This is a genomic window from Massilia yuzhufengensis (genome assembly GCF_900112225.1).
Classification (GTDB): domain Bacteria; phylum Pseudomonadota; class Gammaproteobacteria; order Burkholderiales; family Burkholderiaceae_D; genus Telluria; species Telluria yuzhufengensis.
Window position 1 is genome coordinate 1 of record NZ_FOLD01000030.1, and the last position, 56,586, is coordinate 56,586.

53 protein-coding genes, 1 other RNA gene and 1 pseudogene (1 of these 55 only partly in view) are annotated in these 56,586 nt (G+C 65.7%); 37 read left to right on the forward strand and 18 right to left on the reverse strand.

The annotated features are described in order from the left end of the window. The first annotated feature begins 409 nt into the window (after nt 1-409). Nucleotides 410-568, forward strand: a complete 159-nt coding sequence (locus tag BM031_RS25640) for a hypothetical protein (protein WP_177207832.1) — start codon at nt 410-412, stop codon at nt 566-568. A 10-nt stretch (nt 569-578) separates the two neighbouring features. On the opposite strand, the gene BM031_RS20080 is transcribed toward BM031_RS25640, so the two are convergent. From BM031_RS20080 to BM031_RS20095, 4 genes are all read right to left on the reverse strand, one after another. Continuing rightward, nucleotides 579-1,469 carry a bile acid:sodium symporter family protein gene (locus BM031_RS20080; RefSeq protein ID WP_091876336.1) on the reverse strand — a complete coding sequence of 297 codons (891 nt, stop codon included), beginning with the start codon at nt 1,467-1,469 and terminating at the stop codon, nt 579-581. Nucleotides 1,470-1,550: 81 nt separating this feature from the next. Continuing rightward, nucleotides 1,551-2,705, reverse strand: a complete 1,155-nt coding sequence (locus BM031_RS20085) for a GGDEF domain-containing protein (protein WP_177207833.1) — start codon at nt 2,703-2,705, stop codon at nt 1,551-1,553. A 209-nt stretch (nt 2,706-2,914) separates the two neighbouring features. Beyond that, the gene (ggt, locus tag BM031_RS20090) at nt 2,915-4,660 is read right to left on the reverse strand and encodes a gamma-glutamyltransferase (RefSeq protein WP_091876338.1); all 1,746 of its coding nucleotides are present in this window, start codon (nt 4,658-4,660) and stop codon (nt 2,915-2,917) included. Between the two features lie 22 nt (nt 4,661-4,682). After that, nucleotides 4,683-5,087 carry a hypothetical protein gene (locus tag BM031_RS20095; RefSeq protein WP_229409067.1) on the reverse strand — a complete coding sequence of 135 codons (405 nt, stop codon included), beginning with the start codon at nt 5,085-5,087 and terminating at the stop codon, nt 4,683-4,685. A 197-nt stretch (nt 5,088-5,284) separates the two neighbouring features. Between BM031_RS20095 and pstS the strand changes: the two genes are divergently transcribed. From pstS to BM031_RS20120, 5 genes are all read left to right on the forward strand, one after another. Continuing rightward, on the forward strand, nt 5,285-6,313 hold the full coding sequence (gene pstS / locus BM031_RS20100) for a phosphate ABC transporter substrate-binding protein PstS (protein WP_091876340.1): 1,029 nt from the start codon (nt 5,285-5,287) through the stop codon (nt 6,311-6,313). A gap of 66 nt (nt 6,314-6,379) precedes the next feature. Continuing rightward, nucleotides 6,380-7,018: a winged helix-turn-helix transcriptional regulator gene (locus BM031_RS20105; protein WP_091876341.1), complete on the forward strand. Its 639-nt coding sequence runs from the start codon at nt 6,380-6,382 to the stop codon at nt 7,016-7,018. 21 nt (nt 7,019-7,039) lie between these two features. Beyond that, nucleotides 7,040-9,751, forward strand: coding sequence for a bifunctional diguanylate cyclase/phosphodiesterase (locus tag BM031_RS20110; protein ID WP_091876342.1), 2,712 nt, complete (start codon nt 7,040-7,042; stop codon nt 9,749-9,751). 68 nt (nt 9,752-9,819) lie between these two features. Then, nucleotides 9,820-10,386, forward strand: coding sequence for a manganese efflux pump MntP (locus BM031_RS20115; RefSeq protein WP_091876343.1), 567 nt, complete (start codon nt 9,820-9,822; stop codon nt 10,384-10,386). A 14-nt stretch (nt 10,387-10,400) separates the two neighbouring features. Beyond that, nucleotides 10,401-10,811, forward strand: a complete 411-nt coding sequence (locus BM031_RS20120; RefSeq protein WP_091876344.1) for a PPC domain-containing DNA-binding protein — start codon at nt 10,401-10,403, stop codon at nt 10,809-10,811. Here the strand turns inward: BM031_RS20120 and BM031_RS20125 are convergent. The 3 genes from BM031_RS20125 to yghU form a co-directional block, all read right to left on the reverse strand. After that, nucleotides 10,808-11,203: a GFA family protein gene (locus BM031_RS20125; RefSeq protein WP_091876345.1), complete on the reverse strand. Its 396-nt coding sequence runs from the start codon at nt 11,201-11,203 to the stop codon at nt 10,808-10,810. The genes BM031_RS20120 and BM031_RS20125 overlap by 4 nt on opposite strands. 6 nt (nt 11,204-11,209) lie before the next feature. Continuing rightward, nucleotides 11,210-11,689 carry a VOC family protein gene (locus BM031_RS20130; protein WP_091876346.1) on the reverse strand — a complete coding sequence of 160 codons (480 nt, stop codon included), beginning with the start codon at nt 11,687-11,689 and terminating at the stop codon, nt 11,210-11,212. Between the two features lie 92 nt (nt 11,690-11,781). Beyond that, nucleotides 11,782-12,612: a glutathione-dependent disulfide-bond oxidoreductase gene (gene yghU, locus BM031_RS20135; protein ID WP_091876347.1), complete on the reverse strand. Its 831-nt coding sequence runs from the start codon at nt 12,610-12,612 to the stop codon at nt 11,782-11,784. A 222-nt stretch (nt 12,613-12,834) separates the two neighbouring features. Between yghU and BM031_RS20140 the strand changes: the two genes are divergently transcribed. Then, complete coding sequence (locus tag BM031_RS20140; protein ID WP_143084656.1) at nt 12,835-13,503, forward strand: hypothetical protein; 669 nt, start codon at nt 12,835-12,837, stop codon at nt 13,501-13,503. Nucleotides 13,504-13,639: 136 nt separating this feature from the next. Here BM031_RS20140 and rpoH read toward each other — a convergent pair whose 3' ends face one another. The 4 genes from rpoH to ftsY all read right to left on the reverse strand — a co-directional run bounded on the left by rpoH (nt 13,640) and on the right by ftsY (nt 17,659). Next, nucleotides 13,640-14,530, reverse strand: a complete 891-nt coding sequence (gene rpoH / locus BM031_RS20145) for an RNA polymerase sigma factor RpoH (protein ID WP_091876349.1) — start codon at nt 14,528-14,530, stop codon at nt 13,640-13,642. A 418-nt stretch (nt 14,531-14,948) separates the two neighbouring features. After that, nucleotides 14,949-15,872 (reverse strand): permease-like cell division protein FtsX, encoded by a 924-nt coding sequence (ftsX, locus tag BM031_RS20150; RefSeq protein ID WP_091876350.1) that lies wholly within the window; start codon nt 15,870-15,872, stop codon nt 14,949-14,951. Next, the gene (locus BM031_RS20155) at nt 15,869-16,528 is read right to left on the reverse strand and encodes a cell division ATP-binding protein FtsE (protein ID WP_091876351.1); all 660 of its coding nucleotides are present in this window, start codon (nt 16,526-16,528) and stop codon (nt 15,869-15,871) included. The genes ftsX and BM031_RS20155 overlap by 4 nt, the downstream gene beginning before the upstream one ends. Before the next feature lie 6 nt (nt 16,529-16,534). Beyond that, nucleotides 16,535-17,659 (reverse strand): signal recognition particle-docking protein FtsY, encoded by a 1,125-nt coding sequence (gene ftsY / locus BM031_RS20160; protein WP_091876352.1) that lies wholly within the window; start codon nt 17,657-17,659, stop codon nt 16,535-16,537. Nucleotides 17,660-17,911: 252 nt separating this feature from the next. On the opposite strand from ftsY, the gene BM031_RS20165 reads away from it, so the two are divergent. Further along, nucleotides 17,912-18,112: a hypothetical protein gene (locus tag BM031_RS20165; protein WP_091876353.1), complete on the forward strand. Its 201-nt coding sequence runs from the start codon at nt 17,912-17,914 to the stop codon at nt 18,110-18,112. 22 nt (nt 18,113-18,134) lie between these two features. Here the strand turns inward: BM031_RS20165 and BM031_RS20170 are convergent, their stop codons facing one another. Then, nucleotides 18,135-19,838, reverse strand: coding sequence for a thiamine pyrophosphate-binding protein (locus tag BM031_RS20170; protein ID WP_091876354.1), 1,704 nt, complete (start codon nt 19,836-19,838; stop codon nt 18,135-18,137). A gap of 310 nt (nt 19,839-20,148) precedes the next feature. On the opposite strand from BM031_RS20170, the gene rnpB reads away from it, so the two are divergent. From rnpB to BM031_RS20190, 4 genes are all read left to right on the forward strand, one after another. After that, nucleotides 20,149-20,488, forward strand: an RNA gene (rnpB, locus tag BM031_RS20175) — RNase P RNA component class A. A gap of 48 nt (nt 20,489-20,536) precedes the next feature. Next, complete coding sequence (glpK, locus tag BM031_RS20180) at nt 20,537-22,024, forward strand: glycerol kinase GlpK (RefSeq protein ID WP_091876355.1); 1,488 nt, start codon at nt 20,537-20,539, stop codon at nt 22,022-22,024. A gap of 120 nt (nt 22,025-22,144) precedes the next feature. Then, nucleotides 22,145-22,672, forward strand: coding sequence for a DUF6622 family protein (locus tag BM031_RS20185; RefSeq protein ID WP_091876356.1), 528 nt, complete (start codon nt 22,145-22,147; stop codon nt 22,670-22,672). After that, entirely contained in the window at nt 22,669-22,911 is a 243-nt protein-coding gene (locus BM031_RS20190; protein ID WP_091876357.1) for a hypothetical protein, read from the forward strand. Before BM031_RS20185 ends, BM031_RS20190 begins: the two co-directional genes overlap by 4 nt. 36 nt (nt 22,912-22,947) lie before the next feature. Here BM031_RS20190 and BM031_RS20195 read toward each other — a convergent pair whose 3' ends face one another. Further along, nucleotides 22,948-23,772 carry a DODA-type extradiol aromatic ring-opening family dioxygenase gene (locus BM031_RS20195; protein WP_091876397.1) on the reverse strand — a complete coding sequence of 275 codons (825 nt, stop codon included), beginning with the start codon at nt 23,770-23,772 and terminating at the stop codon, nt 22,948-22,950. A 147-nt stretch (nt 23,773-23,919) separates the two neighbouring features. On the opposite strand from BM031_RS20195, the gene BM031_RS20200 reads away from it, so the two are divergent. The 4 genes from BM031_RS20200 to BM031_RS20215 all read left to right on the forward strand — a co-directional run bounded on the left by BM031_RS20200 (nt 23,920) and on the right by BM031_RS20215 (nt 27,255). Further along, complete coding sequence (locus BM031_RS20200; RefSeq protein ID WP_177207835.1) at nt 23,920-24,849, forward strand: LysR family transcriptional regulator; 930 nt, start codon at nt 23,920-23,922, stop codon at nt 24,847-24,849. A gap of 31 nt (nt 24,850-24,880) precedes the next feature. Next, nucleotides 24,881-25,300, forward strand: coding sequence for a hypothetical protein (locus BM031_RS20205; protein ID WP_143084657.1), 420 nt, complete (start codon nt 24,881-24,883; stop codon nt 25,298-25,300). Nucleotides 25,301-25,324: 24 nt separating this feature from the next. Then, nucleotides 25,325-26,152: a hypothetical protein gene (locus BM031_RS20210; RefSeq protein ID WP_091876360.1), complete on the forward strand. Its 828-nt coding sequence runs from the start codon at nt 25,325-25,327 to the stop codon at nt 26,150-26,152. A gap of 482 nt (nt 26,153-26,634) precedes the next feature. After that, nucleotides 26,635-27,255: a hypothetical protein gene (locus BM031_RS20215; protein WP_177207836.1), complete on the forward strand. Its 621-nt coding sequence runs from the start codon at nt 26,635-26,637 to the stop codon at nt 27,253-27,255. A gap of 370 nt (nt 27,256-27,625) precedes the next feature. Here the strand turns inward: BM031_RS20215 and BM031_RS20220 are convergent, their stop codons facing one another. Beyond that, nucleotides 27,626-28,585 carry an AAA family ATPase gene (locus tag BM031_RS20220; protein ID WP_091876362.1) on the reverse strand — a complete coding sequence of 320 codons (960 nt, stop codon included), beginning with the start codon at nt 28,583-28,585 and terminating at the stop codon, nt 27,626-27,628. Nucleotides 28,586-29,036: 451 nt separating this feature from the next. Here BM031_RS20220 and mraZ point away from each other — a divergent pair, with 451 nt between their 5' ends. From mraZ to lpxC, 19 genes are all read left to right on the forward strand, one after another. Then, a complete protein-coding gene (gene mraZ, locus BM031_RS20225) occupies nt 29,037-29,465 on the forward strand; it encodes a division/cell wall cluster transcriptional repressor MraZ (protein ID WP_091876363.1) in 429 nt (142 codons plus the stop codon). Nucleotides 29,466-29,472: 7 nt separating this feature from the next. Further along, nucleotides 29,473-30,447: a 16S rRNA (cytosine(1402)-N(4))-methyltransferase RsmH gene (rsmH, locus tag BM031_RS20230; protein ID WP_091876364.1), complete on the forward strand. Its 975-nt coding sequence runs from the start codon at nt 29,473-29,475 to the stop codon at nt 30,445-30,447. Further along, nucleotides 30,444-30,716 (forward strand): cell division protein FtsL, encoded by a 273-nt coding sequence (gene ftsL, locus BM031_RS20235; RefSeq protein ID WP_091876365.1) that lies wholly within the window; start codon nt 30,444-30,446, stop codon nt 30,714-30,716. The genes rsmH and ftsL overlap by 4 nt, the downstream gene beginning before the upstream one ends. Continuing rightward, nucleotides 30,713-32,488 carry a peptidoglycan D,D-transpeptidase FtsI family protein gene (locus BM031_RS20240; RefSeq protein ID WP_091876366.1) on the forward strand — a complete coding sequence of 592 codons (1,776 nt, stop codon included), beginning with the start codon at nt 30,713-30,715 and terminating at the stop codon, nt 32,486-32,488. The genes ftsL and BM031_RS20240 overlap by 4 nt, the downstream gene beginning before the upstream one ends. After that, nucleotides 32,488-34,020: a UDP-N-acetylmuramoyl-L-alanyl-D-glutamate--2,6-diaminopimelate ligase gene (locus BM031_RS20245; RefSeq protein ID WP_091876367.1), complete on the forward strand. Its 1,533-nt coding sequence runs from the start codon at nt 32,488-32,490 to the stop codon at nt 34,018-34,020. Before BM031_RS20240 ends, BM031_RS20245 begins: the two co-directional genes overlap by 1 nt. After that, on the forward strand, nt 34,020-35,504 hold the full coding sequence (locus BM031_RS20250; RefSeq protein ID WP_091876368.1) for a UDP-N-acetylmuramoyl-tripeptide--D-alanyl-D-alanine ligase: 1,485 nt from the start codon (nt 34,020-34,022) through the stop codon (nt 35,502-35,504). Before BM031_RS20245 ends, BM031_RS20250 begins: the two co-directional genes overlap by 1 nt. 1 nt (nt 35,505) lies before the next feature. Further along, a complete protein-coding gene (gene mraY / locus BM031_RS20255; protein ID WP_091876369.1) occupies nt 35,506-36,675 on the forward strand; it encodes a phospho-N-acetylmuramoyl-pentapeptide-transferase in 1,170 nt (389 codons plus the stop codon). A gap of 3 nt (nt 36,676-36,678) precedes the next feature. After that, on the forward strand, nt 36,679-38,175 hold the full coding sequence (murD, locus tag BM031_RS20260) for a UDP-N-acetylmuramoyl-L-alanine--D-glutamate ligase (RefSeq protein WP_091876370.1): 1,497 nt from the start codon (nt 36,679-36,681) through the stop codon (nt 38,173-38,175). Continuing rightward, entirely contained in the window at nt 38,175-39,392 is a 1,218-nt protein-coding gene (gene ftsW / locus BM031_RS20265; protein ID WP_091876371.1) for a putative lipid II flippase FtsW, read from the forward strand. Before murD ends, ftsW begins: the two co-directional genes overlap by 1 nt. Continuing rightward, nucleotides 39,389-40,474 (forward strand): undecaprenyldiphospho-muramoylpentapeptide beta-N-acetylglucosaminyltransferase, encoded by a 1,086-nt coding sequence (gene murG / locus BM031_RS20270; protein WP_229409068.1) that lies wholly within the window; start codon nt 39,389-39,391, stop codon nt 40,472-40,474. The genes ftsW and murG overlap by 4 nt, the downstream gene beginning before the upstream one ends. Then, nucleotides 40,471-41,859 carry a UDP-N-acetylmuramate--L-alanine ligase gene (murC, locus tag BM031_RS20275; protein ID WP_091876372.1) on the forward strand — a complete coding sequence of 463 codons (1,389 nt, stop codon included), beginning with the start codon at nt 40,471-40,473 and terminating at the stop codon, nt 41,857-41,859. The genes murG and murC overlap by 4 nt, the downstream gene beginning before the upstream one ends. Continuing rightward, entirely contained in the window at nt 41,856-42,836 is a 981-nt protein-coding gene (locus BM031_RS20280) for a D-alanine--D-alanine ligase (protein WP_091876373.1), read from the forward strand. The genes murC and BM031_RS20280 overlap by 4 nt, the downstream gene beginning before the upstream one ends. A gap of 6 nt (nt 42,837-42,842) precedes the next feature. Next, nucleotides 42,843-43,667 carry a cell division protein FtsQ/DivIB gene (locus BM031_RS20285; RefSeq protein ID WP_091876374.1) on the forward strand — a complete coding sequence of 275 codons (825 nt, stop codon included), beginning with the start codon at nt 42,843-42,845 and terminating at the stop codon, nt 43,665-43,667. Between the two features lie 13 nt (nt 43,668-43,680). Continuing rightward, entirely contained in the window at nt 43,681-44,913 is a 1,233-nt protein-coding gene (gene ftsA / locus BM031_RS20290) for a cell division protein FtsA (protein WP_091876375.1), read from the forward strand. A gap of 171 nt (nt 44,914-45,084) precedes the next feature. Continuing rightward, nucleotides 45,085-46,281 (forward strand): cell division protein FtsZ, encoded by a 1,197-nt coding sequence (gene ftsZ, locus BM031_RS20295; RefSeq protein ID WP_091876376.1) that lies wholly within the window; start codon nt 45,085-45,087, stop codon nt 46,279-46,281. 305 nt (nt 46,282-46,586) lie between these two features. Further along, nucleotides 46,587-47,090 (forward strand): peroxiredoxin, encoded by a 504-nt coding sequence (locus BM031_RS20300; protein ID WP_091876377.1) that lies wholly within the window; start codon nt 46,587-46,589, stop codon nt 47,088-47,090. 48 nt (nt 47,091-47,138) lie between these two features. After that, nucleotides 47,139-47,588, forward strand: a complete 450-nt coding sequence (locus tag BM031_RS20305; protein WP_091876378.1) for a GNAT family N-acetyltransferase — start codon at nt 47,139-47,141, stop codon at nt 47,586-47,588. Between the two features lie 35 nt (nt 47,589-47,623). Continuing rightward, nucleotides 47,624-48,466 carry a DMT family transporter gene (locus tag BM031_RS20310; RefSeq protein ID WP_091876399.1) on the forward strand — a complete coding sequence of 281 codons (843 nt, stop codon included), beginning with the start codon at nt 47,624-47,626 and terminating at the stop codon, nt 48,464-48,466. Between the two features lie 50 nt (nt 48,467-48,516). Then, nucleotides 48,517-49,452, forward strand: a complete 936-nt coding sequence (gene lpxC / locus BM031_RS20315) for a UDP-3-O-acyl-N-acetylglucosamine deacetylase (protein WP_091876379.1) — start codon at nt 48,517-48,519, stop codon at nt 49,450-49,452. Nucleotides 49,453-49,634: 182 nt separating this feature from the next. Here lpxC and BM031_RS20320 read toward each other — a convergent pair whose 3' ends face one another. After that, nucleotides 49,635-50,099: a DciA family protein gene (locus BM031_RS20320; protein WP_229409069.1), complete on the reverse strand. Its 465-nt coding sequence runs from the start codon at nt 50,097-50,099 to the stop codon at nt 49,635-49,637. 283 nt (nt 50,100-50,382) lie between these two features. Here BM031_RS20320 and secA point away from each other — a divergent pair, with 283 nt between their 5' ends. Continuing rightward, nucleotides 50,383-53,169 (forward strand): preprotein translocase subunit SecA, encoded by a 2,787-nt coding sequence (secA, locus tag BM031_RS20325; protein WP_091876381.1) that lies wholly within the window; start codon nt 50,383-50,385, stop codon nt 53,167-53,169. 198 nt (nt 53,170-53,367) lie between these two features. On the opposite strand, the gene alr is transcribed toward secA, so the two are convergent. Both alr and BM031_RS20335 read right to left on the reverse strand, forming a co-directional pair. After that, nucleotides 53,368-54,471, reverse strand: a complete 1,104-nt coding sequence (gene alr / locus BM031_RS20330; protein WP_091876382.1) for an alanine racemase — start codon at nt 54,469-54,471, stop codon at nt 53,368-53,370. A 7-nt stretch (nt 54,472-54,478) separates the two neighbouring features. Continuing rightward, a complete protein-coding gene (locus BM031_RS20335) occupies nt 54,479-55,768 on the reverse strand; it encodes a D-amino acid dehydrogenase (RefSeq protein ID WP_091876383.1) in 1,290 nt (429 codons plus the stop codon). Nucleotides 55,769-55,875: 107 nt separating this feature from the next. On the opposite strand from BM031_RS20335, the gene BM031_RS20340 reads away from it, so the two are divergent. Beyond that, on the forward strand, nt 55,876-56,361 hold the full coding sequence (locus BM031_RS20340) for an Lrp/AsnC ligand binding domain-containing protein (protein ID WP_091876384.1): 486 nt from the start codon (nt 55,876-55,878) through the stop codon (nt 56,359-56,361). On the opposite strand, the pseudogene BM031_RS20345 reads toward BM031_RS20340, so the two are convergent. Further along, nucleotides 56,307-56,586: pseudogene (locus BM031_RS20345) on the reverse strand (MerR family transcriptional regulator); its annotated part runs 836 nt beyond the window's last position; the annotation flags it as partial. The gene BM031_RS20340 and the pseudogene BM031_RS20345 sit on opposite strands and share 55 nt — an antisense overlap.

Below are 56,586 nucleotides of genomic sequence, written 5' to 3' on the forward strand. Positions count from 1 at the left end.
GGCCGGCGCGTCACGTCTGCCGAGCGATTGCTGCGCCTGGCAATCAAACCCATCCATAGCGAAAGGTGACAGCGCCAAACTTTGGGGCTTCGACCCCGACGCTAATGTGACACAAGCGACCAACTTCGTACCCTAGATTGTCGCCTTTGAGCACGCACGGTAAATAGGCCAGGTCCCATCTGGGACCATAGGCATTTTTTGGTCGCTCAACAACAAATTGCGTGCCGCCGCTGCTTTGCTTCTGCACACTATTCCCCCTGCGTTGCCAGGGGTAGGGGCATTATTGCTGTCGCGTCCAATCTTTCACGGTAAGTTGGAAGGGATTGCAATGCTGAAAAGGGGCACATCAGGCAGGAAATCGTACGGCAGTTAGGATGCACGCATCCGCTGTGCTCTGGTGTCGGCCGACATGGACCTGCTGCTCGGCTTCTCGGCACGCAGCGCCGGCCTGCCGGTACTGCCGGTGGCGGCGGTCCTGAGCATGGTCTCGGCCGCGCTCCTGGTGCAGCGCGGCATGCGCATCATGGCCGCCGCGCCGTTTGCCTTCCCGGCCGGCCGGATGGATTAAGCGTTCAGACTCAGGCCGAGGTCGGCGCCACGGCGCCGGCCGGCTGTTTCTTGCCGAGCACCAGCAGGCCGAAGGCGGTGGCGAACACGTACATGCTGACCGAGTAGATCGCCGCCGGCAGCATCAGCTGGAAGTCGCCCAGCACCGTCACCGCCACGTAGATCGCCAGCGTGGAATTGTGGATGCCGATCTCGTAGCCGATGGCCACCGCGTTCGGCTTGTCCAGGCCCAGCAGGCGCGGCACGTAGTAGCCCAGGCCCAGGCTGGCGACGTTGAACAGGATGACGGCCAGGCCGATCGAGGCGAACGAGGCCACCAGCGCCTCGCGTTCCTTGGCCAGCGCCACCACCGCCAGCGCCGCCAGCACCAGCATGGAAAAGCGTTTCATGGGCTTGTCCATGCGCGCGGCGAACCCGGGCGCGCGGCTTTTCACGAGCATGCCGATCACCACCGGGATGAGCACGATGCCGATCACTTCCACCACTTTGCCGGTCTGCATCGGCACCACCTGGCCGCTGTTGGCGAAGGTGTCGATGGCGAAGTTGGCGATCAGGGGCAGGCTGACGATCGACAGCACGGTGTTGATGGCGGTGAGCGAGATGTTCATGGCGACGTTGCCGCCGAACAGGTGGCTGAACAGGTTGGCCGACACGCCGCCCGGGGACGCCGCCAGCAGCATCAGGCCGACCGCATAGATGGGCGCCACGCCCAGGGCCACGATGAGGCCGTAGCAGATCGCCGGCAGCACCATGGCCTGCAGCACCAGCGCCAGCACCACGGCCTTGGGGTGGCCGAGCAGGCGGCGGAAGTCGCCGAGGGTGAGGGACAGGCCCAGCCCGAACATGATCAGCGCGAGCGCGCCGATCAGCAGGGTGGGCAACAGGGTGATGAAGTTGCTCATGCGTGGTCTCCGTTATTGTTGGCTTTTTAGCGCGCATGCGGGGCGCGCCACGACAGTGTAGTCCAGTTGATGGGCTGGAAACTATCGAACAAACACGGGCAGATCATCCAGCGGGGCCGAACCGCCGGCGCACGGCGTGGTCGGCGCGCCGCGCGCGAACGACAGGATGCCGCGCCCGCCGCGCTTGGACACATACAGCGCCTCGTCCGCCGCCTGCATCAGGCACTCGAGTTCGGTGCCGTCCTGCGGGAACGAGGCGGCGCCGACGCTGGCCCCGACCGCGTGCCGGGCCAGCTGCGGATGCAGGGACGGCGGCAGCACATCGATCAGGCGCTGGCCGATGCTGGCGATCTCGTCATGCGAGAACGCGCCTTCCATCAGCACCACGAATTCGTCGCCGCCCAGGCGCGCCAGGAATTCGCCGCTGCGCAGCAGTGCCTGGAAACGGTTGGCCACTTCCTTCAGCACCTCGTCGCCGACGCCATGGCCATGGGTATCGTTGACGCCCTTGAAGCGGTCGAGGTCGATGGCGAGCAGGGTGAAGGACTTGCCGCTGCGCAGGCTCTCGGCGGCCAGGCGGCGCGCCCAGCGCTCGAAGAAGCGCCGGTTCGGCAGGCCGGTGAGGACATCGTGCGAGGCTTCCAGCGCCAGGTGCTTGGCCAGCTCGTTGTTGCGGCGCGCGGCCGCGGACAGCGAGCGCCAGGCGCTCGCGGCCATGGCGATCACGGTGGACAGGATCAGGACCAGGGTCACGGCCGCCCGCAGCAGGCGGTCGTTGAAGGCTTCCAGGGTGCGCTCGCGCACCAGGCGCAGGCGGGTCACTTCGCCGAAGATCAGCTGGCGCGCCTCGAGCATCCTGGCGCGCCCGAATCCTTCGCGCACGATGTTGGCGGCGCGGACGCCGTCGCCGCGCCGGGTCAGGGCGATGGTACGTTCGAGTTCCTCGAGTTTGCTTTCCGTGACCTGGCTCAGGCGGCGCACATTGCCCAGGAACTGAGGGTCGCGGTAGCCGGACTGCTCGGCCAGCCGCAGGCTTTCCCGGACCCTGGTGCGCCCCGCCAGGTAGGGCGCCAGGTAGTCCGGGTCAGCGGTGAGCAGGTAGCCGCGCTGGCCGGTCTCGGCGTCGAGCAGGTTCAGCAGCACATTGCGGACCTGGATACGCGCGGTGTCATTGGTGCGCAGTTCGCCCATCGCCTGGCGCAGGGCGACGACATCGCGGACGAAAAAGATGCTCATTGCCGCGATGAGGGCAAGCGCTAACACCAGTGTGATCCCGCTCCGGCGCAGGGGCGGGGCGGGCACGACGTAGGACGTGGGCATAAGGTAGTTTGGCAGGACCGATTACCATATGTTATCCCACCGTAAGATCATTCCTATAAGAACTTGTATTTCACTTAAGAAAGATTTGGAACAATTGTGCCGATTGTCCAACATCCGGGGCGTGCTCAATGGCCGCGCCGCTGCACCAGGGCCGTGCCCACCCCGTGGCGCTTGCCCTCGCTCACAGCGGTCACAGTGCCGTCCGGATTGAACACCAGCGCATTTGCCGCGCCGATTTCCTCAGGCGCCGCTTCCCAGCGCTGGCCGAAGCCTTGCAATGCACGCGCCTGCGCGCTGCCGGGGAAGCCCGGCTCGATCGAAGTCGCGTCGCCATTGCGCTCGGACAGGCGCGGCGCGTTCAGCGCCTGGTCCATCGGCATGCCGAGGTCGATGTAGTTGAAGATGGTCTGCAGCACGGTGGTGATGATGGTCGCGCCGCCCGGGCTGCCGATGGTGAAGGCCGGCTTGCCGTCCTTGAGCGCGATGGTCGGCGCCATGCTCGAGCGCGGGCGCTTGCCGGCTTCCGGCACGTTGGGGTGGGGACCGCTGAAGTCGAAGTCGGTCATCTCGTTATTGAGCAGGAAGCCATAGCCCGGCACCACGATGCCGCTGCCGCCCCAGGATTCGATGGTGAAGGTGTAGGCCACCACATTGCCGTCCTTGTCCGACACCGTCAGGTGGGTGGTGTGGGCGTTTTCCAGTTGCAACCCCTTCGATTGCGGGCGGAGGGGCACGCTCTGGTCGTCCTGGTAGCTGTAGGGGTCGCCGGCGTGGGCGCTGCGCGCGGCCTGCCGCTTGATGAGCTTGCGGCGCTCGGCCGCATAGGCTTTCGAGACGATGCCGGCCACCGGCGCATCGAGGTATTCGGGGTCGGCCAGGTAGGCATTGCGGTCGGCAAAGGCCAGGCGGCTCGCTTCCAGGTAGAGGTGCTCGGCCTCGGCGCGCGGCATGGCTTTGAGGTCATAGCCTTCAAGGATATTCAGTGCTTCGGCGACGGTCGCGCCGCCACTGCTGGGCAGCGGCATGCCGTAGATCTCGTAGCCGCGGTAGGTAGAGCGCAGCGGCTGGCGGATGCGCGCTTCGTAGTTGGCCAGGTCGGCCATCGTCATGCGGCCGGCGCGGGCAGTCTTGCCGGGGTTGAGCGGCGGCGTGTTGACGGCGGCGACGATGGCGCGCGCGATCGGCCCTTCATAAAACGCCTTGACGCCGCCCTGGGCGATCTCGGCATACGCCCTGGCCATGCCGGGGTTGCGGATGACGGCGCCCGGCTGCACGGCCTTGCCACTACGCAGGTAGAGCGCGCTGGTGGGTGCGTATAGCTGAAATTTTCTTTCATTTTCGGCCGTCAAATGACTGAATATTTCAGTCACCGGATAGCCCTTGTTGGCGACCTCGATCGCCGGCGCCAGCACCTGCTTGAAATCCATCGTGCCGTAGCGCTGCAGCGCTTCATGCCAGCCGCGCACGGTGCCGGGCACGCCCACCGCGGCGCCGCTGGCCACGGCCGTGTCGAAGTCGAGCGGCTTGCCGTTTTCCAGGAAGGCGTGGGGCGTGAAGCTGGCCGGGGCCGTTTCGCGGTGGTCGATGGTGATGACGCGCTTGTCCCTGGCCAGGTAGATCACCATGAAGCCGCCACCGCCGATGCCGCAGCTGAACGGGTCGGTCACGCCCAGCGTAGCGGCCGCGGCCACCGCCGCGTCGATCGCGTTGCCGCCCTGGTCCAGGATGGCGAGGGCCGACTGGGATGCCTGCGCGCTGATGGTGGCCACCGCGCCGCCGGTGCCGGTGGCGACCGGCGTCCCGGCCGCCGCCGGGAGGGGCTGCAACACGATGGACAAGGCCAGCCCGCAAGCGAGCGCAGTCGCCTTCATGGCGTCGGTCCTGGTCGCGCGCTTACTGCGCGTACATGTTGAAAGTCACCGGATAGGCGACCGGCGCCGCGCCCGCCATGCCGCGCGGCGGCGGTGGCGTCAGGTGGTCGAGTTCGATGCGCGAGCCGCGCAGCGCCGGCGACATGTAGCCCGGCTGGCCCCGCACGAGGTAGAAGGCCTGGGCCACGCCGCCGACCCGCATCGTGAAGCGGTGCGCGAGGCGGCCGGCCCAGATGCAGCGCGCATTGTCCGGGCAGCGGCTGTCTTCGGCGCCTTCGTAGGTGATGCTGAGGCGCTCGGCCAGCGGCAGGGTCTGGTGCGGGGCGAGCGTGTAGCGCGCTTCCGGCAGGCGGTCGTGGGAGCTGGCGCAGCCGCCCAGCGCGAAGCCGGCGCAGGCCAGGGTGAAGACGCGGAGCAGGGTGTGCATGCGTTCGTCCGGTTGTTTTTCTGGAATGCCCATCATAGCAAACACCGGACGCGCAGTCGCGCACGTGCGCCGGTCCGGCGGCGCGTGCATGTCATGCGGATGTTATTCGTCCGGTCATAAACCCGTCACATTGGCGGACTAGACTTTGCTTCGTGGTCCAGACAACTCCCTCAACCAGGAATAGGAATAACAAGCCAATGTTCAAGAAGATCCTTGCCGGCGCAGCCGCTACGCTCGTGATGTCGACCTCGTTCGCCGCTGACATGACCGGCGCCGGCGCGACCTTCCCGTACCCGATCTACGCCAAGTGGGCCGAGTCGTACAAGGCTGCCACCGGCAACGGCCTGAACTACCAGTCGGTGGGTTCCGGCGCCGGCATCAAGCAGATCAAGGCCAAGACCGTGGACTTCGGCGCCTCCGACATGCCGCTCAAGCAGGAAGACCTGGACGCCGACGGCCTGATGCAGTTCCCGGCCATCATGGGCGGCGTGGTCACCGTGGTCAACGTCGAAGGCATCGCCCCGGGCCAGCTGAAGTTGACCGGCCCGGTGCTGGCCGATATCTACCTGGGCAGAATCACGAAGTGGAACGCCGCCCCGATCGCCGCCCTGAACCCGGGCGTGAAGCTGCCGGACGCCGACATCACCGTCGTGCACCGCGCCGATTCCTCGGGCACCTCCTTCCTGTTCACCGACTACCTGTCCAAGACCAGCAGCGACTGGAAGAGCAACGTCGGCGCCGGCACCACCGTCAAGTGGGCCGTGGGCGTGGGCGGCAAGGGCAACGAAGGCGTCGCCGCCAACGTGCAGCGCATCAAGGGCGCGATCGGTTACGTCGAGTGGGCCTACGCCAAGAAGAACAAGCTGTCGCACACCCAGCTCAAGAACAAGGACGGCGTGTTCCTGCAGCCGGACGACGAGAACTTCAAGGCCGCCGCCGCCGGCGCCGAGTGGACCCGTGCCCCAGGCTTCGGCGTGGTGCTGACCGACGCCGCCGGCAAGCAGAGCTGGCCGATCACCGGCGTGTCCTACATCCTGATGCACCGCACCCAGCTTGATGCCACCAAGGGCGTGGAAGTCCTGAAGTTCTTCGACTGGGCCTACAAGAACGGCGCCCCGGCCGCCGCTGAACTGGACTACGTGCCGATGCCGGCCAACGTCGTCAAGCTGGTGCAGGCCAACTGGAAAGCCCAGATGAAGGACGCATCGGGCAAAGCGATCTACTGATGTCCCGGCATGGGCGGGTCCTTCCCGCCCATGCTTCCCCCCCCCCCCCCCTGCCCGACAATCTCCATGGCCACTGCCAACACCATCGTTCTCGTGGTCGACGACAAGCCGGCCATCGCCGAACTGCTCAAGTATTCGCTGCACGAAGACGAGTGGATCTGGCACAGCGTGCCGAGCCTGGCCCAGGCCTGGGATTTCATCGGGCGCGAACGTCCCGACGTCCTGCTGCAGGAATCCATGCTGCGCCAGGAAGGCGGCATGCGCCTGCTGGCGCGCCTGCGCGGCGCCGGCGGCCTGCGCGCGCGGCCGGTGATCCTGCTGGCCGCCGAATGCAGCGACGCCGAGCGCGCTGCGCCGCCCTCGGTTCCCGAATTCATTCCCCAGCCCCCGCCCGAGGAAGCGCCCGACGAGCGCCTGCTGCGCTCCGGCCGCCTGGTGCTGGACCCGCTTAGCTGCAGCGTGCGGGTCGGCGCCCACAAGGTCGAGGTGCGCCACGCCGAATACCGCTTGCTGCGCTTCCTGCTATGCCACCCCGGCCAGGTGTTCTCGCGCGCCCAGCTGCTCGAACACCTGTGGGAATCCCACGCGTCCCTCGACCAGCGCACCGTGGACGTCCACGTGCTGCGCCTGCGCAAGGCGCTGGGGCGCGCCAAGTCTTTGGTCAAGACCGTGCGCGGCGCCGGCTACATGCTGGCGCCGTCCTGACAACAACAAGAACACCGCTGCATGAGCAAACACCCCGGCCACACCGATCCCCGCACCAACCGCTACCTCGTCGTCACCTGGCCGTTGCTCGCCGTCTTCCTGTGCGCCGCGTTGTGGATCGCCACCGTGCTGCGCGCCGATGCCGAGACCGCGCGCGCCGAAACCCAGGCGCGCAAGGACGCCAGCGCCTATGCGGAAGCCTACGAGCAGGTGATCACGCGCTCGGTCGGGCAGATGGACCAGGTCACCATGCAGCTCAAGTTCAGCTGGGAGCACGGGCGCGACCCCAGCCTGCTCGACGAGCTGCGCCGCGACGGCATGTTCACCGACAGCGCCTTCAGCGCGGTCGCCATCGTCGACCGCGCCGGCATCGTGCGCGCCGCGACCCGCCCGGCGCTGGTGGGCAGCGACCTGTCGACCGGGCCCTGGTTCGTCCAGCACCGCAACCACATCTCCACCGCGCTGCGCATCGGCGCCGCGCCACCGCGCCTGGTTCCCGACGGCGACGGCGCCGGGCAGGTGCTGTTCACGCGCCGGCTCGACACCGCCGACGATGAATTCGACGGCGTCGTGCTGATGGCGGTGGACGCGCGCTACCTCACCTCGTTTGTCAGTCCGGCCACGCTGGGCGCCGGCGGCGTGGTGGCGCTGGCCGGCACTGAGGGGCGCCTGCGCGCCGAGCAGCGCAGCGACGGCGCCGCCTTCGTCGAGGGCGGGCGCGCCGTGCTGCCGCTGCGCGCCAGCCTGTGGCTGAGCGAACGCGGCGTGCGCAAGGTGGAAGGACCCGAGGGTTTCGCCGATGGCCAGGCGCGCGTGCTCGGCTGGCGCCACTCGGACGCCTACCCGCTGGTGGCGCTGGTGGCGCTGTCGCACGGCGCGGCGCTGGAAGCGGCCGCCGCCTCCTGGGTCGACGGCCGCGACCGCGCGATCGCGATTTCGACCTGCCTGCTGCTGCTCGGCGGCGCCGGCGCCATGCTGGCGCGGCGCGCGGTGCTGCGCGAACGCGAGCAGGGCGAAGTGCAGCGCGCCTACCGCACCGCCACCGAGAGCGGCAACGACGGTTTCTACATGGCCGCCGCCGTGCGCGGGCGCGATGGCGCCATCGAGGACTTCCGCATCGTCGACTGCAACGAGCGCGGCGCCTTCTTCTACGGCCTGACACGCGCCACCCTGGTGGGCAGCAGCCTGTCGCGCATCGACAGCGGACTGTTCGGCGACGCGCTGCTGGAGACCTACCGCAAGGCGATGGAAACTGGTTTTCATGAAGACGACCGCAAGATGCCGAGCGATAACCGGCTCAATATCAGCTGGGGACGGCGGCGCCTGGTGCGGGTCGGGAACGGGTTGGCCGTCACGCTGCAGGACATCAGCGAGCGCAAGGCCCACGAATCCCAGCTCGAGCGCCTCGCCAACGAAGACGTGCTCACCGGCCTGGCCACCCGCCACGCCTTCCTCGATGCGATGCCGGCGCTGCTGGCGCAGGCGCGCGCCGGCGAATCCGGGCTGGCGCTGCTGTTCATCGACCTCGACGAATTCAAGCACGTCAACGACAGCCACGGCCATGCGGTCGGCGACGCACTGCTGAAAAACGCGGCGCAGCGCTTGCTGTCGCTGCTGCGCCCCACCGACCGGGTGGCGCGCTTCGGCGGCGACGAATTCCTGGCGCTGCTGCACCCGGTCGAGGGCGAGCGCCAGGCCGCCTCGGTGGCGGCGCGCATCGTCGAGGCCTTCGCCGTGCCCTTCCTGATCGGCGACGATTTGCACGCGGTGGGGGCGTCGATCGGCATCAGCATGTTCCCGCGCGACGGCCAGGACGCCGAAACCCTGGTGCGCCACAGCGACATTGCGATGTACGCCGGGAAGAACGAGGGCAAGGGCCAGTACCGCTTCTTCGACCCGGCGCTGTCGAACACCCTCAATTCGCGTGCGCGCCTGAAGCAAAGCATGCTTGAAGCGATCGAGCGCGACCAGTTCACCCTGTTCTACCAGCCGCGCGTGGACGTGCACAGCGGCGAGTTGCTCAGCATGGAGGCGCTGATCCGCTGGCAGCACCCGGAACTGGGCATCGTCTCGCCCGCCGAGTTCATCCCGCTGGCCGAAAGCACCGGCATCATCGTGCGCATCGGCGAAGTCGTGATCGACCAGGCCTGCGCCCAGCTGGCCGCCTGGCGCGACGCCGGCCTGCGCCTGGTGCCGGTGTCGATCAACGTCTCGCCCAAGCAGTTCCTGCGCGGCGGCGTGCAGCGCCAATTGAGCGCGGCCCTGCACCGCCACCGGGTGCCGGCCAGCCTGATCGAAGTCGAGATCACCGAGTCGGCCATGATGGGCGACCACGACGAGATCCTGGCCGAACTGGCCGCGCTGCGCGCGCTGGGCGTGAAGCTGCACGTGGACGATTTCGGCACCGGCTACTCGTCGCTGTCGCAGCTGCAGCGCCTGAAGATGGACGTGCTGAAGGTGGACCGCGCCTTCACCTCGGAGCTGGGCAACTCGAAAGAGGGCAAGGTGTTCTTCCAGGCCATCGTGTCGATGGCGCATGCACTCGGCATGTCGGTGGTGGCCGAAGGCGTCGAGACCGGGGAACAGCTGGACATCCTGCGCGGGCTCGATTGCAACGAGGTGCAGGGCTACTACATCGCGCGCCCGGTGCCGGCCGCCGGCATGCAGGACATGATGCAAAGGCGCTTCCTGCTCGGCGCGCCGCAAGTTGCAAGCGCGGAAAATAGCGCCTAGAATGCCTGCGCCCCCGGGGACTCCCTTCGCGCCCTGCGCAGGTCTCCGGGCCGGACCGGAAGCCCCGCATGAATTTGACCGCCCTGATGTTCCTCGCCCTTGCCATGTCGACCGACGCCTTTGCCGCCGCAATCGCCAAGGGCGCCGCCATGCGCAAGCCCACCTTGCCGCAGGCGCTGCGCATCGGCCTGCTGTTCGGCTGCATCGAGACCGTCACGCCCGTCATCGGCTGGGCCCTCGGTTCGCTGGCCGCCGACGCCATCCGCCAGTGGGACCACTGGATCGCCTTCTTCCTGCTGCTCGGCCTGGGCGGACGCATGATCTGGCTCTCCTTCGGCGAGGACGACGAGGAAGAAGGGGAGCAGACCGGGTCGCCCAAGCTGCTGGTGCTGGTGCTCACGGCGGTCGCCACCAGCATCGATGCGATGGCGGTCGGCGTCGGGCTGGCGTTTGTCGACGTGTCGATCGTGCGCGCGGCCCTGTCGATCGGCGCGGCCACCACCATCATGGTCACCATCGGCGTGCTGCTCGGGCAGCGCCTGGGCGCCGCCGTGGGCCGCAACGCGGAGCGCATCGGCGGCGTGGTGCTGGTGCTGGTCGGCACCACCATCCTGATCGAACACCTGTCGGCGTGACGCCGGGAGAGCGCATGCGCACCCTTCCGATCCGCCTGCATCCGCAACAAAACCTGCGCCGCGCGCTGGAAGGCTTGGCTTCGGCGGAAAACATCCAGGCCGGCTTCGTGCTGCAGGGGATCGGCAGCCTGGGCGTGGCCATGATCCGCTTTGCCGGCATGGATCAGGCCCTTGAGCTGCGCGGCGACATGGAAATCCTCACGCTGTCAGGCTCGCTGTCGCCCGATGGCGCCCACCTGCACATCACGGTGGCCGACGCGCAGGGGCGCGTCACGGGCGGGCATGTGGCCTACGGCTGCACCGTGCGCACCACGGCGGAAATCCTGGTGGCGGAGCTGCCGGGAGTGCAATTCAGCCGCGAACCGGATGCCGAATCGGGTTGCAAGGAACTGGTGATCCGCGGCGCGCCGCCGGCGCACGCCTAAGGGTAGTGTTCGGCGTCGGGCGGCGGCACCACCCACGCGTGCATGCGGTCCTCGTACACCGACACCGTCGGCGCAGGGAAGCCCGGATCGGCGAAGGCGCCGACGGGAATGGAGACGAAGCCCGGCAGTCCCAGCGGTTCGTAATACACCGTCACACCGCAGTGCGGGCAGAAGTGGAAGCGCGCGCCCGGGCCCTCGTCGCCGACGCGCAGGAATGGCGTCGAGCCGCCCGTGACGCTGACCTGCTCGCGCGCGAACCTGGCTTGCTGGCTGAAGGGGCCGCCGGTACGGCGCTGGCAGGCCAGGCAGTGGCAGATCGAGTTGCGCACCGGCTCTCCGGTGACCTGCGCCGAGAGCTGGCCGCAACTGCAGGCCGCAAGCCGCGTAACCATGCCGGCTCAGCCGCGCACGGCCGCTTCGATCGCCGCCACGTCGATTTTCTTCATCGTCATCATGGCCTCGAATGCGCGTTTCGCCACGCCCTGGTCCGGATTGGCGATGGCCGAGGTGAGCACGCGCGGCGTGATCTGCCACGACAAGCCCCATTTGTCCTTGCACCAGCCGCACTCGCTTTCCTGGCCGCCGTTATTCACGATGGCGTTCCACAGGCGGTCGGTTTCTTCCTGGTCGTCGGTCGCGACCTGGAAGGAGAATGCTTCGCTGTGCTTGAAGGTCGGCCCGCCATTGAGGCCAATGCAGGGAATGCCGGCAACCGTGAAGTCGACCGTCAGCACGTCGCCCTGCTTGCCGGCAGGGTAATCGGAGGGCGCGCGGAAGATACTGCCGACCTTGCTGTCGGGGAAGGTGGCGGCGTAGAACTGCGCCGCTTCCAGGGCTGAACCGTCGAACCAGAGGCAGACCGTGTTTTTGCTGACCATGTTATTGCTCCAATGTTGGAAGGAACCGGAAAACAAGGGGACGTCGCATCGGCCAGCATAGCGCAGGCGGGCGCTTCTTTGCTATAAAAACATCAATCCAGGTCGGCGGCGCTGTGGCGTTCCGGCACCTGCTCGGCCGGGTTGCCGCGCACCCGGTTGACCTTGCGGCCGCGCATCACGGCCGGGCGCCTGGCGATGTCTTCGGCCCAGCGCCGCACGTGGCCGTACTCGTGCACGGACAGAAAGTCGCCCGCCTCGTACAGCTCGCCGCGCGCCATGCCGCCGTACCATGGCCAGATGGCCATGTCGGCGATTGTGTAGTCGTCGCCGGCGACGTAGCGGTGCTTGGTGAGCTGGCGCTCCAGCACGTCGAGCTGGCGCTTGGTTTCCATGGCGTAGCGGTCGATCGGGTATTGCAGCTTCTCGGGCGCGTAGGCGTAGAAGTGACCGAAGCCGCCGCCCACGAAAGGCGCCGAGCCCATCTGCCAGAACAGCCAGTTCATGGCCTCCGTGCGCGCCACGCCATCGCTGGCCAGGAAGGCGCCGAATTTTTCCGCCAGGTAGAGCAGGATCGCGCCCGATTCGAACACGCGCACCGGCTCTGTCCCGCTGCGGTCGACCAGCGCCGGGATCTTGGAATTGGGGTTGATGTCGACGAAGCCGCTCGAGAACTGTTCGCCTTCGTTGATGCGGATGAGCCAGGCGTCATACTCGGCGCCCGTGTGGCCCAGGGCCAGCAGCTCTTCGAGCATGATGGTCACCTTGACGCCGTTGGGCGTGGCGAGCGAATACAGCTGCAGCGGGTGCTTGCCGACCGGCAGCTCCAGCTCGTGGGTGGGGCCGGCGACCGCGCGGTTGATGCTGGCGAAGGTGCCGCCATTGGAGGCGGGCGGGGTCCAGACTTTGGGTGGGACGTAGGTCATCGAGGGCTCCTTGGAGATGCTGGACGAAAGCCTGCATTCTATCCGCGCGCCGGGTGGCGCGCTTGGGCGTCCCTCAGGCCGCGCGCGCGGAAATCACGGGCGCGGTGTCGGATTGCTACAAGCTACCCGCATCGGGTTTTTTGCACATTGACAACGCAAATGGCGATTGCGGGCGCCGTTCACGATTACAATTTGCCCTCCAACCCAGCCAGCGGAGACGCCATGCAAGTAGTCGCAGCCCACAGCAGGTCGATCAAGGCCTTCGCCGGCGAATACGTGATGATCGTCTTGAGTATCGTCACCGCTCTGGCGCTGGAGAACGGGGTACGCAGTTACCAGCAGGCGCGCGAGGCGCAGGAAGCGGCGCGCAGTCTCGATGCCGAAATCGCCCTCAACATCGCCGAGACCCGTAGCGCGATCGGGCATAACACTGCGCAGGCCCAGAAGGTGAACGGCTTCAAGAAAATCCTGCTGGCGGACATCAAGGCGGGTGTCGGCGACAAGGAGGCGATCCGGCACACGATGGCCGGCCAGGATTTCGGCGTAAGCATGGTCACACCGTCGCTGCAGCACGAGGCCTGGGATGTCGCCGTGGCCAACCAGTCGCTCAGCCACATGCCGCCCGCCCAGCTGCAACGCTATGCAAAGCAGTATGCCAGCATGCGCGACCTGCAGGCGGTGCTGGCCGGAAAGGGAAACGGCTTCCTGAACTTGCCGCAGTTCTCCGATACGTTCAGCAATTTCCAGATGGACGAGCTGGATGCCCGCGCTCTGTACCGCGTCCTCACCCAGATGGGCTCGCTGTATGAGACCAATGCCAGCATGTTGCAGGATCTCGAGAAGCAGCTGGTGGAAGAGCAGCGGCGCACGCTCAAGCTGGCGCAGCGCTAGGCGAGCGGACTGGAGAGTTTGACAGTCCGACTGTTCGGGAACTCGCGCTAGCCTCTTGCAGCGATTCCTTTGTTAACGCAAAAACGTCGTTCCCGCCAAGGCGGAAACGACGCGCGTACTGCTACTCACTGATTACTTAAACAAACGCCGCCAGCGCGCCCTTCATTTTCTTCAGCGCAGCCGATTCGATCTGGCGGATGCGCTCGGCCGACACGCCGAACTCTTCAGCCAGCGTATGCAGGGTGGCGCCCGAGCCGTCGTCGTTGGCCAGCCAGCGTGCTTCGACGATGCGGCGCGAACGCGGGTCCAGCTTGCCCAGGGCGGTCTCGATGCCTTCCGACTGCAGGCGGGTGACGGCCTCGGCTTCCAGCACCTTGGTCGGTTCCTGCTGGTCGGACGACAGGTAGGCGATCGGGGCGAACTTGTCGTCGTCGTCGTCGGTCGGCGATTCGAGCGCGATGTCGCGGCCCGACAGGCGGGTTTCCATCTCGATGACTTCTTCGCGCTTGACGTCCAGCATCTTCGCCAGGTCGTCGACCTGGGTCGGGGTCATCGCGTCCAGGCCCACCTTGTTGCTGCGCAGGTTGAAGAACAGCTTGCGCTGGGCCTTGGTCGTGGCGACCTTCACCAGGCGCCAGTTCTTCAGGATGTATTCGTGCATCTCGGCCTTGATCCAGTGCATCGCGTACGACACCAGGCGCACGCCCTGGTTCGGGTCGAAACGCTTGACCGCTTTCATCAGGCCGATATTGCCTTCCTGGATCAGGTCGGCGTGCGGCAGGCCGTAGCCGAGGTAGCCGCGCGCGATCGAGACCACCAGGCGCAGGTGCGACAAGACCAGCTTTTGCGCGGCGTCGAGGTCGTTGTCGTCGCGCAGGCGCTTGGCCAGCGATTGTTCTTCTTCGTGGGTCAGCATCGGCAGGCGGTTGACGGCCGAGATGTAGGCGTCAATATTGCCGAGATTGCCGGTAAAACCCAGGTTCAGGGCACGTGTGCCGGCTGGAACCAATGCGGATTGTGCTGACATGTTCATTTCCCTCGTAGTAGTCCTGCTGCATCCGGATGTGCCACCGACCCATGTCGCGCGACACCAGCGTACCTGCTCCTTACCGGATGCCTTCCTTGAATTTTCGCTGTCTTGAGGCATATATTAGCACTCTCCACGTGGGAGTGCCAGGCAACCCATTGGTTTGCCAAACTCGATTAAGCTTGGCTAAAGTATTGCCATTGGGAATCAAAAATAGTCGATTTAACTGTAGAGCAGGGAACTGTCGATTGGTTGACGCAGCTCAAAAGTGAGCCAGAAACAGCTGGAAATCGTATTAGGGACAGATTAAAGGCGCAGGAAGCGGCCTTCTGTTGGATGGCGCACCTTGGACCGGCGAGCGATGTAGGAATATCGCCCGTCTGGTCGTAGGGTGGCCGGCAGGGCCGGCCACCGCGGCTTATTGCGAGCGCGCCAGGGTGCGCTGCACCGACAGCATTGCCCCGATCAATCCCAGCCCGGCGCTGATGGCCAGGATCCCGGAAATTTCCGGCCCGCCGAGCGGCGCCAGCTGGAACTCCGACGCGTACAGGCGGGCAAATTCGCCGATCGCACGGTTCAGCGGCGCCAGCGCCAGCGTCACCGCGCCCAGGGCGGCCGCGCCGGAACACAGGCCCAGCAGGGCGCCCGTATAGTAGAACGGGCGGTGGATGAAGTTGTCGGTCGCGCCCAGCAGCTTGGAGACGGCGATCTCTTCCTTCTGCGTGAGCACCTGCAGGCGAATGGTATTGAACACCACGGCGATCACGACGATGCCCAGCGTCACCGCCAGCAGCAGCAGCGCCAGGCGCAGGATGCCCAGCAGGGCGGCCAGGCGCTTGACCCAGGCCGAGTCGACCTGCACGGTTTCAACACCAGGCAAGGCGCGCAGCCGTTCCACCATCGCATCGACGCCGCCGGCGGCGGCGCTGCTGGAAAAACCTTCCAGCTTGAGCACGTAGCTGTCCGGCAGCGGGTTTTCGCCGAGGGTATCGAGTACGTCGCTCAGCCCGCTCTTCTCCTTGAGCGATGTGAGCGCTTCCTCACGCGGGATGAAGACGACGCTGGCCTTGCCGGTGCCGGCAGCGATCGCGCGGATCTGCGGCGCCAGGCCAGCCGCTTCTTCGCGGCTCGCTTCCGCCTTCATGAACAGGCTGATTTCCGGATCGACCGACAGCTGTTCGGACAGCGGCCGCACATTGTCGAGCAGGGTAATGCCGGCAAACGGTAACGTGAGCGCGAGCGCGACCACGAGCACGTTGAACAGGAAGCTGCCCGGCGCCTTGCGCACCGAGGACAGCGCCGCGCCGAGCGCGAAGCGGTGCTGGCGGAACCACGGGCTCATGCGCCACCCCCGACCAGCTGGCCATGTTCCAGGTGGATCACGCGCGCCGCGCCATCGAGCACCTGCTCGTCGTGGGTCGAGATCACGCAGGTGACCCCGACGGCATTGAAGGCGCGCAGCGCCTCGATCACGCGGTCGGCCGCGGCGCGATCGAGGTTGGCGGTCGGTTCGTCGGCCAGGATGATCTGCGGCCGGTTGACGATGGCGCGCGCGATCGCCACGCGCTGCTGCTCGCCGCCGGACAGTTCCAGGGGCAACGCCCTGGCGCGGTCGCCCAGCCCCACCTTGTCGAGCGCGGCGCGGGCGCGGCCTTCGGCTTGCGCCTTCGGCGCGCCGGTCACCAGCAGCGGCAGCATCACGTTGGCCAGGATGTTGCGGTCGTTGAGCAGGCGCTGGTGCTGGAAGATCAGGCCCAGGTTACGGCGCAGGAAAGGGATGCCGGCCTTGCGGATGCGGCCGATGTCCTGGCCATTGACGGTCACCACGCCGCTGGTCGGGCGCTCGACCGCGGCCACCATCTTCATCAGGGTCGACTTGCCGGCGCCGGACGGGCCGGCCAGGTAGACCAGCTCGCCCTTGGCGATATTGATGGTGACGTCGCGCAGCGCATAGGCGTCGGGGGAATACTGTTTGGAGACGGACTGGAATTCGATCATCTGGGCTTATCCCAACAATGCTTCGACGAATTCTTCGGCATCGAAGGGCTGCAGGTCGTCCAGCTTTTCGCCCACGCCGATGAAATACACCGGCACCGGGCGGGTGCGCGCGATCGCGGCCAGCACGCCGCCCTTGGCGGTGCCATCGAGCTTGGTGATCACCAGGCCCGTGAGCTGCAGCGCGTCGTCGAAGGCTTTGACCTGCGCCAGCGCGTTCTGGCCGGTATTGCCGTCGATGACCAAGAGCAGTTCGTGCGGGGCGCCTTCCATGCCCTTGCCGATGACGCGCTTGATCTTCTTGAGTTCTTCCATCAGGTGCAGCTGGGTCGGCAGGCGGCCGGCGGTGTCGATCATGACGACATTGGTGCCGCGCGCCTTGCCCGACTGGACCGCGTCGAAGGCCACCGCGGCCGGGTCGCCCGAGGCCTGCGAGATGACGGTGACGTTGTTGCGCTGGCCCCAGACCATCAGCTGCTCGCGCGCGGCGGCGCGGAAGGTGTCGCCCGCAGCCAGCAGCACCGACTGGCCGAAGCCCTGCATGTGCTTGGCGAGCTTGCCGATGGTGGTGGTCTTGCCGGCGCCGTTGACGCCCGCGATCATCATCACCAGCGGCTCGTGGCGGCCCAGTTCCAGCGGCTTTTGCAGCGGCAGCAGGAGCTCGATCATCAGCTCCTTGAGCGCCACCTTGACGGCGGCGGCGTCGAGCAGCTTGTCGTCCTTCACGCGGCGGCGCAGGGCGTCGAGCAGGTAGTCGGTGGCGTCGATGCCGGCGTCGGACATCAAGAGCGCGGCTTCGAGTTCCTCGTACAGGTCTTCATCGATGCGCGCGCCGACGAACAGCAGCGACAGGTTGCTCGAAGTCTTGGACAAGCCGGTCTTCAGGCGCGCCATCCACGACTGTTTTTTTTCAAGCGCGGTGCTCGGGCGTTCGGCGGTTTCCGGGAACAGCTCGCCGGCGTCGAGGGCGCCGGGAACGAACATAGGCGCTGGTGCCGACGTAGGCAGCGCGCCGGGCACGAACATAGGCGTGGATGCAATCGGCTCGGAGGCCGGTGCAGGCTGCGCGGGCGCGGGCGCGCTTGGCTCGGGGACCTCGGTCTCCGGCTTCTTTCTTTTGAAGAAACTAAACATAGTGTGGTAGCGGGTTCCTGCGCGCAGTGCCGGCGGGCGCCGGCGATGAAAAAAGTAGCGAATATTTTACCAGAGCAGCAAGATGGCACCGGCGTGCGCGGCCTGGCGGCCTGGAAGATGCACTTGAGGAACTAACTGTTGCGTGATTGATGAAACCGATAGACAGCTCAACAGGGCGCTTCTGGAAATCGATGGCGACTTACGTTACATTGAACACGGAGAGAAAACGTCACGTAAACAACGGGAAACACCGTGAAAATTTCGAGCTTCCTCAAGCGCCTCATCTACGGCGACAAGGCCACAAACGGCCGTGCCGCGGCCATGCGCAACGTCATCGCCTGGGCCTTCATCGCCCTGGTCGCCCTGTTCCTGACCAAGCCTTCTTCTCGCGAGCCGGCCAGCTTCTTCGATAAACCGATCCCGCTGCCGGCGGAACTGGGCCTGGGGCAGTGAGCCGCCAGGCCTTCACGGGTGCTTAGCGGCCGGCCTTGGCCGCTTCGGCCGTCTTGCGGATGGTCTCGAGCGTGGCGTTCGGCGTGATCAGGTTGCCGTCGTAGCGCAGTTCGATCACGGCCGGCAGCTGGTGGGCGTTGGCATGCTCCACCGCGCGCTGCAGCGCCGGCGCGAATTCTTCCGTCTTTTCCACCACTTCGCCATGGCCGCCATAAGCGCGCGCCAGCGCGGCAAAATCCGGATTGGCCAGCTCGGTGCCCGACACGCGGCCCGGGTAGTCGCGCTCCTGGTGCATGCGGATGGTGCCGAACATATTATTGTTGAACACCAGGATGATCACGCCCGCCTTGTACTGCACGGCGGTGGCCAGTTCCTGGCCGGTCATCATGTATTCGCCGTCGCCGGCAAAGGTGACCACGGTGCGCTGCGGGTCGATGATCTTGGCCGCCACGCCGGCCGGCACCGCGTAGCCCATTGCGCCATTGGTCGGCGCGAGCTGGGTGCGCATGCCGCCGTAGCGGTAGAAGCGGTGCGCCCACGAGGCGTAGTTGCCGGCGCCATTCGTGATGATGGTGTCGCGCGGCAGCGCCGCCATCAGCTCCTGCACCACCTGCCACAGGTCGAGCGGGCCGCCGCCGTCGCGGAAGATCGGCGGCTGCTGCTGGTAAGCGGCCAGGTCGGCCTTCGCTTCTTCCACCGTATGCGCCCACGCCGACGCATCCACCGGTTCCATCGCGGCCAGCATGGCGCAAGCCTGCGGCGCGCCGCTGGCGACCATCAGGTCGGCCTGGTAGACGCTGCCCAGTTCCTCGGTGTCCGCATGGAAGTGCACCAGGCGCTGGCGCGGCACCGGGGAGGCCAGCAGCGAGTAACCGCTGGTGGTCATCTCGCCCAGGCGCGGGCCAATGGCGATGACCAGGTCGGCCTCTTTCACGCGCGCGGCCAGCTTCGGGTTGATGCCGATGCCGACGTCGCCGACGTAGTTCGGGTGCGCGTTGTCGAGCAGGTCCTGGAAGCGGAAGGTGCAGCCCACCGGCAGGTGGTTGGCTTCGGCAAAGCGCTGCAGGTCCGCACACGCTTGATCATTCCAGGTGCCGCCGCCCAGCAGCACGATCGGGCGCTTGGCTTGCGCCAGCATGCCGCGCAGGGTGTCGATTTGTGCGCTCGAAGGCGAGGCCTGCACCGGCTGGTAGCGGCGCGCGTCGGCCACTTGCGCCGTCTGCACCAGCATGTCTTCCGGCAGCGCCAGCACCACCGGGCCGGGCCGGCCGCTGGTGGCGACCTGGAACGCGCGCGCGATGTATTCGGGGATGCGGTCGGCGCGGTCGATCTGCGTGACCCATTTCGCCATCTGGCCGAACATGCGGCGGTAGTCGATTTCCTGGAAGGCTTCGCGGTCGATGAAGTCGCTGCCGACCTGGCCGATGAACAGGATCATCGGGGTCGAGTCCTGGTAGGCCGTATGCACGCCGATCGAGGCATTGGTGGCGCCGGGGCCGCGGGTGACGAAGCAGATGCCGGGTTTGCCGGTCATCTTGCCGTAGGCCTCGGCCATGAACGCCGCTCCGCCTTCCTGCCGGTTGATCACGAAGCGGATGCTCGAGTCATGCAGCGCGTCCAGCACGTCGAGGTAGCTTTCGCCGGGTACGCCGAAGGCCGTGTCCACGCCGTGGATGTGGAGCGCATCGACCAGGATCTGGCCGCCGGTGCGGGAAGGGTGGGTCATGGTTCGGTCATCCTTGCAGGTTGGGTAACAAGGGATTTTATGCGAGCCGGTGGGCGCGGGCTTTTGAAATGGCGACACGAAGTTTCAGAAATGGTGGGGGATGTGACGAACTTGGATTCCCGCCTTCGCGGGAATGACGTGCATGTTTTGTGTCCGAGCGATGCAGTCCGGAGTTGCTACCTGAAGACCGTCATTCCGGCGCAGGCGGGGACAATGCCACTGGCATTGGCCCCCCAAGTTTCCCTGAAAACCCACACCGCCCCCTTGCACCCGCTCCCCCACCCCCCCCAATCGGTTACAATGCCCCCGTGAAGCAGGCCAGGCAGCCGCTGGTCCACGCCGCAAGGTCGGGGACGGGAGGAAGGTCCGGACTCCATAGAGCAGGGTGACGGTTAACGGCCGTCCGCTGAAAGCCGCAAGGTATAAGGCGAGGAATAGGGCCACAGAGACGAGCGTATTCAGTTACGGTGAAACGCGGTAACCTCCACTCGGAGCAATTCCAAATAGGCACGCGTTGATGTTGCTCGCGGAGCGTGCGGGTAGGAAGCTTGAGCGCTGGAGTAATCCAGCGCCTAGAGGAATGGCTGTCCAGGCGGCGACCCGCAAGGGGAACCGCTACACAGAATCCGGCCTATCGGCCTGCTTTACATTGAATTTTGCGGTCCATCGAGGCCGCACCGCCTCCGGTGGAGCCAACGATGCAGAAATACATCCTTGCCCTCGACCAGGGCACCACCAGCTCGCGCGCGATCGTGTTCGACCACTACGGCCTGCCGGTTGCGAGCAGCCAGCAGGAATACCCCCAGCATTTTCCCCAGCCGGGCTGGGTCGAGCACGACGCGCTCGACATCTGGCACAGCCAGCTCGCCTGTGCCCGCGACGCATTGAAACAGGCCGGCATCGACGCCGCGCAAGTCGCCGCCATCGGCATCGCCAACCAGCGCGAAACCACGGTGCTGTGGGACCGCGCCACCGGCGAACCCGTGGCCCGCGCCATCGTCTGGCAAGACCGCCGCACCGCTGGCCTGTGCGACCAGTTGCGCGAACAGGGCAGGGCGGCGGACATCCAGCAGCGCACCGGCCTCGAAGTCGACGCCTATTTTTCCGCCACCAAGCTGCAATGGCTGCTCGAGCACGTGCCGGGCGTGCGCGAACGCGCGGAACGCGGCGAACTGGCCTTCGGCACCGTCGACAGCTGGCTGGTCTACCGCCTGTGCGGGCGCCACGTCACCGACGCCAGCAACGCCTCGCGCACGATGCTGTTCAACATCCACACGCTGGGCTGGGACGACGAGCTGCTTGGGCTGTTCGACATCCCGGCCAGCCTGTTGCCCGACCTCGTCGCCAGCGCCGAAGTGGTGGGCCTGGCCGCCCCTGAATGGTTCGGCGGCGCCATCCCGATTGCCGGCATCGCCGGCGACCAGCAGGCCGCCACGTTTGGCCAGGCCTGCCACCGCAAGGGCCTGGTCAAGAACACCTATGGCACCGGATGCTTCATGCTGATGCATGCGGGCGACACGCCGCCACGCTCGCACAACCGCCTGCTCTCCACCGTCGGCTGGTCCATCGGCGGCGCCACCGACTACCTGTTAGAAGGCAGCGTCTTCATGGGCGGCGCCACCGTGCAGTGGCTGCGCGATGGCCTGGGCATCATCCGGCAATCGAGCGACGTCGAGCCGCTCGCCCTGAGCGTGCCGGACAGCGGCGGCGTGATGCTGGTGCCGGCGTTTACGGGGCTGGGCGCGCCGCACTGGGACCAGTACGCGCGCGGCGCCATCGTCGGCATGACGCGCGGGACCACCGCCGCCCACATCGCGCGCGCCGCGGTGGAGGCGATCGCCTACCAGAGCGCCGAACTGCTGGTGGCGATGCAGAAGGACGCCGACTGCAGCGTCACCGAGATCCGCGCCGACGGCGGCGCCGCCCGCAATGACCTCTTGATGCAGTTCCAGGCCGACCTGCTCGGCGTGCCGGTGGCGCGGCCCCACGTCATCGAGACCACCGCGCTGGGCGCGGCCTACCTGGCCGGGCTGGCGGTGGGCTACTGGGAATCACGGGACGACATCGCCCGCCAGTGGCGCACCGAGCGCCGCTACGAACCCATGATGGACGCCGGCCGCCGCCAGGAGCTGATGGCGCGCTGGGCGCGGGCGGTGGAGCACGCCAAGGGCTGGGCCGGCGACTGACCGGCAACTGGCGGCCTGCGGCTGCAAGTCGCGCCGCCTGCATGCGCTTGGTCGCGAGAGCGCACGCGCGGCAGCAGGCCTGGCTATGCTGGGCCCATTCCTACTCCACCGGAGCCCAGCATGCTGCCGCAAATCCTCGCCAAAACCCCCCTCTACGTCTGGGCCATCCTCGCCTTCCTGGTCTATCGCGGCGTGGTCGCTGCGCGCGACCGCGACATGACGGCCACCCGCATGCTGGTGATTCCGCTGGCGATGCTGGCGCTGTCGCTGCAGGGCATGGCGACCAAGTTCGGCGCCAGCCCGGTCGCCTGGAGCGCGTGGCTGCTCGGCGCCGGCGCCCTCATGCTGCAGCGCTGGACCAGCAGCGGCGAACGGATCAGCGCGGGCAGCGTGGCGGGCAGCGTGCGGGTGCGCGGCAGCTGGGCGCCGCTGGTCCTGATGCTGACCATCTTCCTGGTCAACTACACGGTGGCGGTGGCGCTTGCGATCCGGCCGGTTCTCGCGGCGCACGCGGTCTTCGCCACCACCGCCTGCGGCCTGTTCGGCGCATCGAGCGGCTACTTCCTGGGCCAGCTGGCCCGCGACCTGGCGGCCTGGCGCAGGATGCTATCCTTGCATCCTGACGCAAGCGAATTAGGGACGACATGAAACCGAAATACTGGTTCCCGGCCAGGTCGCCGGAACACGGGTGGGGATGGGGGTTGCCGCAGGCCTGGCAGGGCTGGGTGGTGTTCATCGGCTTCTTCGTGCTGCTGGCGGCCGGCGCCGCCGTGCTGCTGCCGCAGCGCGCCTTCAGCTTCATGTTGCTGGTCACGGTGCTGGTCGCGCTGCTCATTTTCATCTGCGCGAAAAAGGGCGAGCCGCCGGGCGCGTTCCCGCGCCGCTGAGCGCAAACGGCGCGTCTCCCATGCCGGGCCGCCCGGCTAGGCCGCCTGGCCGCCGGCAGCCGGTCCGAATTCATAGGACGCCATCGGCACCTTCATCACATGGTCGACGAAGAGGGCACGTCCGGGGTCGTCGCCGGCGGCGCCGGCCACCACCATCAGCGGCACCAGGTGGTCTTCGCGCGGATGGGCCAGGCGTGCACCGGGAGCCTGCTCCCAGTCGAGCAGCATGCGCTGGCGCGTCGCGCCATTTTCGGCGCTGATGGCGGTGTGCAGGTAGCTTTCGAAGCTCGATGCCACCGCGGTCGATTCGTCGCGGCCGAAGCCCCGCATATTGTGGTACGTGAGGCCGCTGCCGATGATCAGCACACCTTCGTCGCGCAGCGGGGCCAGGGCCGCGCCGGCGCGCAGGTGCGCGGCCGGATCGTAATCCGCGCGCATCGACAGCATGACGATCGGGATGTCGGCGTCCGGATACATCAGGCCGATCGGGACGAACACCCCGTGGTCGTAGCCGCGTTCGGCGTCCGTCGCCGTGGCCAGGCCCGCGCCCTCGAGCAGCCCGCGCACCTGCTGCGCCAACGCGGGAGCGCCAGGCGCCGGGTAGCTGAGGTGGTAGGTATGTTCGGGGAAGCCGTGGTAGTCGTATTCCATCGGCGGCCGCGCCGCGGTCGAGACGGTGAAGCCGGCCGCTTCCCAGTGACCGGAAATCACCAGGATCGCCTTGGGTTTGGCCGGCAAGCGGCCGGGCAGGGCGGCGAACTCCTGCGCGGTGCGGGCGTAGGCCGAGCGCATCTGCTCGATGTAGGGCCATGGCCCGCCGCCATGGGACAGGAAATAGACGGGCATTCTCGTGGTGTTCATGGTCGCCTCCGGCGTCGACATGCTGGTTGAAGTAAGGAGTGCCTGGCTGCATGCTTTGCTTCAGCCCTGCGGCTACTGTAACCCGGGCTTGTTTCTCGCACTAGATGGTAAAGTCGGGAATCATTGTGCAGGAGAATGGACAATCACATGGACCTGGACGCCATCGCCGTCTACGTGAAGGTGGTCGAGGCGCGCAGCTTCTCGGGCGCCGCACGCTTGCTGAACATGCCGAAGACCACGGTCAGCGCCAAGGTCGCCGCGCTGGAAAAGCGCCTCGGGGTCACGCTGCTGCACCGGACCACACGCTCCCTGCACGTGACCGATGCGGGCGAACGCTACTACCGCCATTGCGCCAAGGCGGTGCAGGAAATCGAACTGGGCGAAGCCGCGCTGGTGTCGGCGCGCGACCAGCCCGGCGGCCTGCTGCGGGTGACGGCGCCGGTGGACATCGGCCACACGCTGCTGCCGCGCATCACGCGGGCCTACCTCGAAGCCTATCCCGGAACGAGCGTGGAAATGGTCGTCACCAATCGCATGGTCGACCTGGTCGCCGAAGGCATCGACCTGGCGGTGCGCGTGGGTGTGCTGAAGGATTCGTCCATGGTGGCGCGGCGTTTCTTCGACCTGTCGCTGCAGCTGTGGGCCGCGCCGTCCTATCTTGAAACCGCCGGCACGCCCCGCCACCCGAAAGACCTGGCGCGCCACCGCTACGTCGGCTACACGAGCATGCAGCCAGTGGTGCTGGCCAGGGGCAAGGTGGAACTCGAGGCGCCGGTACGGGCGCGCGCCATGGCCGATGACTTCGAGGCCATCAAGGCGATGCTGGTGCTGGGCGAAGGCATCGGGCTGCTGCCCGACTTCCTCGCCGCCGAGGCAGCGGCGTCAGGCGCTCTGGCGCCGGTGCTGGCCGCATGGAAGCGCAAGGCCAGCGGCGGATTTTCCTTCCTCTACCCGGGGCGCAAGTACGCCTCGCCGAACACCCAGGCATACATCGCGACAGCGCTGGCGCTGGTCAAGGAGGGCATGGCCCCGGACGTGACAATTCGAGAGTTTGCAAGCCGGCCGCCGGTGGCATGATCGCGTGATCTTAGCGAAGGAGCCGACGCCAATGCAGCCAGTGAAACCTCAAGGAAGGCCGGCACTGCTGGTTATGCTGCTGGGCGCCAGCCTGGCCTGTTCCACGCTGGCCGAAGCGGCGCCGTTTTCCTACATGGACATCCTGAAGCGGGCCGAAGGCCGGGCCGGCGCGCCCGCCGTGTTCGCGAAACTGGACGCGATGAACCAGCAGGAGCGCAGCGCCTTCCTCGACGAGCAGCGCGGCGCGCTCGACATGCTGCGCAATATGCGCTCGCTGGTGGGCGACGCCAGCGGCACGGCGCAGGCCTCCGCCTGGGTCGACATTGCCAGCGACCTGCCCGCCAGGTACGCGTCCCAAAGCGGGACAGTGCTGGAAGGGGCCAAGGCCGAAGACGCGCTGCAGGCGATCGTGCGCGAGGCCGCCAACCGGCAAATCGTCATCCTCAACTAAGCCCACCACGTCCCCGTTGGCCGCGTGTTCGCCGCCCGGCTGGCCAGGGAACTGCGCAAGATCGGTTTTACTTACCTGGCCTGCGAAACCTTCGACGAGCATCTTTCCGCGCGTCCCGCCGCCATCACCGGGGACATGGGCTTTTATTCGCGCGAACCGATGTACGCGGGCTTCCTGCGCAGCGCACTGCGCGACGGCTGGACCTTCGTCGGCTACGACACCCATGCGGAAGCCGCCACCCAGCTTGAGCGCAACCGGCTGCGCGAAGTGGGCGCCGCCAGGAACATCATGGACAAGGTCTTCGCCGGGGACCCGAAGGCGAAGGTCTTTGTCTACGTGGGCTACGGCCACGCCATGAAGCAGAAAGAGGCGAATGGCGACGGCTGGAAATCGCTCGCGACCCTGCTGCGCGAAGGGCAGGGCAGCGAGCCGCTGACGATCGACCAGGCCACCATGGTCGCGCGCGGCGACGCCCGCGTCGACCATCCGCAGTACCGGGCGACGATGCGGCGCCTGGCGCCGGCGCAGCCGATCGTGCTGAAAGCGGCGGCGGGCGGGTACGCCGTGCTGGCCGGCGTACCGGGCGGCTACGACATGCAGGTATTCCATCCCGACGAGACGGCCCTGAACAAGGATGGGCGGCCGCTGTGGATGGAGCGCCAGGCCGGCCTGCGTCCCCATCCGGTGCCTTTGACACTGCTGCCTGCCAGTGGGCGCCGGCTGGTGCAGGCGTATCACATCGAGGATGGAGACCAGGCCGTGCCGGCCGACCAGGTGCTGGTCGAAGCGGGCAAGCCGGCGCCGGCGTTCATGCTGCCGAATGGGCAGTTCCGCTACGGACACGAAGAGTGAAGTAGGTCGGAAGCCGCGTCCGAATTCGATGCGGGACCCTATCGGCCAAAGGCGATCTTTTATTTTTTAACGGACCGAGCCGCTAAGGGAACGTTTACTGTCCAAATCGATTTGCCGGAGTTGAATTTAATAGCGGAGCTCATGGTCGTTACACCTTTCAATCGCACTTGTTCGTGAATTGGGAAACAACTGAGTCATCTGCGTTACAAAGCGGCTTCCGTCGCCTCAGCAGCTGGTGGGCCGGGAGAGCAATATTTGCAATCCCAGCTCCACTGTGACATCATGTTTCCTGCGGTCAACTAACTGATCCATGCGCGTGCCGCACAGTGGGAGATCTGGATCTATCGAGTGATCATAAGGCGGGCGCGGCGCTGTCGGGACGAACCGTAACCAAGAACCCAACGGCACACGTACCGAAATGGGTACAGGTTGCGCGGTACGGACTGTAAGAACTAATTTTTTTACGCACTGCGCGAAATTAAGTGAAGGCGGTTCATTTGGCTATCCTGGGTTTTTTTGTCAGTGGAATATTTTTCGTGGTTCTTGCCATATACCAGTTTATTAATTTGGTATTTGGAATCTGCGGCATATTCATGGCGTTTCAATTAATGATGGTCAGCGATAAGTTGCTCGCGACCTACAGCAGATTCATGCCGATCCAATCGGAGTCTGCATCCGTCGCTCTTGGACTGCTGTTTTCGCTCCTAGCGATTTCATGCCTTGTTGGATTGGGCCATGCGGCGTTGTTGGGCTCAGCCATGATCGCCGTTATTCTCTCGCTAATAGGCTTACTTTTTGGGATGGAAGCCGTGGCATTCCTGGTAGGCGCTTTGGTCGTTTTCTTGATGCCATTCCTGTTTAAAAACCTGGCTTTCCCCTTGATCTTATGGAAAGATGAAGGTGACCATTGGCTGGAGTGCATGGCTAAAACTCTTCTGCTTGCGATTATCTCCGCGCCAGCGTTTATAACGGTTATGGTCGAGTTGGTGGTATTCGTGGATGGCGGAAGGGCGCAAGCCGAAGGATTTACTAGCTACATTCTGGCGCCAATATTATATGTTACATTGTTCTTCGCGCAGCTTAAGAGAAACAGACTCGTGTAGGAGAGATTCATGTTCCAGCCGCTAATCAAAGATCGACGGTTAATTTGCTTAGCGTCGAAGTGCCAGATAGACGCTTCGATTTGCGGCGCCTGGTGCTAACGGCGGGCTAGTAATTTCGGAAATGCGCCCGGTCTTGGGGTGACCTTCCGCGAAGTTCGATCGCTGATGGATGCGCGCAGACAAGCGACGATGTAGAAGCAGTCCGAGCTGGACAGGGTTGTCCAGTCCCGGGCTGGATATTAGATTCAGTAAAAAATCGGAAGTGCCTGCAACCCAGATGCACAAGCTGGAATTCGATTGGCTGCCTACATCCCTGCCGTGAGCTTGGCGAATGACGAAACCGTTTTTCTCGCAGGTTAACAGCCAGCACTCAGAATCCAATCCGCCCCTTGCCCGCCACCGCCCTGATGCGGATATCCTCCGCCCTCACATGACCCCGCCCGTCCGCCACCACAAACGCAAGCCCATCCAATAAGATCTTGCGCAGGTCGCGTGGCGATACCGGCGCCAGCTTGTCCAGCACGTTCGCGCCCAGGCTGTCGTCGAAGCCCTCGAGCTTGAGTTCCCGCACCAGCGCCCGATGCATGCGCTGCGCGATCCCGGCCGCCTGCTCGCGCGTCGGCGCCGGCACCTCGTATACCGCCATGCGGTTGAGCAGCGGGGCAGGGATGCCCTCGACCGAATCGGCCGTCAGCACCCAGAAGATCTGGCTGGCGTCGAGCTCCACGTCGATGAACTCGTCGCGGAAGGCCTTCGAGGTTTCCGGTTCCAGCAACTGGTAGAGCGCCGCCAGCGGATCGGACTGGCTCGAGCCGCTGGCTTTTTCCACTTCGTCGAGCACCACTACCGGATTGGCGTACTGGCCGCGTACCAGGCGCTCGGCCACCTTGCCGCATTTGGCGCCGCGCCAGCTTGCCGAGCTGCCGGTGATGACGAAGCCGGCCGACAGCGCATTCATGCTGATCAGCTCGCATTCGGTCTGCATCACGCGCGCCAGGCGCCGGGCGAAGTGGGTCTTGCCCACGCCGGGGCCGCCCAGCAGCAGGATCGGCATGACATTGAAGCCGCCCTGGCCGCCCTTGCCGGCGTGCGCCAGGCGCAGGTAGCGGGCCAGGTCGCCCAGCACTTCATTAAAATTTGGGCACTCCTCGAACAATGGGTCCAGCGCACTGGTCGAAGAAGGAGTGGTGACGAAGCGCTCGGCCCCGGTCTCCAGCATGCGCTCGTAGAAGGCCTCGAGTTCCGGCGAACGGCCGCGGCTGCGGTCGAGCGCTTCCTGGACTTCGACCAGGTCGTAGACTGCGCAGGTATGGGCGAGGGTGATGCTCACTGATGTCTCCTTTGCAACAAACACAAGGAAGGCGGCAACGCAGCGTGGGAGGTGGTCGCCTCGCTTCGATCCTAACGCTTCTCGACAGACGTCGCTAGTTACGCGAAGCAATGCTGCAAGGAAACTTTAGTTTCCATTAGAAGAGGCAAGGGCCGCCATGACATTGATCAATGGGAAATATTCACTGTAGAGGTGAGGCTCAACCTTCACTGTATTTCCTAAGTGACTGATTTAGGAGACATTTTACCTTGACATACGGTCAATACATGAGGCTAAGTCCTTGGTTTCATTAGACAATTTAGGATTTGCCAAACGTGAATTCGCTTGACCGTTAACATTGATTCCAATAAAGTGGGAAACAGTGTGAAAAAGTGTCGATTTGTGGGGGATTTTCCGAACCCCGAACGGCCAAAAAATTCTAAATTGCTAATTCTCCAAGCTAGGTAAATACGTGTTCCAGGGCGCGTCAGCGATCAACCTCGATGCAAAAGGAAGGATGTCGATTCCGGCAAAGCATCGTGACGCCCTCGCGGTGCAGTGCGAAGGCCGGATGACGATGACCAAGCACCCGCATGGCTGCCTGCTGTTCTTCCCGCGTCCGGTGTGGGAGCAGCATCGCGACCAGATCGCCGCGTGGCCGATGTCGGCGCGCGCGTGGCAGCGCATTTTCCTTGGTAACGCCTGCGATGTCGAGCTGGACAGCGCTGGCCGCGTGCTCATTTCCCCTGAGCTGCGCGCCGCCGTGGGGCTGGAGAAGGAAGTCATGATGTTGGGTATGGGCACCCACTTTGAAATCTGGGATGCCGCCAAGCTTGCCGAAAGCGAAGCCGAAGCTGTCTCCGGCGGCATGCCCGATGTCCTTTCCAACTTCTCCTTCTGAGGCACCGATGACGGAAACAAGCCCGGTGCTCCACAGTGATGGTCCCGAATACCAGCACCGCACGGTGCTGCTCGATGAAGCGGTCGACGCGCTGAACCTGGAAGGGGAGCGCGCCAACGGTACTTATATAGATGGCACTTTCGGGCGCGGCGGCCACAGCCGCCTGATCCTGTCGCGGCTCGGCCCCCAGGGCCGCCTGATCGCGTTCGACAAGGACCCGCAGGCCATCGCCACGGCGGAGACGGTGAACGACCCCCGTTTCACGATCGTGCATGACAGTTTTGCCACGATGTCCGACGCGCTGGCCGCGCGCGGCGTTCAGCAGGTGGACGGCGTCTTGCTGGACCTTGGTATCTCGTCGCCCCAGGTGGACGACGCCAGCCGCGGATTCAGCTTCCGCCAGGATGGACCGCTCGACATGCGCATGGATACCACGCGCGGCATGTCGGCGGCCGAATGGCTGGCGATCGCGACGGAACAACAATTGGAAAAGGTGATACGGGATTATGGAGAAGAGCGGTTTGCTTTCCAGATTGCAAAGGCGATTGTTGCTCGCCGGGCAATCGAGCCAATTTCGACCACACGAGAGTTTGCCGCAATCGTGGCAAACGCGGTCAAGACTCGGGAAAAAGGCAAGGATCCGGCAACCCGGACCTTTCAGGCTGTCCGGATTTTCATCAATAAAGAGCTTGAAGACCTTGAAGCAGGTCTGATCGCTGCCTACAGCGTGCTGGCGCCGGGTGCGCGCATGTCCGTGATCAGCTTCCACTCGCTGGAAGACCGCATGGTCAAGCAGTTCCTGGCATCGAAGGCCAAGGTCGAGCAGCCGGACCGCCGGCTGCCGATCCGCGCCGTCGACCTGCCGCAGCCCCTGATGAAGCTGATCCACAAGACCAAGCCGTCCGACGAGGAAGTGGGCGCCAATCCGCGCGCCCGCTCGGCCGTGCTGCGCGTGGCCGAACGCCTTGGGGACCCGGCATGAACGCCAAGCTCAATATCGTCCTGACGCTGGCGCTGGTCGGCTGCGCGCTGTCGGTGGTGAACGCGCGCTACCAGGCGCGCCACCTGCTGATCGAACTGGAACGCCTGCAGCAGCACGCGCGCCAGCTCGACATCGACTGGTCCCAGCTCCAGCTCGACCAGTCCACCCTGGGCAAGAACGAACGCATCGAGCAGATCGCCCGCACCAGCCTGAACATGGCCCCGCTGACCCCGGCCCGTACCCAATACCTGACGGAAGGCGCAAAATGAGTCGCGGCGAACGGCGGACCGGAGCCCGCGTGGCCGCCTCCAAGGGCGTGGCTTTCTCGAAAAGCCCGGTGCTGGCCGTGCGCGTGCCGAACTGGCGTTCGCGCCTGGTGCTGTTCGTGTTGTTCGCCGCCTTCCTCGGCCTGGGCGTGCGCGCGCTCTGGCTGCAGGGCATGTCGACCCAGTTCCTGCAAAAGCAGGGCAAGAGCCGCTACGAGCGCGTGGTCGAACTGCCGGCCGCGCGCGGCAAGATCATGGACCGCAACGGCCAGGTGCTGGCCTCCTCGCTGCCGGTCAAGGCGGTGGCCGCCTTCCCAAAGGAAGTGCTGAAGGAGCCGGCTGAGAAGCTGGCCGAACTGGCACGCCTGCTCGACATGCCGATGGCCGAGCTGCGCACCAAGCTCGACCCGAAGCGCACCTATGTCTACCTGAAACGCCAGGTCGAGATGGACGCGGTCGAGAAAATCGAAAAGCTGAAGATCGACGGCATCGACACCCGCAAGGAATACAAGCGCTTCTACCCGCAGGGCGAAGTGATGACCCACCTGGTGGGCTTCACCAACGTCGAGGACGTGGGCCAGGAAGGCATGGAGCTGTTCCACCAGAAGAACCTGATGGGCGTGCCGGGCAGCCGCCGCGTCATCCGCGACCGCCTCGGCCACATCGCCGAAGACCTGGGCATGTTCCGCGAGCCGCACGAAGGCAAGGACCTGACCCTGTCGGTCGACAGCAAGCTGCAGTACATCGCCTTCACCAGCGTGAAGAATGCGGTGGAAAAGTTCAACGCCCAGGCCGGCGGCGCCGTGGTGCTCGACGTGCAGACCGGCGAAGTGCTGGCCATGGCCAACTACCCGACCTACAACCCGAACGACCGCTCCAAGCTCACCGGCGCCCAGCTGCGCAACCGCGTCATCACCGATACCTTCGAGCCCGGTTCGACCATCAAGCCGATCACCGTGGCGCTGGGCCTGGAGACCCGCCGCATCACCCCGGACACCGTGTTCGACGTCTCGCCCGGCTACATGATGGTGACCGGCAAACGCATCCGCGACACCCACAACTACGGCGTGCGCACCGTGGGCGGCATCATCCAGAAATCGTCCAACATCGGCGTGGTGAAGATCGCGCAAATGATCCCGCAGCAGGAAATGTGGGAGATGTACACCAAGCTGGGCTACGGCCAGGCGCCGCGCTTCGGCTTCCCTGGCGCCACCGCCGGCCGCGTGCGCCCATGGAAATCCTGGCGCCCGATCGAATACGCCAACATGGCCTTCGGCCACGGCCTGTCGGTGTCGCTGCTGCAGATGGCGCGCTCGTACATGATCTTCGCGCGCCAGGGCGACATCATCCCGCTGTCCTTCCTGAAAGTGGATGAAGAGCCGATCGGCCAGCAGGTGATCTCGCCCAGGACCGCGGCCCAGGTGCGCACCATGCTCGAATCCGTGGTCGGTCCGGAAGGCACGGCCTCGAAGGCCCAGGTGGCCGGCTACCGCGTGGGCGGCAAGACCGGCACCGCCGAGAAGATCGTCAACGGCCGCTACTCGCGCACCGACAACATCGGCTACTTCGTCGGCATCGCCCCGATGTCCAAGCCGCGCTTCGTCATCGCCGTCATGATCGACAACCCGCGCGGCGCGCTGCGCACCGGCGGCAGCGTCGCCGCGCCCACCGCCGCCGACCTGGCGGCCAATGCGCTGCGGGCCGCGAACGTGCCGCCCGACTCGTCGATCACCGACATCATCATTCCGGAAGAACCGGTAGAGGAGAGCTTGTGATGGCGCTGAGCCTCGACGACACCTGCCTGTGGATCCGCGCCGCCGCACCTGGCGGCCGTCTCGTTTCCGATTCGCGCCAGGTCGGCAAGGGCGACGTGTTCTTTGCCTATCCGGGCGAAGCGGTCGACGGCCGCGCCTACATCGCAGCGGCAATCGCCGCCGGCGCGGCCGCCATCGTGTTCGAGGAAAACGGCTACGCCTGGGATGCGGCGCATGATGTTGCGCACCTGGCCGTGGCCGGCCTGAAGAAAAACGCCGGCCCGATCGCCCACGGCGTGCTGGAGATGCCGGACGCCGGCATGTTCACCGTCGCCGTCACCGGCACCAATGGCAAGACCTCGTGCGCGGTGTGGGCCGGGCAGGCGCTGGCGCGCCTCGGCGAAACCACCGCCGTCATCGGCACGCTCGGCGTCGGCCTGTTCAAGGGCAAGGCCGAGCCGAGTTTTGACGCCACTGGCTACACCACGCCGGACGCCGTGCTGCTGGCCCAGAAGCTGGCCGACATGCGCGCCCAGGGCGCGACCGCGCTGGCCATCGAAGCCTCGTCCATCGGCCTGGTGCAGGACCGCGCCGCCGGCATGCACTTCGACGTCGCCATCTTCACCAACCTGACCCGCGACCACCTCGACTTCCATGGCGACATGGACAGCTACGAGGCGGCCAAGCGCACCCTGTTCGAATGGGAAGGCTTGAGGGCGGCCATCGTGAACCTGGACGACCCGGCAGGGCAGCGCCTGGTCGCGCACCTGCGCGCCAATGTCGCCGAGCTGGCGGTCACCGGCTACACGCTCAAGGATGAAGCGGCGCAGCCGGCCATCGACGGCGTCGGCATCCTGCGCGCCTCGAACATGCGCAGCCGCCACGCCGGTACCGAATTCCACCTCGAGTCGCCCCAGGGCGCCGCCAACCTCAAGACCCAGCTGGTCGGCCACTTCAACGTCAGCAATGCGCTGGCGGTGCTGGGCGCGCTGCTGGCCAAGGGCGTGGCGCTCAAGGATGCGGTGGGCGCCATCGACGCGCTGGCGCCGGCCCCGGGCCGCATGCAGCAGATCGGCGGCCAGGACGCGCCAATGGTCGTGATCGACTACGCACACACACCGGACGCGCTGGAAAAGACCCTGGGCGCGCTGCGCCAGGTGGCCCTTGAACGCGGCGGCCAGCTGTGGTGCGTGTTCGGCTGCGGCGGCGACCGCGATCCGGGCAAGCGCCCGCAGATGGGCGCCATCGCCCAGGCAGCCGACCACGTGCTGGTCACCAGCGACAACCCGCGCAGCGAGGAACCATCGACCATCATCGCCCAGATCGTCGCCGGCATGCAGCAGCGCGCCGACAACCAGGACCAGGCCGTCGAAGACCGCGCCAATGCCATCCTGCTGGCTGTGAAGAACGCCGGCAAGCAGGACGTGATCCTGCTGGCAGGGAAGGGCCATGAGCCCTACCAGGAAATCAAGGGCAAGAAGATGCCGTTCTCCGACGCCGACCACGCCACGCTGGCGCTCAGCGCCCGGCTCACCATGATGAGGAGCCACTAATGCGCGGCACGCTCGCACACCTGGCGGCCAGCATCCCGGGCGCACGGCTCGTCGGCGCCGACGCGCCATTCGAGGGCGTGTCGACCGACAGCCGCACGGCGCCCGCCGGCGCGCTGTTCGTCGCGCTCAAGGGCGAGACTTTCGACGCCCACGATTTCCTCGCCCAGGTGGCGGGACGCGGCGTGGCGGCGGTGGTGGTGCACGCGCTGCCGGATGGCTGGACCTTGCCGGCCATCGTGGTGCCCGATACCCTGGTGGCGCTGGGGCGGATCGCCAATGCCTGGCGCCGCCAGTATGCGATTCCCGTCATCGGCGTGACCGGCTCGAACGGCAAGACGACGGTCAAGGAAATGATTGCCTCGATCCTGGCGGCGGCCGTCGGCGAGGACGCGCGCCTGGCGACGCAGGGCAACCTGAATAATGAAATCGGCGTGCCCCTGACGCTGTTCCGCCTGGGTGCCCAGCACCAGGCGGCGGTGATCGAGATGGGCATGAACCATCCGGGCGAAATCGGCCGTCTCGCGGCGATTGCCGCGCCCACGGTGGCCATGGTGAACAACGCCCAGCGCGAGCACCAGGAGTTCATGCACACCGTGGAAGCGGTGGCGCGCGAGAATGGGTCGGTGCTGCAGGCCTTGCCGGCGGATGGCGTGGCCGTGTTCCCGGGCGACGATGAGTACACGGAGTTGTGGCGTGGGTTGGCGAAGTGCGAAGTCATGACCTTCGGCCTGACCAAGGATTGCGACGTCAGCGCCAGCTACACCAGCACCGGTTTCGGTAACCACCTGACTGTAACAACGTCGTCCCGGCGCAGGCCGGGACCCAATTCCGGTGCGCAGCCGGCTGCGGATGCTTCTGTGGATGCGCGGGCAAACCTGGGTCCCGGCCTTCGCCGGGACGACGGATCTACCGCGAACGGTGAAAACACGTTCAGCGTCACGCTGCAGGCCGCCGGCGAACACAATGTGCGCAACGCGCTGGCCGCCTTCGCCAGCACCCTGGCCGCAGGCATCGACGTGAACGCCATCGTGCGCGGCCTCGAAGCCTTCGCCCCGGTCGGCGGCCGCCTGCAGCAAAAGCAGGCGAGCAACGGCGCCACCGTCATCGACGACACCTACAACGCCAACCCCGACTCGATGCGCGCCGCGATCGACGTGCTGGCCGCTTACCCGGCGCCGCGCATCCTGGTGGTGGGCGACATGGGCGAAGTCGGCACGCAAGGCAAGCAATTCCACGAAGAAGTCGGTGCCTACGCCCAGCAGCGTGGCATCGAGACCGTGCTCGCCACCGGCGAACTGGCGCGCGCCATGGCCGCCTCGGGAGCACGGCACTACGAGCAGTTCGACGCATTATTGGCAGCACTGGATTCAACACTGGGCGGCAATAGCAAGACGACTGTGCTGGTGAAGGGCTCGCGTTTCATGAAGATGGAACGCGTGGTCCAGCACCTGACCGGACAAACACTGAACAAGGACGCCCACTAATATGCTGCTCTGGCTCGCCCAATACTTCCAGGACTACATCGGTCCTTTGCGCGTTTTTAACTACATCACCTTCCGCGCGGTGTTCGCCACCATCACCGCGATTGCGATCGGCCTGGTCTGCGGTCCGGCCGTGATCCGCAAGCTGACCGCCCTGAAAGTCGGCCAGGCGGTGCGTACCTACGGTCCGCAGACCCACCTGGCCAAGCACGGGACCCCGACCATGGGCGGCGTGCTGGTCCTGATCTCGATCGGCATCTCGACCCTGCTGTGGTGCGACCTGTCGAACCGCCTGATCTGGCCGGTGCTGGTCGTGACCATGGGCTTCGGCGCGGTCGGCTGGGTCGACGACTACCGCAAGGTGGTCTACAAGGACCCGGAAGGCATGCGCTCGCGCGAGAAGTATTTCTGGATGTCGCTGGTCGGCATCACCTCGGCGCTCTACCTGGCGTTCTCGGTCTCGGCCAAGAATCCGTGGGAAGTGCTGCAGCTGTTCTATGCATGGGTGCAGTCGGGCTTCTCGATGACGCTGCCCCCGAAGGCCGACCTGATCGTCCCCTTCTTCAAGTCGATCAGCTATCCGCTGGGCGTGTGGGGCTTCATTGCGCTGACCTACTGCGTCATCGTCGGTTCCAGCAATGCCGTCAACTTCACCGACGGCCTCGATGGCCTGGCGATCATGCCGACCGTGATGGTGGGCGGCGCCCTGGGCCTGTTCGCCTACCTGACCGGCAGCGCGACCTTCTCGAAATACCTGCTCATTCCCTACATCCCGGGCGCGGGCGAGCTGTTGATCTTCTGCGGCGCGATGGCGGGCGCGGGCCTGGCCTTCCTGTGGTACAACGCGCACCCGGCCCAGATGTTCATGGGCGACGTCGGCGCGCTGGCGCTGGGCGGCGCGCTCGGCACCATCGCCGTCATCGTGCGCCAGGAAATCGTCCTGTTCATCATGGGCGGCGTGTTCGTGGCCGAGACCCTGTCGGTGATCATCCAGGTGACCTGGTTCAAGTACACCAAGAAGCGCTACGGCGCCGGGCGCCGCGTGTTCCTGATGGCGCCGCTGCACCACCACTTTGAACAAAAAGGCTGGAAAGAGACCAAGGTCGTGGTCCGCTTCTGGATCGTGACCATGATGCTGGTCCTGGTTGGCCTGTCTACCCTGAAGCTGCGCTGAAGAATGAACTACGAAGGCAAATCCGCATTGGTGCTGGGCCTGGGTGAATCCGGGCTGGCGATGGCGCAATGGCTGGCGCGGGGCGGCGCACGCGTGCGCGTGGCCGATACCCGCACCGAGCCGCAGCGCCTGTTCGCCCTGCGCCAGGCGCTGCCGAACGCCGAATTCGTCGGCGGTGAATTTGGCGCTGCCTTGCTCGACGGCGTGGACTTCGTCGCTGTCAGCCCAGGCCTGGCGCCGGAGCGCGAACTGGCCGCGATCACCCCGGCCGCGCGCGAGCGCGACATCCCCGTCTGGGGCGAGATCGAACTGTTCGCGCAGGCGCTCGCGCAGCTGCGCCTTGACACCGGTTATGCGCCGAAAGTCATCGCGATTACCGGCACCAACGGCAAGACCACGGTCACCAGCCTCACCGGCCTGCTGTGCCGCCGCGCGGGCCTGAGCACGCGCGTGGCCGGCAATATCAGCCCGGCCGCGCTGGACGTGCTGAGGGAAAGCCTGGACGCGAACGAGCTGCCGCAAGCCTGGGTGCTGGAGCTGTCCAGCTTCCAGCTGCACACCACTTTCAGCCTGCAGGCCGATGCGGCCACGGTGCTCAACCTGACCCAGGACCACCTCGACTGGCATGGCAGCATGGATGCCTACGCGGCGGACAAGGCGCGCATCTTCGGCAGCGACACCGTGCGCGTGCTCAACCGCGACGATGCACGAGTGATGCGCATGGCCGCCGATGCGCCGGTCTATACCTTCGGCACCGGCGAGCCGGTGGAAGCGAACAGCTTCGGCCTGCTCAATGAGCGCGGCGTGTTGTGGCTGGCCAATGCGGTCGCCAGCGATGACGAGCCCCTCAAGAAACTGAAAAAAGGCGAGGCGCCGGCCCCAGTGGAAGTGAGCGTCAACCGCCTGATGCCGGCCGATGCGCTGAAGATCCGCGGCCTGCACAATGCCTCCAACGCGCTGGCGGCGCTGGCCCTGTGCCGCGCCTGCGGCCTGCCGCTGGCCCCGCTCCTGCACGGCCTGCGCGAATACGCGGGCGAGCCGCACCGCGTGGAGCTGGTCGCCAGCATCGATGGCGTCGACTTCTACGACGACAGCAAGGGCACCAATGTCGGCGCTACGGTGGCCGCACTGGAAGGCCTGGGCAAGGCCTTTGCCGGCGAAGACCAGCAGATCCTCCTGATCGCCGGCGGCGACGGCAAGGGCCAGGACTTCGCGCCGCTGGCGCTGCCCGCCTCGCGCTACGTGCGCGCCGTGTTGCTGATCGGCCGCGATGCGCCCGCCGTGCGCGCGGCCATCGAACCGACCGGCGTGCCGTTGTTCGACCTGCCTGGTTTGCCGGAAGCGGTGCAGCGCGCCGCCGGCCTGGCGCGCGCGGGCGACGCCGTGCTGCTGTCGCCGGCCTGCGCCAGCCTGGACATGTTCACCAACTATGCGCACCGCGCACAGGTGTTTGTCGACGCCGTGCGCGACATCGCCCTGGAGAAGGGGCAGGAGATCTGATGCCATTCCAGATTCCGTTCAAGTTCTCCGGCTCTTCCAGCGACGCGACCATCGCGGCGCGCAGCCGTCCGTCGAAGATGATGGACTACGACCAGCCGCTGGTCTGGGTCACCGTGCTGCTGATGCTGTTTGGCCTGGTGATGGTGTATTCGGCCTCGATCGCGCTGCCCGATTCGCCCAAGTTCGCCTACCTGAACGACAAGAACGAATACTTCCTGTACCGCCAGTCGATGTACATCATCGTCTCGATGGTGGCCGCCGCCGTCGCCTTCCAGGTGCCGGTGGCGGTGTGGCAGAAATACGCGCCGATGATGTTCATCGTCACCCTGGTGCTGCTGGCGATCGTCCTGATCCCGGGCATCGGGGTGACCGTGAACGGCGCGCGCCGCTGGCTGCCGCTGAAGGTCATGAACCTGCAGCCGTCCGAGATCATGAAGATCGCCGCCGTGCTGTACGCGGCCGACTTCACGGTGCGCAAGCAGGAATACATGCACAAGCTGACCAAGGGCTTCCTGCCGATGATGGTCGCGATCGGCCTGGTCGGCGGCCTGCTGCTGATGGAGCCCGACCTCGGCGCCTTCGGCGTGATCGTCTGCATCGCCATGGGCATCCTGTTCCTGGGCGGGATCAACATCATCTGGTTCGGCGGCATTGGCGCGCTGCTGGTGGTGATTTTCACGGCCATCATCGCGCTGTCGCCGTTCCGGCGGGCCCGCATGTTCGCCTACCTCGACCCCTGGGAGCAGGGCAATGCGCTGGACAAGGCTTACCAGCTGACCCACTCGCTGATCGCTTTCGGGCGCGGCGAGTTTTTTGGCGTTGGCCTGGGCGGCAGCGTCGAGAAGCTGTTCTACCTGCCGGAAGCGCACACCGACTTCATCATGGCCGTGATCGGCGAAGAACTCGGCCTGGCCGGCGTGCTGGTGGTGATCGCGATGTTCTACTGGCTGGTCAAGCGCGCCTTCGACATCGGCCGCCAGGCCATCGCCCTGGACCAGACCTTCGCCGGCCTGGCCGCGAAAGGGATCGGCATCTGGATCGGCGTGCAGACCTTCATCAACATGGGTGTGAACCTGGGCCTGCTGCCGACCAAGGGCCTGACCCTGCCCCTGATGAGCTTTGGCGGCTCGGGCGTGATGTTCAACTGCATCGGCCTGGCGATCCTGCTGCGCATCGACTACGAAAACCGGGTGCGCATGCGCGGGGGCCGCTCATGAGCAAGCGCCTGATGATCATGGCGGCCGGCACCGGCGGCCACATCTTCCCCGGCATCGCGATCGCGCAGACCATGCGCGCGCGCGGCTGGGAGGTGTCGTGGCTGGGCACCGCGCACGGCATGGAAACCGAACTGGTGCCGAAAGCCGGCATCCCGATGGACAGCATCGACTTCGCCGGCCTGCGCGGCAAGGGCCTGATGCACACGGTCACCGGCGCCTTCAAGATGGCCGCCAGTTTCCTCACCTGCCGCCGCTACATCGGCGCGCGCAAGCCCGACGTGGTGCTGGGCATGGGCGGCTACGTGACGGTGCCGGGCGGGATGATGGCGCGCTCGCGCGGCGTGCCGCTGGCCCTGATCAACGCCGATGCGGCGCTGCTGCTGTCGAACAAGACCCTGGCCCCGATCGCCCAGCGCGTGCTGTTCGGCTTCCCGGCCGATTTCGGCAAGGCCGCCGGCAAGGCGGTCGTCACCGGCAACCCGGTGCGCCAGCAGATCCTCGATTTGCCGCAACCAGGCGCGCGCTTCGCCGGCCGCAGCGGCCCGCTGCGCATCCTGGTGGTGGGCGGCAGCCTGGGCGCCAAGGTGCTCAACGACAGCGTGCCGGCCGCACTGGCGATGATCGCCCCGGCCGTGCGCCCGGTCGTCACCCACCAGTCGGGCAAGAAGAACATCGACGCCCTGCGCGCCGCCTATGCGCAGGCTGGCGTGGCTGCCGACGTGGTCGACTTCATCGACGACATGGCGGCCAGCTACGCCGCTGCCGACCTGGTAATCTGCCGCGCCGGCGCCATCACGGTGTCGGAACTCACGGCGGCCGGCGTGGCCAGCGTGCTGGTGCCGTTTGTCGCCAGCACCACCAGCCACCAGCGCGACAACGCGGTCTGGATGGCGGGCCAGAAGGCGGCCGTCTACCTGCCGCAGGGCGAACTCCATCCGCAGGGGCTGGCAAGCCTCTTGCAACGCACGACGCGCGAGGACTGCGCCGCGATGGCGCAGGCGGCCTACGGCGTCGGCAAGCGCGATGCCAATGAAGCAATCGCACGTGAACTCGAACGACTAGCCGGACAACAAGAACAATGAAACACAAGATCAAGAACATCCACTTCGTGGGCATCGGCGGCAGCGGCATGAGCGGCATCGCCGAAGTGCTGCTCAATCTCGGCTACAACGTGTCGGGTTCCGACCTGTCGAGCAATGCGGCCAGCCAGCGCCTGGCCGAACTGGGCGCGCGCGTGTATACCGGCCACTCGGCCGAGCACGTGACCGGCGCGAACGTCGTCGTGACCTCGACCGCCGTCAACGAAGCCAACCCGGAAGTGGTGGCCGCCCGCGCCGCCAAGGTGCCGGTGGTGCCGCGCGCGATCATGCTCGGTGAACTGATGCGCCTGAAGCGCGGCATCGCCATTGCCGGCACCCACGGCAAGACCACCACCACCAGCCTGGTTGCCTCGGTGCTGGCCCAGGGCGGCATGGACCCGACCTTTGTCATCGGCGGCAAGCTGACCGCGGCCGGCGCCAACGCCAAGCTGGGGCAGGGCGACTACATCGTGGCCGAAGCCGATGAGTCGGATGCCTCCTTCCTGAATTTGTCGCCGATGATCGAGGTGATCACCAACATCGACGCCGACCACATGGACACCTACGAGCACGATTTCGAAAAGCTCAAGGCGGCCTTCGTGCACTTCACCCACCGCCTGCCGTTCTACGGCCGCGCGATGCTGTGCATCGACGACCAGCACGTACGCTCGATCCTGCCGCAGGTAACGAAACCGGTGACCACCTACGGCTTCTCGGAAGAAGCCGAAGTGCGCGCCATGGACGCCTACGCCGACGGCGTGCACATGCACTTCACCGTGCGCCAGCAGGGCTACCCGGACACCAAGTTCGTGCTGAACCAGCCTGGCCTGCACAACGTGCTCAATGCCTGCTCGGCGGTGGCGATCGCGCGCGAAATCGGCGTCAGCGACGAAGCCACGGCCCAGGGCCTGCTCGAATTCCGCGGCGTCGGCCGCCGCTTCACCCGCTATGGCGACATCGCCCTGCCGAACGGCGGCAGTTTTACGCTGGTCGACGATTTCGGCCACCACCCGGTGGAAACCGAAGTGACCCTGGCCGCCGCGCGCGCCGCCTACCCGGGCCGACGCCTGATGCTGGCCTTCCAGCCGCACCGCTACAGCCGCACGCGCGACCTGTTCGAAGACTTCGTCAAGGTGCTGGCCACCCCGGACGTGCTGCTGCTGGCCGACGTCTACCCGGCCGGCGAAGCGCCGATCGTGGCCGCCGACGGCCGCGCCCTGGCGCGCGCGCTGCGCACCGGCGGCAAGGTCGAACCGATTTTTGTCGAGGCGATCGCCGACATGCCCACCGCCATCCTGGATGCGGCGCGCGACGGCGACGTCGTCATCACCATGGGCGCCGGCTCGATCAGCGGCGTCCCGCACCAACTGACCAATACAAAGGCATGAATACTGTGAACGCACCTGATTCCAGCTTCGACCCGGCAAGCCTCGGCAAAGTGGGCGTGCTGTTCGGCGGCCGCTCCGCCGAACGCGACGTATCGATCATGTCCGGCACCGGCGTCCTGGCCGCCCTGCAAAGCCGCGGCGTCGACGCCCATCCCTTCGACCCGGGCACCCAAAGCCTGGCCGAACTGGCCGACCAGCATTTTGACCGCGTGTTCATCGCGCTGCACGGACGCTACGGCGAAGACGGCAGCCTGCAGGGCGCGCTCGAGCAGCTCGGCATTCCCTACACCGGCAGCGGCGTCATGGCGTCGTCGGTGGGCATGGACAAGATCACCACCAAGAAGATCTGGAAGATCGACGAGATCCCGACCCCGGACTACATGGCCATCGATGCGTCTACCGACCTCGACGAAGTGCTGGTCGCGCTCGGCCTGCCGCTGATCGTCAAGCCGCCACTGGAAGGCTCGACCATCGGCATCACCAAGGTCAACAAGGCCGAGGAACTCAAGGCCGCGGTCGACCTGGCGGCCGGCTTCGACGAGGTGGTGCTGGCCGAGGAATTCGTCACCGGCCGCGAGTTCACCGTCGCCGTGCTGGGCACCGGCAAGACCGCCCGCGCCCTGCCGATCGTCGAGATCGTGGCCCCGGAAGGCAACTACGACTACCAGAACAAGTACTTCACCGACGACACCCTGTACCACTGCCCGGCGCAGCTCGACGACGTGCTGACCGAGGAGATCCAGCGCCACGCCGTGAACGCCTACCGCGCGCTCGGCTGCGAAGGCTGGGGCCGGGTCGACGTGCTGGTGCGCGAATCGGACATGCGTCCCTTCCTGCTGGAGGTGAATACCTCGCCCGGCATGACCTCGCACTCGCTGGTGCCGATGGCCGCGCGTGCGGTGGGCATCAGCTACGAAGACCTGTGCCTGGAAATTCTGGCATCAAGCCGCCTGAAAATGCCGAAAGCGAAAGGCTAAGCCGCAATGTGGCATGACGTCCGCACCCTCAACACGACCGCCAGCAGCCTGGTGGCGTTGACGGTGCTCGCCGGTCTCGCGTCCGGCGTGTGGTGGCTGTCGCAGCGTCCCATGTTCTCGCTGCAGGCGGTGACGGTGGAGAGCATGTACGACATCCCGCTGCGCCACGTGAACGAACTCACGGTGCGCAATGGCGTGATCGGCAAGATCCGCGGCAACTTCTTCACCACCGACCTGGAGGGGGTGCGGGCGACGTTCGAGACCGTGCCATGGGTGCGGCGCGCCACGGTGCGGCGCGAATGGCCGAACCAGCTGATCGTCGACGTCGAAGAACACGAAGCGCTCGGCACCTGGGGCGAGGACGGCCGCCTGCTGTCGGTCAAGGGCGATGTATTTACCGCCAACCTGGCCGAGGCCGACGACGACCACGAGCTGCCGGCCTTCGACGGCCCGCGCGGCAGCGAGAAGGAAGTGCTGGCCCGCTTCACCGAGCTGCGTTCGCAGTTCGCGCCGGTGGCGCTGGTGCCGCAGGCGTTGTCGCTGTCCGAGCGCTATGCCTGGACCGTCAAGCTGGACAACGGCATGAGCGTGGCCCTGGGGCGCGAGCAGGAACGCGACACGCTGAAGAAGCGCGTGCAGCGCCTGGTCGGCGTCTACCCGCAGCTGGTCGCGCGGCTGACGGAAGGACGCATCGACACCATCGACATGCGCTACCCGAACGGGCTGGCGCTGTCCTCGGCGTCATTGAATGTACCGGTGGACGCCACCAAGCCTGTCAAAGCAGTAAAGAAGAAACCAAGCCCGATCAACAAGACAACCAAGCAAACATAAGCAGGCAACAGCAATGACAAAAGACGCGAAGAACCTGATCGTCGGCCTCGACATCGGCACCTCGAAGGTGGTGGCGGTGGTGGCCGAGGTGATGTCCGATGGACGCCACGAGGTGATCGGCCTCGGTCAGCACGAGTCGAAAGGATTGAAGAAAGGCGTGGTCGTCAACATCGAGGCCACCGTCGAGTCGATCCAGCGCGCGCTCGAGGAAGCGGAGCTGATGGCCGACTGCAAGATCCGGAATGTCTATGCTGGCATCGCCGGCAGCCATATCCGTTCGTTCAATTCGAGCGGCATGGTTGCGATCAAGGACAAGGAAGTCACCGCCACCGATGTGGCGCGGGTGATCGAGACCGCCAAGGCGGTCAACATCCCGACCGACCAGCAATTGCTGCACACGGTGCCGCAGGAATTCATCGTCGACAACCAGGAAGACGTGCGCGAGCCGATCGGCATGAGCGGCATCCGCCTGGAAGTGCGGGTGCACATCGTCACCGGTGCGGTGTCGGCGGTGCAGAACATAGTAAAGTGCGTCCGCCGCTGCGGGCTCGAGGTTTCGGACCTGATCCTGCAGCCGATGGCCTCGGCCGATTCGGTCCTGACGACCGATGAAAAAGAGCTGGGCGTGGTCCTGATCGATATCGGCGGCGGCACCACCGACATCGCCGTGTTCTCGGACGGGGCGATCCGCCACACCGCGGTGCTGCCGATCGCCGGCGACCAGATCACCAGCGACATCGCGATGGCCCTGCGCACGCCCACCGGCGAGGCGGAAGACATCAAGATCCGCTACGGCGTGGCCAAGCAGGTGCTGGCCGACCCGGGCGAGACGCTCGAAGTGCCGGGGCTGGGCGACCGCGGCCCGCGCGCGCTGTCCCGCCAGGCGCTGGCGGCCGTGATCGAGCCGCGCGTCGAAGAACTGTTTGCGATGGTGCACACGGTGGTGCGCGAGTCCGGCTACGAGGGCGTGCTCTCGTCGGGCATCGTGCTCACCGGCGGCAGCTCGATCATGCCCGGCATGATCGAAATGGCCGAAGACATTTTCCTCAAACCGGCGCGCCTCGGCACGCCGGACTACCGCGGCCAGTTGGCCGACGTCGTGCGCAGCCCCCGCTACGCCACGGTGCTCGGCCTGCTGCTGGAAGCGAAGAAGCAATACCTGCGCGGGCACATCGTCACGCGTCAGGATGGTTCTGTGAAGGCAGTGTGGCAGCGCATGAAGGAATGGATAGCAGGGAATTTCTAAGTCACTGAAGCCGGTGGCTGAAACAGGCACGAAAAATTTTAGTACGACTGCAACAAATCGCTCACGGGTCAAGAGTTTTTAAATACAATCGCTACTTCCGGTTGCGGGGCCTGTCCAGGGGCCTGGCAAATCCCCGCAACGGAGGCGGCATCAGAAAATTAGGAGTTCATCATGGAGTTCGATATGGTCGATAACGCAGCACTGGGAACCGTCATCAAAGTTGTCGGCGTCGGCGGCGCCGGCGGCAACGCGGTTCAGCACATGATCAATAAAGGTGTGTCCGGTGTCGAGTTCATCGCCGCAAACACGGATGCGCAGGCACTCGCGGTGTCCGGCGCGAACAACATCATCCAGATCGGCGAATCGGGCCTGGGCGCCGGTATGCGTCCTGAAGTCGGCCGCCAGCTCGCCGAGCAGTCGCGCACCCGCATCGAAGATGCGCTGCGCGGCGCGCACATGGTCTTCATCGCCGCAGGCATGGGCGGCGGCACCGGTACCGGCGCCGCCCCGATCGTCGCGGAAGTGGCCAAGAGCATGGGTGCGCTGACCGTTGCCGTGGTCTCCAAGCCGTTCTCCTACGAAGGCGACAAGTGCATGCAGGTGGCGGAAGCCGGCCTGGAAGAACTGACCAAGCACGTCGACTCGCTGATCGTCATCCTGAACGAAAAACTGGAAGACATCTACGAAGACGAATCGATGCTCGACTGGATGAAGCACGCCGACGACGTCCTGAACAACGCGGTGGCCGGTATCGCCGAGATCATCAACGTCCCGGGCCACATCAACGTCGACTTCAACGACGTCAAGACCATCATGAGCGAGCAGGGCAAGGCCATGATGGGCACCGCCACCGCCGCCGGCGTCGACCGCGCACGCATCGCCGCCGAACAGGCCGTGGCTTCGCCGCTGCTGGACGGCATCGACCTGTCGGGCGCCAAGGGCGTGCTGGTCAACGTCACCGCTTCGCGTGGCCTCAAGGGTAAAGAGATCAAGGAAGTCATGGCCGCCGTGCGCGCCTTTGCCGCTCCCGACGCCTCGATCGCCCAGGGCATCGCCTACGACGACGCGATGGGCGACGAGATCCGCGTGACCGTGGTCGCGACGGGCCTGGGCAAGAACAAGAAGATGACCCTGGTGCAGCCGCAGCAGATGCTCAAGACCGGCACCTACAATGCGCCGGTGATGGCGGGTTCCTCGGCGATTGCCGGCGGCCTGGCCATGGGCTCGGCCAGCAGCGACGCACTGGGCGGCATGAAGCAGCCAGCAGTGTGGCGCCGCGAGCAGGCATCGGAGCAGGTGCAGGCGATGCAGCGTAATGGTGTGGAGACGTATGATATTCCGGCGTTCCTGCGCAAGCAGGCGGACTGATTTTTTAGTCGCCTGAAGTAAGAGGGGCCAGCGGAAGCTGGCCTTTTTTCTTTGGTGCGTACCGTTTGCGTTATTTGGTACCTTCACCCCTTGATCCGTCGTCCCGGCGCAGGCCGGGACCCAGGTCGGCACCGCACCCCCAGCGCATGCTGTAGTGGTACGCACACAAATTCGGTCCCGGCCTTCGCCGGGACGACGGTGCTGAATGTAGTGGTGCTTTCAAAACTCACTTGGCGCATCTTCAGCACGCCATTCCCACATCGGCGATAATTGCCAGATTCTCAAAACACATGAAGGAGCACCCCATGACCATCCAGATCGGCGATCGCCTGCCGGCAGGCACCCTGTCGGAATTCATCGAAACCGAAACCGCAGGCTGCTCGCTCGGCCCGAACAATTTCGAGGTCAGCGAACTGGCCAAGGGCAAGAAGATCGTCATCTTCGGCCTGCCGGGCGCCTACACGCCGACCTGCTCGGCCCAGCATGTGCCGGGTTATGTCGCGCAAGCCGACGCGCTCAAGGCCAAGGGTGTCGATGAAATCTGGTGCATCTCGGTGAACGACGCCTTCGTGATGGGCGCCTGGGGCCGCGACCAGAAAGCCACCGGCATCGTGCGCATGATGGCCGACGGTAACGCCGCCTACTCGAAGGCCCTGGGCCTGGACGCCGACTTCTCGAAGCACGGCATGGGCACCCGCTCGCAGCGCTACTCGATGCTGGTCGAAGACGGCGTCGTGAAACAGCTGAACGTGGAAACCGCCGGGTTCGAAGTCTCGAGCGCGGAAAAAATGCTGGAACAACTGGGCTAAGCTTTCCGCCCCTGTGCAAACGGCGCCGCGGCGCCGTTTTTTGATCAGATGAACATCCATACCGAATCCCCCGACCAGCCCGAAGTCCGGGCCATGCTGGACCGGCTCGACGCCTACTGTGCGGCGCTGTATCCGGCCGAATCGAACCACCTGATGGACATCGCTTCGCTGTTGAATGGCGACGTGCTGTTCCTGGTCGCGCGCGACGTGGACGGGCGCGCGGTGGGCTGCGCGGCGCTGGTCAAGCGCGACGGCTACGGCGAGATCAAGCGCATGTACGTCGACGAAGCGCGGCGCGGCCTCGGTACCGGGCGCAAGCTGCTGGAGCACCTGGCGATGTTCGCGCGCATGGCGGGCGTGCGCGTATTGAAGCTGGAAACCGGCATCCACCAGCCGGAGGCGATCGGCTTGTACGAGCGCGCGGGTTTCGAGCGCATCGAGGCCTTCGGCGGCTACCAGCCAGACCCCTTGAGCCTGTTCATGGAAAAATCCCTGTGAAGCGGCCCGCCGGCAACCTGTACAGCATCTACGCGATGGTGCTGGCCGTCTTCATGTTCGCCATGATGGACACGGTGATGAAGCTGCTCACCGCGCGCTACCCGGCGATCCAGGTGGCGGCGCTGCGCTCGCTCACCTCGCTGCCGCTGGTGGCCGTCTACGTGGGCCTCAAGGTGGGTTACGGCGACATCTTCCGCATCCGCTGGCCGCTGCACCTGCTGCGCGCGGTGCTGGGCATCGCCATGCTGACCTTTTTCGCCTTCGGCATCCGCAAGCTGTCGCTGGCCGAGGCCTATTCGATCTTCTTCATCGCGCCGGCCATCATCACGGCGCTGTCGGTCTGGTTCCTGAAAGAGAAGGTGGGCATTGCGCGCTGGATCGCGATCGCGGTGGGCCTGCTTGGCGTGCTGGTGGTGCTGCGTCCGACCGGCGCCGGTTTCCTCACCATCGGCGGGCTGGCGATCCTGGGCGCGGCGGCCATGTACGCCGTCTCGGCCATCACCGTGCGCCTGCTGGCCCGCACCGACCGCAACGAGCACATGGTGTTCTGGCTGATGGTGATGGTGGCGATCGGCGCGAGCGCGCTGGCGGCGCCCGGCTGGGTGGCGATGCGGATGGCGGATGCGCCGCTGCTGGCGGGACTGGCCCTCACCGGCTTCGTCGGCCAGCTGGCCATTACCGAAGCATTTGCCCAGGGCGAGGCCTCGAAGGTGGCGCCCTTCGAATACACGGCGCTGGCCTGGGCCGTGGGGCTGGACTGGCTGCTGTGGCAAACCCTGCCCGACAGCTACACCCTGGTAGGGGCGGCAATCATCATCGGCAGCGGCCTGTATCTGATCCGCCACGAAAAAGTGCACGTCGAATCCGACCATCCCTGAACCGGGGAGGGCCGTCAGCGCCGTCAAAAGCGCTGGGCTATAATCGGCGGATGCTGAAACAACGAACCATCAAACAGGTCGTCCGCACCACCGGTGTGGGCGTGCACTCGGGCACCAAGGTCGAACTGACCCTGCGCCCGGCCGCGCCAGGCGCCGGCATCACCTTCCGCCGCGTCGACTACGACCCGATCGTCGCCATCCCGGCTGCCGCCGACGTGGTGGGCGAAACGCGCATGGCCACGGTCCTGATCAAGGACGGCGCGCGCGTCTCCACCGTCGAGCACCTGATGTCGGCCTGCGCCGGCCTGGGCATCGACAACCTGACGGTCGATGTGACGGCCGAAGAAATCCCCATCATGGACGGCTCGGCCGCTTCCTTCGTCTACCTGCTGCAGCAGGCCGGCCTGGAAGAGCAGGACGCGCCGAAGAAATTCATTCGCGTGCTCAAGGACGTCGAAGTGCGCCACGGTAGCGGCGCCCAGGAGAAATGGGCGCGGCTGTCGCCGCACGACGGCTTCAAGCTCGACTTCTTCATCGAATTCAACCACCCGGCGGTGGACGGCACCATGCAGCGCGCGCTGGTCGATTTCGGCGACGTCTCCTATGTGCACGACGTGGCCCGCGCGCGCACCTTCGGCTTCATGCAGGACGTCGAAACCCTGCGCGGCCTGGGGCTGGCGCGCGGCGGCTCGCTGGAAAATGCGATCGTGATGGACGAGTACCGCATCCTGAACGCGGACGGGCTGCGCTACGAAGACGAGTTCGTGCGGCACAAGATCCTGGATGCGATTGGCGACTTGTACATGGTCGGGCACCCGCTGCTGGCGAGCTACACGGCGCACAAATCGGGGCACGCGCTGAACAACGAGCTGCTGCGCAGCCTGTTGGCGCAGCCGGATGCGTACGAGGTCGTGTCGTTTGACGCGCTGGTGGATGCGCCGCCGTCGTATATCAGGCAGATGACGCGGGAGTGGGCGCAGACGTAAGTGCTGGCGATTAGGGTGTGCATGCAAAATTGGGCGAAATGATGCCGGTGGCATCATTTCGGCCTTCGCCGGTACGACGGTCTCAAGGATAACGGAACTTCGTTGAGGCCCGCGCCATATGCACGTTGTTCCCGCCAAGTTCGTTGCAACCCGCTAACTTAGCCTTCAGCCACGGAAGAAGCTCAGCGCCGCTTCTCCGCCAACCTCCTCAACGCCGCCACCAGCTCCTTGTTCTGCTTGCTGTCATCCAGCGACTCCGCCAGCTCTTCGAACGCCTGCACCGCCGTCGGCGGCAGTTCCAGGGTGCGCATTTCCGGCTTGGCCGGCATGGCGCGCGCCACTTGCACCTTGAGCTTGACCGATTCCACCTGCCAGCCGCGTTCCAGCAGTGCGGCCTGCAGCTTGGGCGCCATCTGCTTCATGCGCGCGGCCACTGCCGAGCTCGGGACGGCCAGCACCAGCGCGCCGTCCTGGAACGAGATCACGTCGGTGTTGCCGGCCAGGATGGGCAGGATCGCGGCGCAGTCCGACTGCAGCCGCGCCATGCGCATGGCGGCGGGCAGCAGGCTGGCCATGCGGTCGTTCTTGCGCAGGAAATCCGTCGCAATGACCGAGGTCTGCCGGTTCTTGGTACCGTAGATGTGCACTGGGGGAGATGAGGGCGAATAAGTATGCCCGCAACATAGCATAAACCCCGCGCAAAGCGCGCAAATCCGGAAGATGCTTGCCGCGCACGCGCCTGGATGCGTGCCGGACGATGCAATTTGATAACATTCTGCCCATCAGCAGTCTTGTTATCCTGCCCATTGTCCCCAAGTGTGGCCGGATCGCATGATAAAATCAGTAGCTTTTTGCCATAGGCGGTCTTCGGCGGATGTGTTGTCCCGTCCCCTCAGGCTCTTTTCGCGGCGTATTTTTTGTAGAGTTAGCATGTCATTCCTGACCCAGATTTTCGGCAGCCGTAACCAGCGTCTGCTCAAGCAATACCACAAGACCGTGCGTCAGATCAACGCGCTCGAGCCGCAGATGGAAAAGCTGTCTGACGCCGAGCTCCAGGCGAAGACGCCTGAATTCAAGGACCGCCTGGGCAAGGGCGAGACGCTCGACGACATCCTGCCGGAAGCCTTCGCCGTCTGCCGCGAAGCCGCCAAGCGCGTCATGAAGATGCGCCACTTCGACGTGCAGCTGATCGGCGGCATGGTCCTGCACCAGGGTAAGATTGCCGAAATGGGCACGGGTGAGGGCAAGACCCTGATGGCAACCCTGCCGGTCTACCTGAACGGCCTGGCCGGCAAGGGCGTGCACGTCATTACCGTCAACGATTACCTGGCGCAGCGCGATGCCGAGTCGATGGGCCGCCTGTACGGCTGGCTCGGCCTGTCCACCGGCGTGAACCTGTCGCAGCTCGACCACGACAGCAAGCAGACCGCCTACGCCTCGGACATCACCTACGGCACCAACAACGAATTCGGTTTCGACTACCTGCGCGACAACATGGTCTACGACGCCCGCGAACGCGTGCAGCGCAGCCTGAATTTCGCCGTGGTCGATGAAGTCGACTCGATCCTGATCGACGAAGCGCGTACCCCTTTGATCATTTCCGGCCAGGCCGAGAGCCACACCGACCTGTACCAGCGCCTGAACGAGCTGCCGCCGCTGCTCACCCTGCAGGTGGGCGAGGAAACCCCGGACGGCAAGGGCCAGATCGAAGTTCCGGGCGACTACCTGAAGGACGAGAAAGCGCACACCGTGCTGCTGACGGAAAGCGGCCACGAAAACGCCGAGCGCATCCTGACCCAGTGGGGCCTGCTGCCGGAAGGCGCGTCGCTGTACGACGCCGCCAATATCACCCTGGTCCACCACCTGTATGCGGCGCTGCGCGCCCACGTCCTGTACCACAAGGACCAGCACTACGTGGTGCAGAACAATGAAGTGGTGATCGTCGACGAATTCACCGGCCGCCTCATGACCGGCCGCCGCTGGTCCGACGGCCTGCACCAGGCGGTGGAAGCCAAGGAAGGCGTGCGCATCCAGAACGAGAACCAGACCCTGGCCTCGATCACCTTCCAGAACTACTTCCGCATGTACTCGAAGCTGTCCGGCATGACCGGCACGGCCGATACCGAAGCCTACGAATTCCAGGAGATCTACGGCCTCGAGACCGTGGTCGTCCCGCCGAACAAGCCGTCGCAGCGCAAGGACCGCCAGGACCAGGTCTACAAGTCGTCCGAAGAGAAGTACAACGCGATGCTGACCGACATCCGCGACTGCTACGAGCGCGGCCAGCCGGTGCTGGTGGGGACGACCTCGATCGAGAACTCGGAACTCCTGTCCGGCATCCTGACCAAGGCCGGGCTGCCGCACAACGTCCTGAACGCCAAGCAGCACGCCAGGGAGGCGGAAATCATCGCCCAGGCCGGCCGTCCGAAGATGATCACCATCGCCACCAACATGGCCGGCCGTGGTACCGACATCGTCCTGGGCGGCATGGTCGAGAAGCAGATCCAGCTGATCGAAGCGAATGCCGCGCTGAGCGACGCCGACAAGGCGTCCCAGTCGCAGACCCTGCGCGACGAATGGCAGTCGCTGCACGACCACGTGGTCAATGCCGGCGGCCTGCACATCATCGGTACCGAGCGCCACGAATCGCGCCGGGTCGACAACCAGTTGCGCGGCCGTTCGGGCCGCCAGGGTGACCCGGGTTCCTCGCGCTTCTACCTGTGCCTGGACGATCCGCTGCTGCGCATCTTCGCGGGCGACCGCGTGCGTTCGATCATGGAACGCCTGAAGATGCCGGAAGGCGAGCCGATCGAGGCGGGCATCGTGACCCGCTCGATCGAGACCGCCCAGCGCAAGGTCGAGGCCCGCAACTTCGACATCCGCAAGCAGCTGCTGGAATACGACGACGTCGCCAACGACCAGCGCAAGGTGATCTACACCCAGCGTAACGAGCTGCTCGAATCGGTCGAGATGACCGACCTGATCGTCTCGCTGCGCGCCGGCGTGTTCACCGACCTGGTGCGCACCCACGTGCCGGCCGAATCGGTCGAAGAGCAGTGGGATGTGCCATCGCTGGAATCGGTGCTGGCGGCCGAATGGAACCTGCCGGTGCCGCTGCAGCAGATCCTGAAGGACGAGCCGAACCTGAACGACGACGACATCCTCGAGCGCGTGCTCAAGGCGGCCGAAACGTCGTACGACACCAAGGTCGGCGTGGTCGGCAAGGAGTCCTTCGGCGGCTTCGAGCGCAACGTCATGCTGCAAAGCGTGGACACCCACTGGCGCGAACACCTCGCGGCGCTGGACCACCTGCGCCAGGGCATCCACCTGCGCGGCTATGCGCAGAAGAACCCGAAGCAGGAATACAAGCGCGAAGCCTTCGAGCTGTTCAGCAGCATGCTGGACCAGATCAAGAACGAAGTGATCCGCACCATCATGACGGTCCGCATCCAGAGCCGCGAAGAAGTCGACGCGGCCGAAGCGGCGATGGCGGCCCAGGCGGCGCAGCTGGAAAACATCAACTACCAGCACGCCGACTTCAACCCGTCGGCGGCGCCGGAAGAGCTGCTCAACCCGAACCCGGTGGGTCGTGGCGGAGAAGAAGCGGTATCGGCCGAAGACCACAGCACCTACATGGGCGTGAAGGTCGGGCGCAACGATCCTTGCCCTTGCGGTAGCGGGAAGAAGTTCAAGCAGTGTCACGGGAAGCTGGCGTGATTGCTGTGATGGGGTAAAAAAGGAAACGGCCGGGGTGATGACCTGGCCGTTTTTTTGTTCGTGATGGGCGACGAAATTGGGTCCCGGCCTGCGCCGGGACGACGTTGGTTCGGTGTGTTTGAATGGTCGGCAGCGCGACCCCTGCCACTTACCTCAAGACCGTCGTTCCGGCGAAGGCCGGAACCCAAGTTTGCCCGCTTAAAGATAGCGCCGATTAAACCGCGAACCCAAGCGCGTCAACACCTCATACCCAATCGTCCCCGCCAGCGCCGCGACATCATCGATGGGATGCGAAACCCCCATCAGCTCCACCTCACACCCCGGCGCCACCCGCTCCGGCGCAATCCCCGTCACATCCAGCCCCATGCTGTCCATCGACACCCGCCCGACCACCGGCACCTTGACCCCATCGACGAAGGCATAGCCCCGCCCCGACAGCGAGCGCAGCCACCCATCCGCATACCCCACCGCCACGGTCGCGATCCTGCGCTCCCCGGCGACCACGTGGTGCGCCCCATAGCCGACGACATCGCCGTCGCGCACGGTCCGCACCTGCACGATGCGCGCATGCAGCGACACCGCCTGGCGCAGGGGATTGGGTGCGCCCGGCTGCGGGTTGATCCCGTACAGCGCGGCGCCCGGGCGCAGCAGGTCGTAGTGGTAAGCAGGCGCAAGAAAAATGCCCGACGAATTGGCCAGGCTGGCCGGCACGCCGGGGAACAGCGCGCGCAGGCTGTCGAAACGGCCGCGCTGCGCGTCGTTCATCGGGTGATGCGGTTCGTCGGCGCAGGCGAGATGGCTCATGACGAGCCTTGGCCGCACGCCCGCAAGCCAGTCGCGGCCTGCGGACAGCGCCGCCAGGTCGGCGGGCGAAATCCCCATGCGCGACATGCCGGAATCGAGCTGGATCGCCGCCGGCAGCTCCCGGCCAAGTGTAGCGGCGAGCGCGCGCCATTCCTGCAATTGCGCGGGATCGTTCAGGACAGGAACCACCCCATGCTGGAAGCAGTCGTGCGCGGTGCCAGGCGGTGGGCCATGCAATACGTAGATCGTGCAATCTGCGGGGAGCAGGGGACGCAGGCGGATGCCTTCATCCAGGTGGGCCGTGAAGAACACGCGGCAGCCTTCGCTTGCTAATGCCGGCGCCACCTGCGCCATCCCGAGCCCGTAGGCATCGGCCTTCATGACGGCGGCGCAGGTGGCCGCGGACATGCCGGCCAGCTGCCGGTAGTTGGCCCGCACCGCGCCCAGGTCGACCGTCAGCACCGCCCCGGCGCGGGACGGCTCTACCGAAACCACCATGCAGCGCTTACGCCTTGACCAGTTCCGGCGCGGCGCCGCGCTGCTCTGCGCCGGCGTAGCGGAACACCGCCAGGTCGTCGGCGCGGATGGCCGGTTTCTTGCCGCTCACCAGGTCGGCGATGACGCTGGCCGAGCCGCAGGCCATGGTCCAGCCCAGGGTGCCGTGGCCGGTGTTGAGGAAGAGGTTGCGCAGCGGGGTGGCGCCGACCACCGGGGTGCTGTCCGGCGTCATCGGGCGCAGGCCGGTCCAGAAGCTGGCGCGGCTGGTGTCGCCGGCGCCCGGGAACAGGTCGTTGACGACCATTTCCAGGGTCTCGCGGCGCGCCGGGTTCAGGTACTTGCTGTAGCCGGCGATTTCGGCCATGCCGCCCACGCGGATGCGGTCTTCGAAGCGGGTCACCGCGATCTTGTAGGTCTCGTCCAGGATGGTCGACATCGGCGCGCGGCTGGCGTCGGTGATCGGCACGGTGATCGAGTAGCCCTTGAGCGGGTAGACCGGCAGGTCGAAGAAGTTTTTCAGCAGCAGGCGCGAATAGCTGCCCAGCGCCAGCACGTAGCGGTCGGCGGTGACGACGCCTTGGCCGGTGCGCACGCCGGTGATCTGGTCGCCGCTGGTGAGTAGCTCGTCGATCTCGGTGTCGAACTCGAAGCGCACGCCCAGGTCGCGCGCCATCGCGGTCAGGCGGGTGGTGAACAGCTGGCAGTCGCCGGTTTCATCGTTCGGCAGGCGCAGGCCGCCTACCAGGCTTGCGTGCTGGCCCAGCGCCGGCTCGGCCTGGCCCAGTTCGCGGCCCTGCAGCAGTTCGTATTCGACGCCGGCCTGCTTCAGGATCTCGATGTCCTTGGCCGCGCTTTCGAGCTGCTGGCGGGTGCGGAACAGCTGCACGGTGCCCAGGGTGCGGCCTTCGTAGGCGATGCCGGTCTCGGCGCGCAGCTCGCGGATGCAATCGCGGCTGTACTCGGCCAGGCGCACCATGCGCTCCTTGTTGACCGCATAGCGGTCGGCGGTGCAGTTGCGGACCATCTGCCACATCCATTCGAGCTGGAACAGCGTGCCGTCCGGGCGGATCGCCAGCGGCGCGTGGCGCTGGAACAGCCATTTCGCGGCCTTCAGGGGGATGCCCGGCGCGGCCCACGGCGACGCGTAGCCGGGCGAGATCTGGCCCGCGTTGGCGAAGCTCGTCTCCAGGGCGGGGCCGGGTTGACGGTCGATGACGGTGACGTCGTGGCCAGCCTTGGCCAGGTAATAAGCCGTGGTCACGCCGACCACGCCGCTGCCCAGTACGAGAACGCGCATAGAGTTCCTGAAGTCCGTAAAGAATCGGGTTTTAGAAAAGATTGCCATACTACCGCGCATGGTGGAATAATTGATCCTGTTATTACACAGGTTTTCAGTGAAAAATCATGCGCGTCCAAAAGAACTCGAACCGTGTGCTCGACAAGATCGACCTCCACATCCTGTCGATCCTGCAGGTCGACGCGCGCATGGTGATGAAAGACCTGGCCGAGCAGGTGGGCCTGTCGCTCACGCCCTGCATCGAACGGGTCAAGCGCATGGAGCGCGACGGCGTGATCACCGGCTACCACGCGCGCGTCAATCCGCAGGCGATGGGCCTGCAGATCCTGGTGTTCGTGGAAATCACCCTGCACCAGAAGTCCGAAAAAGCGTTTGACCGCTTCCGCCGCGCGATGCTGGCCATTCCGGAGGTCATGGAGTGCCACCTGGTGTCGGGCGACTTCGACTACCTGATCAAGGCCCGCATCCCCGAAATGTCCGAATACCGCCGCCTGCTCGGCGAAATCCTGCACGTGGCCGACGCCGGCCAATCGAAGAGCTACGTGGTGATGGAAGAACTGAAGGAAACGCTGGCGCTGTCGATCCCGCGCTGAACGACAACTTCGGGGTCAGGTCTGACATTTGGACACGAGCTCATCTGTCCGTGCGCCCGGCCCCGACCTGTCGGTGATGCCTGCAGGCGCGCCATGGCGCGGCGCAGGAAGGCGATGACATCGTCGCCGATGCCCGTGCCGAGGCGCAGCATCGGTTCGGTGCTGGAGGCGCGGCGGAACTGTTCGACCACCTCCGGCGCGTCGCCGACCATGCCCGTGAACAGC

Coding starts and splice junctions, on each gene's coding strand:
- BM031_RS20190 (WP_091876357.1), top strand. CDS start 22,669: ATGAAACCGAAATACTGGTTCCCGGCCAGGTCGCCGGAACACGGGTGG.
- BM031_RS20310 (WP_091876399.1), top strand. CDS start 47,624: ATGGTGCTGGCCGTCTTCATGTTCGCCATGATGGACACGGTGATGAAG.
- BM031_RS20280 (WP_091876373.1), top strand. CDS start 41,856: ATGAATACTGTGAACGCACCTGATTCCAGCTTCGACCCGGCAAGCCTC.
- ftsW (WP_091876371.1), top strand. CDS start 38,175: ATGCCATTCCAGATTCCGTTCAAGTTCTCCGGCTCTTCCAGCGACGCG.
- BM031_RS20130 (WP_091876346.1), bottom strand. CDS start 11,689: ATGGTCAGCAAAAACACGGTCTGCCTCTGGTTCGACGGTTCAGCCCTG.
- BM031_RS20110 (WP_091876342.1), top strand. CDS start 7,040: ATGAGCAAACACCCCGGCCACACCGATCCCCGCACCAACCGCTACCTC.
- murD (WP_091876370.1), top strand. CDS start 36,679: ATGAACTACGAAGGCAAATCCGCATTGGTGCTGGGCCTGGGTGAATCC.
- BM031_RS20155 (WP_091876351.1), bottom strand. CDS start 16,528: ATGATCGAATTCCAGTCCGTCTCCAAACAGTATTCCCCCGACGCCTAT.
- BM031_RS20300 (WP_091876377.1), top strand. CDS start 46,587: ATGACCATCCAGATCGGCGATCGCCTGCCGGCAGGCACCCTGTCGGAA.
- ggt (WP_091876338.1), bottom strand. CDS start 4,660: ATGAAGGCGACTGCGCTCGCTTGCGGGCTGGCCTTGTCCATCGTGTTG.
- BM031_RS20085 (WP_177207833.1), bottom strand. CDS start 2,705: ATGAGCATCTTTTTCGTCCGCGATGTCGTCGCCCTGCGCCAGGCGATG.
- BM031_RS20105 (WP_091876341.1), top strand. CDS start 6,380: ATGGCCACTGCCAACACCATCGTTCTCGTGGTCGACGACAAGCCGGCC.
- pstS (WP_091876340.1), top strand. CDS start 5,285: ATGTTCAAGAAGATCCTTGCCGGCGCAGCCGCTACGCTCGTGATGTCG.
- rsmH (WP_091876364.1), top strand. CDS start 29,473: ATGACGGAAACAAGCCCGGTGCTCCACAGTGATGGTCCCGAATACCAG.
- secA (WP_091876381.1), top strand. CDS start 50,383: ATGTCATTCCTGACCCAGATTTTCGGCAGCCGTAACCAGCGTCTGCTC.
- ftsZ (WP_091876376.1), top strand. CDS start 45,085: ATGGAGTTCGATATGGTCGATAACGCAGCACTGGGAACCGTCATCAAA.
- BM031_RS20240 (WP_091876366.1), top strand. CDS start 30,713: ATGAGTCGCGGCGAACGGCGGACCGGAGCCCGCGTGGCCGCCTCCAAG.
- ftsX (WP_091876350.1), bottom strand. CDS start 15,872: ATGAGCCCGTGGTTCCGCCAGCACCGCTTCGCGCTCGGCGCGGCGCTG.
- alr (WP_091876382.1), bottom strand. CDS start 54,471: ATGGTGGTTTCGGTAGAGCCGTCCCGCGCCGGGGCGGTGCTGACGGTC.
- BM031_RS20245 (WP_091876367.1), top strand. CDS start 32,488: ATGGCGCTGAGCCTCGACGACACCTGCCTGTGGATCCGCGCCGCCGCA.
- BM031_RS20305 (WP_091876378.1), top strand. CDS start 47,139: ATGAACATCCATACCGAATCCCCCGACCAGCCCGAAGTCCGGGCCATG.
- murG (WP_229409068.1), top strand. CDS start 39,389: ATGAGCAAGCGCCTGATGATCATGGCGGCCGGCACCGGCGGCCACATC.
- ftsL (WP_091876365.1), top strand. CDS start 30,444: ATGAACGCCAAGCTCAATATCGTCCTGACGCTGGCGCTGGTCGGCTGC.
- BM031_RS25640 (WP_177207832.1), top strand. CDS start 410: ATGGACCTGCTGCTCGGCTTCTCGGCACGCAGCGCCGGCCTGCCGGTA.
- BM031_RS20335 (WP_091876383.1), bottom strand. CDS start 55,768: ATGCGCGTTCTCGTACTGGGCAGCGGCGTGGTCGGCGTGACCACGGCT.
- lpxC (WP_091876379.1), top strand. CDS start 48,517: ATGCTGAAACAACGAACCATCAAACAGGTCGTCCGCACCACCGGTGTG.
- BM031_RS20340 (WP_091876384.1), top strand. CDS start 55,876: ATGCGCGTCCAAAAGAACTCGAACCGTGTGCTCGACAAGATCGACCTC.
- BM031_RS20140 (WP_143084656.1), top strand. CDS start 12,835: ATGCAAGTAGTCGCAGCCCACAGCAGGTCGATCAAGGCCTTCGCCGGC.
- BM031_RS20080 (WP_091876336.1), bottom strand. CDS start 1,469: ATGAGCAACTTCATCACCCTGTTGCCCACCCTGCTGATCGGCGCGCTC.
- rpoH (WP_091876349.1), bottom strand. CDS start 14,530: ATGTCAGCACAATCCGCATTGGTTCCAGCCGGCACACGTGCCCTGAAC.
- BM031_RS20195 (WP_091876397.1), bottom strand. CDS start 23,772: ATGAACACCACGAGAATGCCCGTCTATTTCCTGTCCCATGGCGGCGGG.
- BM031_RS20200 (WP_177207835.1), top strand. CDS start 23,920: ATGGACCTGGACGCCATCGCCGTCTACGTGAAGGTGGTCGAGGCGCGC.
- murC (WP_091876372.1), top strand. CDS start 40,471: ATGAAACACAAGATCAAGAACATCCACTTCGTGGGCATCGGCGGCAGC.
- mraY (WP_091876369.1), top strand. CDS start 35,506: ATGCTGCTCTGGCTCGCCCAATACTTCCAGGACTACATCGGTCCTTTG.
- BM031_RS20115 (WP_091876343.1), top strand. CDS start 9,820: ATGAATTTGACCGCCCTGATGTTCCTCGCCCTTGCCATGTCGACCGAC.
- BM031_RS20170 (WP_091876354.1), bottom strand. CDS start 19,838: ATGACCCACCCTTCCCGCACCGGCGGCCAGATCCTGGTCGATGCGCTC.
- BM031_RS20205 (WP_143084657.1), top strand. CDS start 24,881: ATGCAGCCAGTGAAACCTCAAGGAAGGCCGGCACTGCTGGTTATGCTG.
- ftsY (WP_091876352.1), bottom strand. CDS start 17,659: ATGTTTAGTTTCTTCAAAAGAAAGAAGCCGGAGACCGAGGTCCCCGAG.
- ftsA (WP_091876375.1), top strand. CDS start 43,681: ATGACAAAAGACGCGAAGAACCTGATCGTCGGCCTCGACATCGGCACC.
- BM031_RS20120 (WP_091876344.1), top strand. CDS start 10,401: ATGCGCACCCTTCCGATCCGCCTGCATCCGCAACAAAACCTGCGCCGC.
- BM031_RS20250 (WP_091876368.1), top strand. CDS start 34,020: ATGCGCGGCACGCTCGCACACCTGGCGGCCAGCATCCCGGGCGCACGG.
- BM031_RS20285 (WP_091876374.1), top strand. CDS start 42,843: ATGTGGCATGACGTCCGCACCCTCAACACGACCGCCAGCAGCCTGGTG.
- BM031_RS20095 (WP_229409067.1), bottom strand. CDS start 5,087: ATGCACACCCTGCTCCGCGTCTTCACCCTGGCCTGCGCCGGCTTCGCG.
- glpK (WP_091876355.1), top strand. CDS start 20,537: ATGCAGAAATACATCCTTGCCCTCGACCAGGGCACCACCAGCTCGCGC.
- BM031_RS20185 (WP_091876356.1), top strand. CDS start 22,145: ATGCTGCCGCAAATCCTCGCCAAAACCCCCCTCTACGTCTGGGCCATC.
- yghU (WP_091876347.1), bottom strand. CDS start 12,612: ATGACCTACGTCCCACCCAAAGTCTGGACCCCGCCCGCCTCCAATGGC.
- BM031_RS20125 (WP_091876345.1), bottom strand. CDS start 11,203: ATGGTTACGCGGCTTGCGGCCTGCAGTTGCGGCCAGCTCTCGGCGCAG.